Here is a 57,671-nt window from a genome sequence, read left to right as displayed (position 1 = left end):
TACCTGGCAATTCCACATTTCGCCCGGCCCGCAGCGCCTCGACCATCAAATCCTGTAGAATCTGGAGTGCCGACTTCAAATCTGCCGACGTGAGCGCCGTACGTTCCCGCACGTTGTCCAACAATTCCTCTTCGCGCACCGTCCATTCTGGCACAAATTGCGCATGATACAACCACTTTCCATCCTTCGTAGGTTGTAAATTCTTCTCTAATTTATATTTCGCCATATCCTTAACTTATAATAGTTTATCCAAGATAGTAGTTCTTTTCCGCCGAGATAGTAGTCCCTATCAACCGAGACCCTATCCCCTCAAAGCCGACCTATTAATCATGCACCATATCCAGCAACTATTTGCACCAATTGCCGCATATATTTTCGAGACATGTCGCAGTATTTTGCGCCAATTCTCGTAGGACTAATATCTTGGATGCAAAGATACAAAATATAACGAAACGACAGCTACTATCTCGGCTGATAATAGAAAACATCTCGGGATGAAAGGAAAAGATATTCTTTTATAAAGCAAAAGACACGGGTACGCTTGCGGGTTTAAATAATAAGCCATACATTTGTTTCCATATAATACATAAATGCAGCAGTGATATGAAGAAACAGAACCTTTTAGGGATGGCAGTCGCACTGGCCTCTGCCGCCCAAGCACAAAACGCAGCTTTGCCGGATAGCACCATCACGTACTGGCGGGGCGAACCTTCCGAAAAGTCCGTTTACCTATATGCCAACGAGCAAGGAGACCTGGCCGAGCAGACCGACTACCGATGGAACGAGAATACCCAGGCATGGGCGCCGAACTCGAAGAGGGAATGCCAGTATGACGAGGCAAGAAACCTGGTCTTGACAAAAGGATATGATTGGGCCGACGGGCAATGGGTAGCCGACAGCTGGAGCAGCAGCACGTTCGACGCGCAAGGGAATGAAACCGAGGAGAAACACCATATCTGGCGCGACGGGGCGTGGTTCCTCCTCCTCCAACACACCCTGAAGCAATACGACGACCAGGCGCGGCTCACCCGCCAAGACACCTACGATTATGATTACGACAATGAGCACGAGCATTGCGTGGACCTTTACACGTATGATGAAAGCGGACAGCACATAACTTCCATTACGAGCGATACGACCTGGATGCGCGACACGACGCTTATCATCTCCGATCGAATGGATAAGACACTCTACGAAGGCGGGCGTATCGTCCGCACCGACCGCTATGCGTATTATGGGATGCCGAACGAATACCTCTCCTCCATCGACTCCACCGTCTACAACGAGCGGGGGCAATGCCTAATCGATATCCAGCAGAACTTCGACGAAGCGGGAAACCTACGCTACACTTCGCTCCTTGAAAACCGATACGACGAGAACCTGAAATCGAACCGGAACGTCTACCAAGCCGTAGGTTCGAAAGGAGCCGATGAGGCCGACTTCTCACGCAACGAAATCCGGGCGGAAGTAACCTACGGCAATCCAGAAATCCTCCGCTGGATGGAACATAACGCGCTGACGGGCGAGGAATGGATCGAGGGAAGTACCGTCATGACCTACTATCCAAAGAGCGGCACGACAGCCAACGAGCCACTTGCCGCGCAAACGCTCCGCATCCAAACAGACGACGGAACGATTCGCCTCACGCTCGACCAAACCACCGATATCTATATCTTCACCCTTTCCGGTAAATGCTATTATCGGGCTAAAAAGCAAGGTGTCGTTACGATACAAAACCTCCCGAAAGGTCTTTACATCGTTCGCGCGGGAAACGAGACAAAGAAAATAGTAGTGCCATAAATCATGACGGCTGAAACCTCCAAATGAAAATCACCACATGTAGTGATTGCCCATCTCCCCTTTTTGTCGTTTCTTTGCACCGTTTAAATTAAAACGGACAGATGATGAAACAAGATTGGATTATGGCTCTCCTGCTGGCAGCGGGGACGCAGGCGGCGGGAGCGGCCGAGGAGGTGAACCCGAACGACACCATACGCACGTATAATATCGACGAGGTAGTGCTCACGTCGTCGACCAAAGAAACAAACGACCTCCGGACACTCCCGGCGGCGGTCTCCGTACTCTCGCCACTGCAGATAGCGGGCAGGCAAATCGACGAGCTCAAGGACTTGAGCTCGTTTGTGCCCAATTTATATATCCCGGACTACGGGGCCAAACTGACGTCGGCCGTCTATATACGCGGCATCGGGGCGCGTAGCAGCGGACAATCGATTGGAATGTACGTGGATAACGTCCCCTACTTAGATAAAAGTACCTTCGATTTCGAACTGACCGACATCCAGCGCATTGAGGTGCTCCGCGGCCCGCAAGGGACACTCTACGGACGCAATGCCATGGGTGGCATTGTCAATATCTACACCATTTCGCCCTTCGACTTCCAAGGCAAGAAGGTGTCTGTCTCGGCAGGGAACTATGGGCAGGTAAAGGTCAAGGCGTCGCACTATGGCGTGATAAACGAGAAGTTCGGTTTCACGGCAGGCGTCTATTACGACCGGAACAGTGGCTTCTTCGAGAATGAATATACCGGCGAGAAGGCAGACGAACAGCAATCCGTCGGTGGACGTATCCGTCTGGAAGGAAGATTAAACCCCAACCTCCGCCTCGCCTATACCTTTTCAGGCGATTATACCGACCAAGGCGCGTTCCCGTATGGCTTGTACGACCGCGAGACGGGCGTGATTGCACCCGTCAGCATCAACGACCCCTCTTCGTATAAGCGCACCATGCTCTCGAACAGTTTCCTCGTGGAATATAAAAACGACCTCTTCCAATTGAGCAGCACGACCGGATATCAGTATTTGGACGACGACATGCGGATGGACCAGGACTTCTCGCCCAAGTCTATCTTCACGCTCAACCAAACGCAACGCCAACATGCCGTCAGCCAAGAAATCGCCCTCAAGAGCGTGAAGGAACAGAACTACCACTGGTCCGTGGGAGTGTATGGATTCTATAACAGCTTGCACACCGAAGGTCCCGTTACCTTCAAAGAGGATGGTATCCAGGAAATACTCCAGCCCGTGTTCGACCAAATCAAAGAAAATAACCCACGGATGCCGTCGCTCGTGATCACCGACGAGGAGCTTTACATCCCCGGTACGTTCGATACGCCCTCGTTCGGCCTCGCCCTTTTCCATCAATCTACTTATAACAACCTCTTTATCGAAGGGCTTTCGCTTACAGCCGGCGTGCGCTTAGACTATGAGAAGCAGAAACTCAGCTACAATTCGGAAGCGAAGATGAACCTTTCTGCCGTGATGGGCAACATGGAGATACCTTTGGGAAATATGTATGAAGCGACCGTAATGGACGCCCATGCCTCGCAAGACTTCTGGCAAGTGCTCCCCAAAGTCTCTTTGAAATACCAATGCCATCCGTCGACTTACACCTATGTTTCGGTAGCGAAAGGATATAAGACAGGCGGATACAACGTGCAGATGTCGGCCGACGTGATGCAAGCGCAAATGCAATACGACATGATGAGCGCCTTCCAATCGATGATACCTGGCGAGCTCCAAGAACCGACACCGGTCGATGAAGTAGCCTCCTACAAACCCGAACAGAGCTGGAACTACGAGTTAGGTATCCGCAGTGAACTGGTGGATGGCCGCCTCCATGCCGAACTAACTGCCTTCTACATGGATATCAACGACCTGCAATTAACCAAGTTCGTGAACAGCGGCAACGGACGCATACTGACCAACGCCGGAAAAGCCCGCAGCACCGGAGTGGAAGCCTCCTTGCGTGCCCTGCTTGCTACCGGACTGACGGCCGACTTTAATTATGGCTTCACGCACGCCACTTTCCGCGACTACGACAACGGACAGCAAGACTTTTCCGGAAATTACGTACCCTATACGCCGCGCCACACGGCCAGCCTCGGCCTCCAATACAACCTCCCGCTCCGGGACAAATGGCTCGACCAGTTTTACGCCTCGGCCCAACTGAACGGTGCCGGCAAGATCTTCTGGACCGAATATAACGATATCGCCCAGGATTTCTACCTGACACTTAACGCCCGTGTTGGTGTCCGCAAGGATAAAATCAACCTCAGCCTTTGGAGCCGCAACCTGACAAACACGGACTATGCCGCCTTCTATTTCGAATCGTTCGGCAATCCTTTCATCCAAAAAGGGAAACCTTTGCAAGTAGGCGTCGAAGTGTCGCTTACCTTATAATATAGATAGCTTTTCTCAATACGGCGGATCGAGGATGTCTTTCCGCCGTATTGACACGCTCAATCCGCCGTATCGGGAGTGCCTATACGGCGGATTGAGCATTTCATACCTATACCGACCCGCAAAATAGCCTTATACTTTAGGGAAACATAACCGTAATCAGAAAGAAAAACAACGATGTTTCTTTTCATCCATCACTATAAATTCAATTCATGATAATTTAGTCTTGCTTAGACTACATCCATTTCTTTCCTATTTGAAAGATAGTTTCCTTTCTAAAATATAAAAAAAGAATGTAACAGCGTTAATAATTAGCTCGATTTGTAGAGATTGGACAGTGCACGCCTATTTTATTGAAAAAAATTACCCTAATAGATATTGATTTTATTGCAGAAATTTATATCTTTGCGTACTTCTTTATTGAAAAACACCGTAGTCTAAGCAAGACTACGTCAATTTCCAGCAAGAAGTACAGTGTATGTATTAATTAATTAATTAAATGAACTAAGGATTATGAACAAGTTAACCCCTGGGAACACTTCCGCGATGCGCGTAGGGACAGCGGCATTATTAGCCTTGTCTTTGTCGGCTCCGGCTGTTTGGGCCGGAACGAATCCTGCCTCGGACTTGCCTGTTTCGAACGCGGTTCAGCAGACAATCAAGATTACAGGAAAAGTGATTGACAACACCGGCATGCCGATTATCGGTGCCAATGTCGTCATTAAAGGTACAACCAACGGAACCATCACCGACATGGATGGTAATTTCACACTCGAAGGTGAAGCCGGTTCCGTCCTCTCCATTTCTTATGTAGGCTTTTCAGAACAAACCATCACCGTGACAGATAGCAAACCGCTTTCTATTACCCTGAAAGAAGATTCTGAGCAACTGAGCGAAGTCGTAGTCGTAGGTTATGGTACGCAAAAGAAAGTAAACCTTTCCGGTTCGGTAGCTACGGTAGATAGCAAAGCCCTGCAAGACCGTCCTATCCAAAACATCAGCAGCGGTTTACAAGGTTTGATGCCGGGTGTGACCGTCACAGGCACGAATGGTGCGCCAGGTCAAGATGCCGGTAATATCCGTATCCGTGGTACAGGTACGTTGAACACAGCCGACCCGTACATCTTGATTGATGGTGTAGAAGCCGGTACGATGAGTGAAGTCGACCCGAACGATATCGAAAGCATTTCTGTCTTGAAGGATGCCGCCTCGGCCGCTATCTACGGTTCGAAGGCTTCGAACGGTGTCATCTTGATTACGACCAAGCGCGGTACGACAGGCAAGCCACGTATTTCGTATAGCGGCTATGTCAGCTTCCAGAATGCAACAGAATTAATAGACCGTTTGAGTTCGTATGATTATGCTACGATGTACAACCAAGCATTGGTAGCAGAAGGTAGTACGCCACGCTTCACGGACGAAGAAATCCAAAAGTTCCGCGATGGGACCGACCCGAATTACCCGAACACCGATTGGTACGGTTTGGCCTACAAGACAGGTGTACAGCATCGCCATAACATCAATATCAATGGTGGTTCAGAAAATGCAAAATACATGGCTTCGGTGGGTTATTTGAACCAGACCGGTATCTTGCCCAACGCCGGACGTGAACAATTCAATGCCCGCACGAACTTGGACATGAAGATTACCGATCGCTTGAGCGCCCGTTTGAACCTTTCGTTTATCAAGAATGAATACGACGATGCGAACTCTACGTATTACGGGGGTAGTTCCGATCAGTTAGTACGTCAGTTGAATGTGATTGCGCCCTGGATTGTGGCTCGTTATCCGGACGGTACATGGGGTTCAATTGCCGATGGTAGCCCAATTGCGTGGTTGGATAATGAAATGAAAGTAACGCGCGATAATTACAACTTCACCGGATTCTTAGGATTGGATTATAAGATCATGGACGGATTGACGTTGTCGTTGACAGGAGCTTATGTAAACGATTTGCAGAACTACCGCGATTTCCGTCCTTATTTCGCTTACAATGCCAACAAATCGACGGAACCCAGCCAATTAGACGAACGTTATTATCGTTGGGACCGCACCAATTACGACGCATTGCTGAACTACGAAAAGAGTTTCGGGCAACACAACCTGAAGGCATTGGCCGGTTGGCACACGGAAAAATACAATTACCGCTATCAACAAGCCTTCCGCCAAAACTTCCCAACAAACGATTTGACCGACCTCAACGCCGGTGATGCTGCTACACAAACGAACGAAGGCTATACACGTGAATTAGCCATGGTTTCATGGTTTGCCCGCGTGAACTATGACTTTGCCGGTAAGTATATTTTAGAAGGTAATATCCGTGCGGATGCTTCTTCCCGTTTCTTGGAAGGGAACCGCTGGGGTTATTTCCCATCATTCTCTGGAGCTTGGCGAATCAGCGAAGAGGCATTCATGGAGAATACGAAAGATTGGTTGACGAACTTAAAGCTCCGTGCTTCATGGGGTTTGTTGGGTAATCAGGATGCCTTGACATCTGCAGATTCTTCCGCAAACTATTATCCGGCCTTGAATACCTATTCACTCGGTGCTTCTTATGTATTCGGCGGTGCCTTGAATTCCGGCTATTACCAAGATGCGTATCGCTTGGAAAGCATCACGTGGGAAAAGGCTTCGACGTGGGGCATTGGTTTGGATTTCGCTTTCTTGAATAATAAGATTTCCGGTTCGTTCGATTATTATAGCCGTAATACGACGGGCATCATTATGGAAGTTTCCGTACCAGACGAATTTGCCCTGGGTGCATACTTCGACAATGTCGGTGAAATGCGCAATAACGGTGTGGAATTGAACATCGCTTACAACGATAAATGGGGCGATTGGACATTCGGCGCCAGCGCAAACTTCAGCTACAACCACAATGAAATCCTCGATTTGGGTTTCTCTGACGACGTTGCCCTAAAAGACAGGTATCTGACTACCGGTTACGAACAACGCAACTATGAAGGTCATGCCCTCAATTCTTATTACGTATATCAAGCCGACGGTTTCTTCCAATCACAAGAAGAAGCAGATGCTTATACGGCACAATACGGCAACCCGTTTGGTGGTGGCGATTTCAAAGCCGGTGATATCCGTTATGCCGATGTAAATGGCGATGGTACATTGAATGGCGACGACCGTGTGATTTGTAATTCCACTGAACCGGTTTACACCTTCGGATTGAACCTGAACGCCGGTTGGAAAGGATTTGACCTTTCGTTGATGTTCAACGGCGCGGCCAAAGTAGCTCGTTTGTTTGACGCCTTCGAAGTATACGGTGCCTTCACGGGTGATGCTGGTCATCCGGCTTCTATTTGGAAAGATGCGTGGACACCGGAAAATACAGACGCTGAAATGCCGCGTATTTTCACCGGAACGCAATCACCCAGTTGTTCGCGTAATGCGCAATCCACATTCTGGTTACAAAACACCAGCTATCTGCGCTTGAAAAACTTGCAGTTTGGTTACACGATTCCGAAGAGCGTGTTAAGTTCTATCGGATTGAGCAATGTCCGTGTTTACTATTCGGTAGAGAATTTGTTTACCATCGATGGCATGAAGATCAACATCGACCCGGAAGCTACAAGCCAGCGTTTGTCTTCTTACCCGTTGTTGCGTACACATTCATTCGGTATTAATGTATCATTCTAATAACTCTTTAAATCGATAATTCTATGAAACGATTCAAAAATTATATCGTACTTGGGATGGCAGCCCTGTTGGGCACGTCTTGTTCCGACTTTTTGGATGTCACCCCGAAAGATGCCCTTTCTCCGTCGACTACGTGGCAGACGGAAACCGATGCTGAAAAATTTGCCATCGGTTGCTATGACGGTTGGGAAGACGGCGGACAACTTTTGTATTTCGATTGTGGTTCCGATTTCGGCTACAATAACTTCTCGTGGGAAGGCTATCGCCCATGGGGAGATGGTACACTGAGTGCTTCTAATACAGGCGCGTCATTGTATAGTTTCACCACCATCCGACGTTGTAATACGTTCTTGGAAAATGTGGAAGCGATTCCGTTCTCGGATGAAAACGTCAAGAATGATTTGATCGCGCAAGTGCGTTTTATCCGCGCTTACCAATATTTTAAAATGAATTGGTGGTACGGCGGCGTCCCCATCATCGACAATTACGAATCGGCTGAAGAAGCCCAAGTACCTCGTAATACGGAAGAGGAAGTACGCACCTTTGTAGAACAGGAACTGGATGCCATCACACCGATGCTCAACAATGCACCGGCTGAACGCGGACGGGCTGCCAAAGGAGCGGCACTTGCTTTGCGTATGCGCGAAGCGCTCTATTACGAAGATTGGGCTACGGCAAAAGACCGCGCACAGCAAATCATCGACTTGGGCCTTTACAGTCTCGACCCAAGTTATACGAATCTCTTCAGCAACGCAGGAAAAGATTCGCCGGAAATCATCATGGCTGTGCAATACATAAACAACTTGAAAGGTTTAGGTGTAATTGGACAGATGTATAACAACGGTAACGGCGGTTGGTCTTCTATCGTCCCGACGCACAACTTGCTGGATACGTACGAAATGGAAAACGGTATGACCATCGACGAAGCGGGTTCGGGTTACGACCCGGTTCATCCATTTGCCAACCGAGACCCGCGCATGGCCATGTCTATATGTTTCCCAGGCCAAGATTATGTAAAAGCAGATGGTACTTCTGGTATTTTCAACACATTAGACCGTCAAATCGATGGAGCTAACAATTTGGATTACATGACTATGGCAGATAACACGTCGCGCACGGGCTTAACTTGGAACAAATACTTGGCACCGATTACGCAGTATTCGAATATTTGGGATACAGATGCCTGCCCGATTGTCTTCCGTTATGCGGAAGTCCTCTTGAGTTGGGCAGAGGCAGAGAACGAGCTGAACGGCCCGTCGGCTGAGGTTTACAACAAGTTGAACCAAATCCGTGCTCGCGTCGGGATGCCGGAAGTAGACCAAGCAAAATACGGCACGCAGGCTACATTGCGCGAATTAATCCGCCGCGAACGTGGCGTAGAATTGGCTGGTGAAGGTTTACGCCGCGCCGATATCGTACGTTGGAAAGATGCAAGTGGCAAGATGGTGGCAGAAACTGTTTTGAATGGAACTTTGGAACGGAAAGTCGGTACGGTTAGTATGGACGCCAGCGTTGACCCTGAAATGCGTGCCACGATTGATGTGAACGCTTCCTCGACAGAGAAATTCATCGAAACGCGCAAGTTTGCAACCTACAATCGTTATTTCCCGATTCCGCAAACATCTATGGATAAGAATCCGCAGTTGACGCAGAACGACGGATACTAAAAAACTTTCTTTTATCACAGTTATGGCACGGGTCCCAAGCGCGGGGCTCGTGCTTTTTTTGTGCCTGATTCACGCCCGTGAACCTTTCCGATTACCGTTATAATTTTCCCAATTCACGCCGCCGTTCGCTAGATTCACGGTATGAATAGCATTCATTATTGATCTAAGCGAATGTTTCAGCTTTTCTTTCTTGCGGATTTATAATCTTTTTTATAACTTGCCACTTTTTTCTATCAAGTCGGTTGGATATTGTGTCATAACTTTATTGTTTGTTACCTCTAAAGATATAACATTTATCCGATTGACTGGCTGATTTCAAATTTTGGAGATGCCTATAACATTATTCTTTGATTACTTCAAAACAGTTTCTATATATGCAATTTTAAAAAGAATAACATGAGACATTTATTTCTTACGATTCTATCGGCGGCCCTCGCGTTTCCTGCTTTCGCGACGGGGGATAACATCGCTCCTAGCGCGAAAGTGGAAGTCTCCTCGGAAATCGAGGGGTATGAGGGTAATAAGGCGATTGACGGGAAAGGACGCCTTTTCGACCAAGGGGAATGGCGCTCGAAAGGGAGCGTGAACTTCTACGGGCAAATCGATTACCCTTGGATAAAACTAAATTGGGAGCAGGAGGAAAGCATCAACGAGGTTTTGCTCTACGACCGCCCCTCGCCGGATAGCCACGTGGCGGGAGGGGTGCTCCACTTTAGCGACGGTTCCGAGATAGAGGTGTACGAGATACCGAACGACGGAGCCCCTAAATCCATAAAATTCCCGGAGAAAAAAGTGCGCTGGGTGCGCTTCGAATGCACGGACGCGGATGGCACCGAGGTGGGATTGTCTGAGATAGAGGTAAACACTTGCGGAGCGTCTCATCGGGATTTCGTCTCCAAGGTCAATCCCTTCATCGAGACCACCCGGGGGCGTTACTTCTTCTTCGTGACGGGAAGCCTGCCCTTCGGGATGATTAGCGCGGCCCCCCTCACCCGCAATAAGAACCAATATGGAGGGGGATATAACTATAACTCCACCGAAATCTTGGGATTCCCGCAGGTGCATGATTGGATGCTCTCGGGAATAACGCTCATGCCCACCACGGGGGATGTGCGGGTATCGGAAGGAGAGAATGGATGGAAATCTCCGTTTCGCCACGAGGGAGAAATCGCCAGGCCGGGTTATCATCGGGTTTTCTTGGAGAAATATAACCTGTGGGTAGAACAAACCTCCCTGGACCGTGTGAGCTTTTACCGTTTTCAATACGCCGGACCGGGGAAAACCGATTTAGGACTCCTCTTAAACCTAGGCGGATACGTGGCCACCACCACCATGACCAACGCGAAGGCAAGAAAGGTGAGCCCGACGGAAATAGAAGGAGAGGTCACCACTATGGGGCGTTTATGGGGAGGTCCCGATAGCGTGAAAATCTATTTCGCCCTGCAACTGGACAAACCGATGGAGCAGTTGGATGGCTGGGATGATTCCACCCTCTACTCGGACATTTCCTCGCTAACCGGGACGGGGAAAGCCAAGGCCCGGCATAAAGGAATGACGTATTATGACGCGCCTTCCGCGGGCGTACGGATGGGCTTCCCTCTACAAACGGGAGAGGAAATCAAGGTGAAATGCGCTATTTCTTATACCAGCGTAGAGAACGCCCGGCTTAATCTTCGTTCCGAGATAAAGGATTGGGATTTCAATCGCACTTGCGCCGAGGCCCGGAATATCTGGAACGATTATTTAGGACGCATCGAGGTGGAAGGCGGAACGGAGGACCAACAGGTCAAGTTCTATACGGATTTATGGCATGTCTTATTGGGTCGCCACAAGATAGATGATGTCAATGGAGACTATCCCGACTATACGGACGGGGAAAGAAGGGGAAGCCAAACGATAAACATCCGTTACAAGACCCGGACTTTACCCAAAGACGCCGAGGGAAAGTCTCTCTTCCATATGTATAATTCCGATGCGTTCTGGCTAACCCAATGGAACCTGAATATCCTATGGGGATTGGCTTGGCCGGAAGTGCAAGACGATTTCGCGGCTTGTCTGGTGCAATATGCGGAGAACGGAGGCCTAATCCCTCGTGGCCCGAACGCCGGAGGCTATTCCTACATCATGACCGGATGTCCGGGAACCTCCCTCATCACCAGCGCATATCAAAAAGGAATTCTGACAAAGACCTCTGCGGAGAAAGCGTATCATTGGATGTATAAGAATCATCAAGATGGGATGCTGGGAGATGCCAAGTCCATTCGCTTCTATGAAAAGCATGGTTATTTTGCGGATAATGCGGGCCTCACATTGGAAGCCGCTTTCCAAGATTGGGCCTTGGGACAAATGGCCTACAAGATGGGCAAGAAGAAAGATGCCCGCTATTTCGAGAAGCGTTCACAAGGTTGGAAGACATTATATAATAAAGAACAACAACTCCTATTCCCTAAGAAAGCCGATGGCTCATGGCTACACCTAGATCCCTTGAGCGGAGCCGGATGGGTGGAAGCGAACTCCTGGCAAGCCACTTGGTCCGTCTCGCATGGCATCGATGAGTTGATAAAACTTATGGGTGGAGAAACTAAGCTTTGCGAGAAGCTAAACTATGCTTTCGAACAAGCGAAAGATGAATCTTTTGTCTTTGGATATGGGAGTGGTTATGTGAGTTACGCGAATCAACCCGGATGCTCGAACGCACATGTGTTCAATTATGCGGGAGCGCCTCATCTGACCCAATATTGGGTCCGCCAAGTAAACGAGAAGGCTTACGGAGCGACCTCCCCAGGAAAAGGATACGGAGGCCATGATGAGGACCAGGGACAAATGGGTGGCGTAAGCGCTTTGATGTCTATCGGACTATTTAGCTTGAAAGGAACTTGCTCGATGGAGCCGGTGTATGAGATTACTTCGCCCGTATTCGATGTCGTCCGTATCAAGCTCTCGCCCCAATATTATTCCGGGAAAGAATTTGTTATCAAGACCTACAACAACTCGAAAGAGAATTGTTACATCCAGAAGAGTCGCTTGAACGGGAAGTCTTTGGATACATTCTACTTCTATCATAAGGACTTTGCCAAGGGAGGATTGCTGGAGCTTTGGATGGATAACAAAGCAAATTATCCGGCCGAACAATAAGTTTTTAATCGGAAACACCTGATTGAGTTCCGATTTCTCCCCAAATCCCCCGATCCTGTTCCCTTTTTGCGATATTTTTCGCCAGGTCGGGGGATTTTTATATGCGGTTTATTGTGTAATTTTACCACCGAAAAGTTATTTGACTCCAAGGAAAACTGGGAAAGACCGGAGGAAAACTTTCGGTAATGCCTGCAGGGTTGATACATTATTAAAATCGTTGATATTCAGAGCATCTGATATTTTAAACATATACCAAAACAAGATAAAAAGTTACTTTTTGCCTATCATATCAGTATATATTAAATAATAAGTACTTGATAATCTATATTCTTTTTAATGCATCAGCCCTTCATAGACTGCTTTTCTCAATACGGCGGATTGAGGATGTCTTTCCGCCATATTGAGAGTGTCAATACGACGTAATGAAAAAGACCGTTTTTGGGTTATTATTATGATAATTTTGCTCCCCAATTACCCTTTTTCCGAAATTAATTCTAATTCACCGAAACTTGTTCCCTTTTTACAACCTTTTACACCTATTTTTCTATAGATTGCTAACTTAATGTTCGATAATTTTGCACCAAGAATAACATTCTAATCTAAATTATCATGAACAGTTGTTTAACAAAGCCCATAGGTAAGGCATACGTACTTACCTTGTTATGTGGAAGCCCATTGCTGGCAAACGCCGCAATAGGGGGGGGGTAATTCTCCTATGAATCAACCAATTACAGATAATCCATTAGGTTTATCTACGGATTATGTGCAACAAACCATCAAGATTACAGGTACTGTTGTAGACAATGCAGGTGTGCCGGTGATTGGAGCGAATGTGGTAGTGAAAGGGACTACGAATGGTGTAATTACAGACTTAGACGGTAAATTCGCTATCGAAGCACCGGCTAACGCTATCTTGGAAATTACCTACATCGGTTACTTACCACATCAATTAAAAATAACTGGAAACAAAACCTCCTTCAAGATCGTATTACGCGAAGATTCGAAAACTTTAGACGAAGTCATTGTAGTTGGTTATGGTTCTACCAGTGTGCGGAAAAACACAACTTCACTTGCTGTTGTAGAGAATGAAAAAGTACTAGAAGTACCTTTTTCCGATATGGGCTCTACACTTCAAGGTCGTGTGCCAGGTGTTATTGTACAACAAGGATCAGCCGAACCAGGACAGAATGGAGCCAGTATCTCAATCCGAGGCAACGACGAACCATTATATGTTATTGATGGATTCGTATCCACTGCAGCTCGCTTTCAGGCTTTGAATAAAGCCGATATTGAATCAATGACCGTATTAAAAGATGCCGCTTCTACAGCCGTTTACGGTATGAATGCAGGTAACGGTGTTGTCGTGATTAAAACCAAACAGGGACAATCCGGAAAATTATCTGTTAATTATCAAGCCAATTTTGCATTCAATTCGCCTTCATATACAGCTGAACGTATGGACGCGTATGAATATGCAACGGCAATCAACAAACTATATCAATCGCTAGGAAACGGCATCAACGCCTTCCGAAGTCCGGAACAAATGGCAGAAATAGCAGCCAATGTAAATTCTTATACAAACTGGGAAAAGGAATTGCTGCGTGGTTCTGCCCCACAAAATGAACATACCGTTTCTATCAGTGGAGGCACAGACAGATTGAAATATTTCGGCAGCTTAAACTATTTAGGACAACGAGGTATTTACAAATCCGATAAATTGGATTACGACAGGTACAATTATCGAACAAACGTAAGTAGCAACTTTGATGAAATCGGATTAACAGTGGGATTGAATGTAAACGGCACTGTGAAGGACGAAGCCTATCCCAGCGCCAGCGCTTGGACACTTTATTCCCGATTGAAAGACCGAACTCCTTTTGAACGCCCATACAACGAAGATGGTACCATATCTAATCAATTTGACAATCCAGCTTTACAATTAGACGGACCCGGGGAAATCAAATATCGCACGGTTTACAACCAATTGGCTGTTAACCTAGAATGGGCTATACCTTGGGTAAAAGGTTTAACATTAGGAGTAGATGGAAATTACAACATTGAAACGCAAGATCGTGCAGATTGGTATGAAAATGCAACTTATTACGATGCAGATGGCAATGCAACGTATGAAGATCCATCCAATATTAGCCTGACACGTTCGTCTTATCAACACAATAGATATGATTTCAACGTAAAGATAGACTACAAGAATACGTTCAATGAAAAGCATAATGTATTAGTCACATTAGTACATAACCGACAATGGTATCATGGAACTTCTTTGAGTGCAAGTGCCAATACATTCTATTTAAACACTATCCATCAATTGCAAAACGGCGATGCATCCAGTATCACGGCAAGTAATAGCGAGAGTGAACAGGCTTGGATTGGTTACGTAGGCCGTTTCCGATATGATTTTGACAACCGCTACATGGTTGAATTCTCCGGCCGTTATGATGGTTCGGATTGTTTTCCCAAAGGTAACCGTTTCGGATTTTTCCCATCAGGTTCCTTAGGTTGGGCTATTTCGGAAGAAGAGTTCTTCGCTCCAGTAAAGGATTTAGGTATATTCGATTATCTAAAAGTACGCGGTTCTTACGGAGAAATCGGTATCAATGGCGCCACACACGACGACTATGCCTACATGACTACATACAATTATAATTCCAATGCATACGTAATCGGTGGCAGCCTGGTCAATTCTATCACACCTGGTGCCACTCCAAGTATCAATATGACTTGGTACACTCGCCGGAAAACAGATATTGGCATTGACTTTGCCACTTTAGGCGAACGGCTGGAAGGTTCATTAGATTATTTCTATGAGAGCACAAAAGGATTTTTAGCAGCACCCAATTATGAATATACAGACCCGATTGGCTACGACCTGCCGATGATTGTTTCGGATGCAGAAGACCGTTCGGAAGGTGTGGATGGCTATTTGAAATACACAGATAAATTCGGTGAAGTCAATTTCTCAGCTGGATTTAACTTTACGTGGTATCATTCTCTTGCATTCAAAACCAATGAAGACAAAGTGACCTTGTCAAACCCTTATACACGAGAACAAGGTTATGAATATGGATATGTAAACACAGGTTATATAAATACCCAATTTTATCAAACTCCGGAAGATGTCTTGAATAATCCCAAACGGCTCAACTCGAAAGACCTTCGTCCAGGTGATTTATGGTATTGGGATGCCAATGGGGACGGACAAATCACCGGACAAGACCAACGCAAATTTGGTAATAACTCGGATCCCAGATTCGTATTTGGCATTGATTTGTCTGCCAGTTGGAGAGGATTCAGTTTATTAGCAAACATCCAAGGAACAGGAAGGCGTCAGACTTACATGAACTCATTCGCCATGGCGCAAGAGGGTGAACGCCGACTGGATTTTGTCTACCAATTAGATACATGGGCACCCAATAATACAGATGCCGATTTTCCAAGAGCTGGTAATACATCGTTGAATGAAAACAACAACTACCAGACATCGGACTTTTGGGCACGCAATACGAATTATGTCCGTTTAAAATCGCTGACACTCTCCTACGATTTCAAATATTCCGTATTGAAAAAGGTAGATTGGATCAGCAACTTGACGTTATTTGCCTCTGGCGTGAATCTTTTTGCAATCGGACCGTCCGTAAAATATGCGGATCCGGAAGCATCCACTTTCGACGGATATAATTATCCCATGATGCGTACTTACTCAATGGGATTTCAAATCGGTTTCTAACAATTAAAAGCAAAATACAATGAAGAAAATATACATATATGCCGCAGCGTTATGCTTGGCTTTGACAAACGTTTCTTGTTCCGACTTTTTGGACACAAAGCCTTATGACAAAATCGTGGGCGACGATACATGGTCAAGTGAAAATTTAGCGGAATCGTTCGTCACATCCATTTATGCTGATGTGTTACAACAAAATTTATGGCTCGGAGCCTATGGATGCGTTTATTCTTGCCGGGCAGAACCTTGTACCAAAAATGCGATGCAAGGAACTATGAATAGTTCATATTGGTCTCGCGACTTAGCTGAAGGCGTTACTGCCGACGATAATTACGAATGGCTGAATTATGGCGTCTTATGGCGTATCCATACCGCCATGGATGAAATCGGTAACAGCGAGATTTTCTCCGAAGAGTTTAAGACGCGTATGATGGGTGAATTGAAATTCTTACGTGCAGCCCACTATTTTCTCTTTGCACGTCAATATGGAGGTTTGCAAATCATCGACCACGTATTGTCTACAGATGACAACTTGCAAATACCACGTTCCTCCATCAAAGAAACATACGATTTTCTTTTAAAGGATTTGCAAGAAGCAGCTGCAGCATTAGCACCAGCCACAGAAGTTGCCCGAGGACGCGTCAGCAGTACTGCTGCATATGCTTTGATTATGCGTGCGGCTAATCAAGCAGCAGCTTATGTAGATGGTGGTTCTGCCCAAAGTGAATATTATAATATGGTAATAGACGCAGGTACGAAATTAGGATTAGATACAGAAGGTAGCCAATTAAGCCCTTATTATGATTTGTTCCGTTCTTACGAAACTGCAGTCACGGCACAAGAGAATATCCTAATCGTAGAACGTCTGAGTTTGAATACCTCTTTGTATGACACGCCGATGCAATATCAGGGGTTATGGTATGCTGGAAATATTTCTGAATATGCCAAAGAACATTTCCCTATTAAGTCAACCATGAACTTCTGGGGTATGGACGGAGGTGCTTGGCCTACACAAGATTTGGTAGACGATTACTTAGTGGCAGATACGGACGGCACTATCAAATATTGGGAAGACGCGTCTTATGTTCAGACAGGAAGAAACGTAGACGAAAAAATGTACTTCAGCGATACGAAGAAACGAGATTTGCGTTTCTATACCACCATTCTATATGATAGCTGCCTTTATTTCAACGGACAGGAACGCATCTTTTTCCGTAGGGATGGCAACTGTTCGAACTCAAACAGTCCTATTAATGCAGGAGCAGAAGATGAATACGGACGCCGTGCCGGAGATTTAGACAACTATAATTCCTCTACCGGCTATGCCATGTTGAAATATCATTACGACCATATCGTCTCTTTGCCAGACCCTGGATCGCAAAAACTGGACTATTGCTTCTCCGTTTTCCGTTATGGCGAAGCTTACTTGAACATGGCTGAAGCCTATTTGATGAAAGGAGACTTTGCCAATGCCCGCAAATATATGGTTCCCACTATGGTAAAACATGGTGGATTCTCTGCAGAAAAAGCGGAGGCATATCTCAGCACAAAAAGCGGAAACGGATGGAACGACCCGTTGTTCAGAGCTTATATGCGCGAACGAAATGTAGAAATGGTTTACGAATGCAATGACCGTTATTGGTCACTCCTTCGTTGGGGAATGCGCCAAAGCGGAGGTGTAGGTAATGGAGCTTATGCCACAAGTGGCTTTGTTATTCCAGAATTGGTCGGTCCATTGCGCGGCATCCGTATCTCAAGGGACGGACAAACGTATGAATTCTTTGAAGTAAACAACCCGATTGGAGAAGCTCGCTTCTCTCCTAAACGCTATTTGGTACCTCTAAACCGTACATTCTGCTTGAACGCTGGCGTGGAACAGAATCCGGGTTGGGAATAAAATGTCAAACAATTAAATGAATAACGTAATGAAAAGAGTAACAAACAGTATAATCGCAGGACTCATGCTTCTGCTTGTCAATACCAGCTGCTTATATCACGGCATGGAAGAGCTGGAAAATTCATCTAATAAAGAGATGACGAACGTGGAATATACCTATCGATTCTTCTATAATGATACCATCCAAAAAGGAACAATCAATGAAGAAATCGAAACAGATCGCGTATGCGAAGTTATTTTTAATAAAAGCATTGAAACAATCAATGTAGAAGGCGTTCCTGGTTTCCGTACTACATTGACCCACGATGTGAATAGTATTCAAAAAGCCGGACCAACCGGTTCTGTCACAAAAGAAATGCTCTATGAAATGTTTAAACAACAAATTACGGAAAGCGGCCTTTCACGTCTTTGGGTTTATGTTTCGATTTCAGATGCCGCAACCATTGCACCAATCGACAACGCGCCCACATTAGGCAAACCAGGAGACTATACGCAAGACCGTTATTATCGTGTGACAGCAGCCGATGGCTCTTCAGAAGACTATGTGCTGCAAACCGTCCAAGGTTTCTAATTCCATATAGTTCCGATTCCTCCCCTATTTCCCCTGACCTGGTTCCCTTTTTGCAATGTTTTTCACCAGGCCAGGGGATTTTATATGCTATTTATTATGTAACTTCGCCGTTGAAAAGTTGTTTGCCTCCTGAAGAAACTTGGAAAGATGGGAGAAAAACTTTCGTTAATGCCTAGATCTTCACAAATTATCGTCGATATTTGTATAAACATCGACGATATTTGTTTATCTTTAGCCTAAAGATACAGAAATAACGTCGATACAGGAAGATTCCATAGGCAACTCGGAAAGTTTTCACAAGGGCAAAGGATGTTTTTGGTAAAGGGCTTTTCTGTTTTGCATGGTAATATCATAAACAACACAACTTATATGAATAAAACGAAACTGATACAGATAGGAATAGCGTGCAGCACGTTTCTCCTATCCACTTCGCTCCCAGCCCAAATCACCGAGCGGACACGGCCGGCGGAATGGGACCAATTGGTGAAAGGCGGACGCTATATGGACCGCTTCGAGGCGATGCCCGAAGGGCAATTAACGGATAATGTATGGGGCGCGGACAGTGTGCGACCCCGTTTTGTGGATAATGGGATTGAGCGTCCGGACATTTCGTTTTGGGGCGGAAATATCTTGCAGACGAAGGACGGGAAGTTCCATCTCTTCGTGTGCGGTTGGCCGGAAAGTGCGCCCAAAGGACACATGACGTGGCCGAACTCGACGGTCTATCATACGGTGAGCGACCGCTTATCTGGGCCGTATGCCATCCAAGACACGATTGGAAAGGGACATAACCCGGAGGCATTCCGGCTGGACGATGGGCGGATTATAGTCTATGTAATTGACGGATATTATATCGCCAACGATGTAAACGGACCTTGGACGTACGGGAAGTTCACGTTCGAGCCGCGCGACCGGCGGATTATCGAGGGGTTGAGCAACCTCACCTTCGCCCGGCGTCAGGATGGTTCCTATCTGATGGTGTGCCGCGGCGGAGGCGTGTGGATTAGCCGCGATGGGATTTCGCCTTATCGGCAGATTACGGAGAAGCGCATCTACCCGGCGGTGAAGGGTGAATTTGAAGATCCGGTTGTGTGGCGCGACTCGCTTCAATATCATCTGATTGTGAACGATTGGCTCGGGCGCATTGCCTATTACGAACGTTCGCTGGACGGTGTGCATTGGGTGGTGGAACAGGGCGAGGCCTATATGCCCGGCATCTCTTTTCACGCCGACGGGCAAGTAGAGCATTGGTTTAAATACGAACGGGCGAAGGTGTTCCAAGACGCAGAAGGGCGCGTGGCGCAGATGAATTTCGCCGTCATCGACACCATCAAATGGAATGATTTGGGAAACGACAACCATAGTTCGAAAAACATTTGCCTGCCGATGAACAAAGGTATATTGCTCGATGTATTGAATGAAAAGCCCATCACGCCCAAGACGAAAGAAATCCGCGTACGTATCCGGGCTGAAAAGGATTTTAATCCGCAGAGGGACATCGACCTAGCATCGCTCCGCTTCGGTTCGTATACGGAAGTGAACTTCGGACGGGGCGGAAAGGCATTGGAAAGTCAGGCGGATGGGAAAGACCTCATCGTCACGTTCGACGGCACGGCCTCGGGCATCACGCCGGATGAGTTCGCCCCGAAGCTCCTCGGGCAGGACAAACAGGGGAAACTACTCTTCGGCTACGCCTCGTTGCCCTACGTAAACTACAAGCCGGCTATTCTCTCGGCCCTGCGCCCCCTCTATCAAAAAGATAAGGAAATGCTGACGGTCGAAGTGGAGAACTTCGGTCTATCGGCTTCGCCCCAGACGGAAATCGTCGTCGAGCAAAGCGGGAAAATCCAGGCGAAAGGGAAAGTCCCAGCCTTGCAGCCTTACGGGAAAACAACGCTTTCGCTGAAGCTCGAAGGGAAGGCGTGGTCGGACACGGAAGCCTGCCAAGTATCTTTTCTTCAAGACGGGAAAGCATGTCGAACAAACCTCTTTGAGGAGAAAAAGAAGGAACAATAACCTATAAAAACAAATAAAAAATGAAACATTTCTGGATATGTATGATGGCAACCTTAACGGTGTGTCTGAAAGCGGAGGTCATTGTACCCCGCCTTTCTCCTTTGCCGCAAAAGGTAGCCGAAGAATGCGTGCCCTTGGCGGGAACGTGGACGTTCAATGAAAAAAGCAAGATTGAAGTCCCTGGCGAATGGGTCATGCAAGGCTTTGAAATAGAACCCGGCCAGGAAGCTATTTATGAACGTGTGTTTCAAGTTCCCAGCCGTTGGAAAGACAAGCGGGTAAAACTCCGTTGCAATGGGATTTACAGCCAAGCTCGTATTCAAGTTAATGGAATAGAGGTAGGTTCGCACTTAGGTGGATTCACAGCCTTTGAACTGGATGTGACAGACGCTGTACGAACCGGAGAAAACCGCATCCGCATCGGCGTGACCTCTGAGACGGTGGCTGATTCTACTTCGAATGGCTCCTTTTACGCGGTCCATCCCCTGGGAGGTATCACACGCGATATTTACCTTTTCGCCCTTCCGGAAGTGAACCTCTCTTCTTTCCACGTGCAAACGCTTTTAGATTCGCTCTATACGGATGCCACCTTGCGAACCGAGATGGAAATCGCCGACGAATCTGCCACGAAAAAGGAGAAAGCTCTTTCCGTCCGTTTTGTATTGAAAGACCCGAAAGGGACAACTGTCTTTTCCGAAAACAAAACGGTAAAAGCAGGGAAGCACCATTTTGAATTCAAGGTAAAAAACCCGGCGAAATGGACGGCCGAAACGCCGACTCTTTATACGCTGACTTGTACCTTGGAAAAGGACGGGAAGAAACTCTATACGACTGAACGCCGCGTCGGTTTCCGTCAAATAGAGATACGTGGAAACCAGTTGTTTGTCAATAATCACCCCGTTAAGTTACGCGGTGTATGCCGGCATGAAGTGATGCCGTTGCGGGGGCGTTCGCTGACGGGCGACGTCTGGCGGGAAGATGTGGAAATCTTTCGCCGGGGAAATGTGAACTATATTCGTACTTCGCATTATCCACCCGATGAAGCACTCCTCGAAGCGTGCGACGAACTGGGCATGTATGTCGAGTTGGAAGCTCCGTTCTGCTGGGCGCACCAGGCGAACGTCTCTCCTACCGATTCTGCTATTTTTGTGAACCAACACATGGAAATGGTGAACCTCAACCGCTCTCATCCTTCCGTCTTGATTTGGTCTATCGGCAATGAATCACTCAAGTATGAGGAATGCTTTGCCCGTGCGGCAGAAATCGTCAAGGAGATGGACCCGACCCGCCCGCGCAACTTCAGCCAGTGGAGCCCCGACGCAGACGGGAACGAACTTGAAATCGGTAACCACCACTATCCGGGTCCGGAAGGTCCGGAAATGTATCGCAACGCTCGCCGCCCGATTGTGTTCGACGAGTATTGTCACCTGAACGCCTACAACCGCTTGGAGCTTTCGGCCGACCCGGGCATCCGCGACCGTTGGGGCGAACTCCTCGACCGGATGTGGAGCGACATGTATCACAGCCAAGGCGTCTTGGGTGGCGCCATTTGGGTGGGCATCGACGATACCTTCTTCCTCCCTGGCGGACGGGCCGTAGGTTATGGGACGTGGGGCGTCATCGATGGCTGGCGTCGCGAAAAACCGGAATACTGGGGCATGAAGAAGGCTTATAGCCCGGTGCGCCTTGCGCTGAAAGGAAACATAGATAAGGAAGGACAAATGCTGTTCGACGTAGAGAACCGGCACGACTTCCTGAACCTTACCGACTGCCGCATCACGTGGAGTACCGAAGGAAAATCAGGCAAGATAAATTGGGATTTGGCGGCTCGTCAAGATAGCGTCCTGGCTTTCTCCTTGCCCACCCACCTTCGCCAGGCAGATACCCTGCATATCGATGTATACAGCCCGCAAGGCTATTTGATAGATACCTATTTCTTCCAACTTTTGCCACACGTCGGACTGAAGGCAGAGCGGATTCAGGGCGATTTGTCGTTTGATGAATCAGATGCAGCTATCCACGTCCGCTCTCTGTCGGGTGAATATGCCGTCGATAAGTGTACCGGCCTGTTGGAAGGGTTGAATCCTACCTTGGTTGTCCTTCCGCTGAACAGCGAAGGGCGCGGCATCCAAATGTTGGGCGGCGGACAGAACTTCGACCCCTATACACCGGTCTGCACCAACTGGATTGCCCATTCGATTACGACAAAACAATACGCCGACCGCATTGAGGTCTCGGTCAAAGGCACTTACAAAGAAGCGGAAGGGACGCTTACGTATCGTTTCCGAAACACAGGCGAAACAGAAGTGGACTACGACTTCATCCTGAAAGAGGCTGTTTCGCCCCGTCAAGTCGGGTTGGCGTTTACGCTACCTGCCGACTTCACCCGCCTCTCGTGGAAGCGCAAAGGTTATTGGAGCGTCTATCCGTCCCATAGTATCGCCGCGTTGGAAGGCACAGCCGACTTCATGAACCCCGCCCTTCCTGTCTGCGGATTGGCAGGACCGGAACAGCCACCGACCGTCGATTGGAGTCAAGACCAAACCGCATCCGGCTCGAACAACTTCCGCTCGACCAAGGCGAACATCTACACGGCACGGCTTGCATCTCCCGCCACGGGTAAAGCCTTCACCGTCACGTCCGATGGCCAGCAGCATGTCCGTTGCTGGAAAGAGGGAGACGCGTTCCGCCTCCTCGTAGCCGATTACAGCAATGCCGGGAAAGGCGCTTACATCGAACCGCATGCCGCGCTCGATTATCGTCCGCTGCGCCGGGGCGACCGGATACAGGGGACTGTCCGCTGGGCGATGGAGGATTAAATACATAATAATAACATAATAAAGTAAATGGTCACGGCGATCTTTCCTGTCCGTGACCATTTATTTTATTCCGGTTTCTCCCGCAACAACTCTACTGTTTCTGTGAATTGCTTAGTAATAAACGAGAGATTCGGGTTATCCATGCGGGTAATAATGGCGGCATAATTCGGAACACCTTCCAGGTCCACCAAATCCATCGATAAAGAGACAAAATTGCCTTTACCCGATATACGAAACCAGGATTCGAACAAACGGAAACGCTGACGCTGCCGGTTGTCGCCTGTCTCACAAAGATAAATCAACACCGCCTCCCGTTGGCGGAAAAACTCTTGGATTAAAGCGATGATGGATTGACGCAGCTTAATATCACGAGGTGATTTGCGTTGGTTTACATTTGAAATAACAAATTCGTAGGCATGAATACCCGGTAATAAATCATTCTCATAAAACGACATCGTATATTTCACACCATAATCTGTTAAAACAGAAAATGTTAATACTGAATACGACGTAGGCGTGAAGTGGTAAGGTGCTACCACATTCACGCGTTCTAAATCTATCGTCACCATACTTCAATGGATTCCGGCTCGCGCCCCGTGCGTTCTTTGTATTCATTTCTCACATACTCTTTCAGTGATTCAATGTAGGCTTGCTTCTTCTGCTTATAAGCCTTCCATCTTTGCATGAATTCTTCCCGCGTCAAGGGGGCGGCGTGCGCCTGTTCGTCGGTTGTCTGTTTCATAGTCTGTTGTTTTTATGTTTTATGGAGGCAAAGGTACTGTTTTTATTATTTAGGAACAAATAATTTCTTCTAACTTTGTAACCGGATATTAAACAAACGACCCGTATGGATAAGAAAATAGCGGATAAACTTCTGGAGGGACTCGCGCCTGTCCCTCTCCACATCAGCCAGCAGCAATCACCTGCAGGCGAAACGTATTATAAGGCGACTGTGCGCTACCGCGATACAATCGATATCAAAAAGATTATCAACCGCATCGTCGCAAAACGCACCGAACTGCGTGCCAGCACTTTGTTGAACGCCTACCAGATGGTATGCGACGAAATCTACAGTGCGCTCGAGGAGGGCTTCAACGTCGACTTCGGGCTGGGGCGGACGGACCTCAGCGTGAACGGTACCTTCGTGAATACGGGCGACGACTTCGACCCCGACCGCCATACCTTCGCCTTCCACCTCCGCCCCTCGCCCCGCCTGATGCAAATTGCCGAGCACCTGAAGGGCGACAACTACAACGGCCCGCAACGCGCCCCTCGGCCTACCAGCATCCATCCCGCCATCCCCGAGCAATGGCCTGTAGACAAGAAGCTGGGCAAAGCCATTCCCTACGGATGCCCCTCGTTCGAGGTCGAAGGCACGCAGCTCAAGGTCATGGGAGACCACCCCGACACGGGCCTCACGCTCCGCCGCCTGGACGACGATAGCCTCCTGCCCGCCAGCCACTTCATGCTCTACATCAACCACCCTACCCGCCTCGTCGTCATCCTCCGCGAGCCCATCGAACGGGGGGAATGGGAGCTGACCATCTCGACGCAATACTCCCGCAATTATCAACCATACAAAGAACCCCGAAAGGGTACGCTCCGCTTTACCATTTTCTAAAAAGGGATTCGTATTACGTTAAGATTACCCTACCGTGGAAGGGTATATACACCCTAATACGGTAGGGTGCCAGCACCCTATTACGGTAGGGTATGTGCACCCTTCCGTGGTAGGGTAATCTTAACGTAATTCGTGCGGATAAAATAGCGTAAAGCAAATAGGGAAAGGGAAATAGCCCTCGTGACAGACGCAAAGATAATGCCCCCTATAGAATATTTACAAGAATAGTGAACCCATTTGCAAACAGCTCTTCATCCGCCATAAACAAAAGATAGTCCATCTATATCAGCAGAAAATCCATTTTCGATTTCGATATTTATTATATAAGCAGCTGATTATTAAAATATTTATTGAAAAACATTAACACCTTCTCATACCTTAAGCAAGAAACATATACTACTTTTGCAGCATTATTTTTCATCTATAAAATTCCAATTATATGAAAACATTTGGCCTTTCATTTCTTATATCATTAGCTCTTATGCTAATCTGCACGCCTTTGCGCGGATGGAGCTTCCATTATGCAACGCTTACAGAAATCATCGTCTATTTCCTGCTCACCTTTTTCTTATTAAAGAAAAACACGCAGCACATCGGATTATGTTTATTAGGCATTATAATAGGACGGTATGTTTTAGATTTGCCTGTCCTCCTTACCGATTTCAATAGCACACGGATATCTCTAATGGTTCCGATTGGAAGTTCATTGGGAACATTATTGGGATTTATCTATTTCAAAGTGAAAAAGTGGATTACTTTGGCTGTTTCAGCGATTGTTGTACTTGTTTTTTCGTTCGTATTGGAGCCACAATGGAGAGATTATGTGACTTATGATAGTTTACCTGAAGGACTGAATGTTTCTCCCTTTAAAGTAGAAACAGAAAATGATTCATTGAAAATGGCATCAATAAACAAAAAATATGTAGTATTGGATTTTTGGTCTTCATCATGTGGAATTTGTAGGCGAGAATTTCCTTTAGTACAAGATCTGCATGAACAAATACAAAAAGAAAAGAATGAGGTATTTCTCACATCCGTTTTTGTAAAATACGGAGATGAGCAATTCGCAGACGGGCAGAAAATATTAGCGGATTATAACTGTACTTTTCCAATGGTATCTGTGTCTGGGAACGATTCGATTCTGAAGTATTTGAATATTCAAGGTTTTCCTACAGTAATTATTTTGGATGAAAATAAAGAAGTCATATTTAAAGGAAGTTTGGAACGAGCAAAAAAGAAATTGGCTACATATTGAAGTATCCTACGCACAATACCCCGCATCGGCAAACGGTTGGGGACTTCAAATACTCCCCTATTCACCGTCTTTCCCTAACCCTTAAAAATATATAAATAGCCACGCTGTTTTCGTTCCTAACCAATTTAGTAGTACTTTTGCGCGAGATATTTTTCAGGTACATCTATTGAATATGGATACAGAAAAGAAAGAGAACAAAGAGATAAACAAACTATCGCTGCTGGTGGTAGTGGTGGTGGTGCTGGCGTTGATTGTCGGCGGAAGCGTGTATTACATCTTGCATCAACGGAAGCAAATCGACGAGATGACGCAATCGTTCGATTTGGAAAAGGAGATGATGGAGGATGATTTGAACGAGATTTCCCTTCAGTATGAAGGTTATAAGTTCAATGTGAGCAGCGACTCGCTGGCCGCCCTGCTCACGACCGAACAGGCAAAGGTACAACGCCTCATGGAAGAACTTCGCACGGTGAAGTCGACCAACGCGAAAGAGATTTCCCGCCTGAAGAAGGAAATCGCTACCCTACGCAAAATCATGCGCAACTATGTGGTGCAAATCGACTCCCTCAACCGCGCCAACGAGCAACTCAAGGTCGAGAAAAACGAAGCCGTAAAGAAATACCAGCAAGCTTCGACCACAGCCGCCTCCCTCAAGAAAGAGAAAGAGAAACTGACCGAACGCGTGACGTTGGCCAGCAAGCTGGATGCCACGGGCATTACCATCACGCCCGTCAATTCACGCGGTAAATTGGCGAAGCGCATCAAGCGGATGGAACAATTCGTGGTGAGTTTCCGCATTGCCAAAAACGTGACGGCTCCTGTGGGCGAAAAGGTTATCTATGTACGCATCATGAAGCCAGACGACGACATCTTGGTAAAGAGCCGCGCCGACTTGTTCACTTTCGAAGGGAAAGAAATCAACTATTCGATGAAAAAAATGATTGAATACGAGGGCGAAGAGGTACCCGTGACGATGTATTGGGATATCGAAGAATACCTCTCGCCAGGCACCTATCGCGTGGACATCTTTGCTGACGGCAACTTAATTGGCAAACAATCTTTTACACTGAAAGACTGATACGCCACGCTTTATGGAAATACATTCCCCTTTCGACCAGCTATTGAACGACATGCCGCGTACCTTGGCAGCAGACGAAGCGTTCGTCCGCGAACTCAAGACGTACGCCTACCCCGTGAGTGTGAAGAAAGGGGAACTGCTCCTACGTCCCGGCGAACTTTGCCAGAACGCCTATTTTATCAACAAAGGATTATTTATCAATATCTTCACGACCGAGCAAGGGAAAGAATGCGTAACCGGCTTTGCCTCCGACTCCCAATACCCCTTCCTTTCCGAAATCAGCTATTTCACCGGTACGCCCTCCAACTTCGAGATAAAAGCCATCGAGGATGGCGAACTGCTTTGTATCTCCCGCGTGCATATCGAAAGCCTCTCGGCACGTTATCCGCTCTTTGCCTCCTACTACCAGCAAGCCATGCTCGTCATCATCGCCAAGTTGTATATGATGTTCGCTTACCTTCAATCCTATACCGCCGAGGAGTTCATTAAATTCCTATATGCGCACTACAAATGGATTATCCAGCGCGTACCCGATAAATACATTGCCCTTTATATGGGTATCAGCACCTCATGGTATTGTAAACTCAAGCGCAAAATCATCCGGAATCATACCTGATATCATCTGTTCTTTTCTCTTGAAAGAAAAGAACCAAAAGTTCAAGGCTGCGTCTGCTTCGCTACTCTCTCCCTGCACTCCGCTGTTCGCGTTGCCAACTCGCTTCGCTCAAACAGCAACGCTCTCGGCCGCTTCGTTCCGCTCGTTCGCTTTACGCTCACCAGACAGAGGCCGGTTTAATTGACAATGGACAATGGACAATTCATAACGCCTTATGGCTGACCTTTGTTCGCCTTTTGTGTATCAAAACCTCAATGGACAATTGTCAATTGTCCATTATCCATTGTCAATTATTAATTGGATTGGCCTAACGGAAGCGGCGTAAAGCAAATGGGGGCGTGGAGCGTAAAGAAATCTCGGTGTTTGAGCGCAAAGCGCGAGTTTTCCGAGATTTCAGCGAAACGCCTCCATTTGTAGCCGCTGGAGTGTAAGCCTTGATTTTTTGGTTCTTTTTGATCAAGCAAAAAGAACGAAGAAGAACCATTCATAAGTATCTTTTTCCAGAAAGGCAGGTATCCCTATTTTCTATTCAAGCCGAAAATTGTATCTTTGTGTCTTCAAAAACGGAGGATTATGACGACAAATAAAGAGCAGGCTTCTATCTTATTGATTTACACAGGTGGAACCATCGGTATGATTGAAAACGCAGAGACAGGTGTCTTGGAAGCGTTCAATTTCCAACATCTGGCGGAAAACGTCCCGGAATTGAAAAAATTAGGACACAAAGTGGACACATACCAGTTCGATCCACCTCTCGATTCATCGGCCATGGGACCGGATTCGTGGATGAAAATCGTAAGAATCATTGCCGATAATTACTCCAAATACGATGGATTTGTGGTATTACACGGGACGGACACGATGTCATACACCGCTTCGGCATTGAGTTTCATGCTCGAGAACCTGAGCAAACCAGTCATCCTTACCGGTTCGCAACTTCCTATTGGCATGCTTCGCACCGATGGAAAAGAGAACTTGATTACAGCCATCGAGATAGCTGCCGCCCGCGAAAACGGTTTCCCGATTGTACCTGAGGTGTGTATCTTCTTTGAGAACGAATTGATGCGTGGAAATCGCACCTGTAAGGCGAACGCCGACAATTTCAATGCATTCCGTTCATACAATTATCCTTCGCTCGCCCATGCAGGCATTCATATCAAATATGACGTAGCGCAAATTTATTATCCCGTATCGCGCCGCCCGTTGAAACCACATTACCTCTTGGACCGGAATATCGCTATTTTGAAACTCTTCCCTGGCATTTCGCCTCAAGTAGTTGAAAGTATTTTAAACATACCCGGGCTGAAAGGTGTTGTAATGGAAACGTTCGGAAGTGGCAATGCGCCGTTGGATGATTGGTTCCTCGAAAACATCCAAAAAGCCGTAAAGCAGGGTATCGTCATCGTGAATGTGACGCAATGCCGCGCAGGGAGCGTCGAAATGCACCGTTATGAGACAGGACAGAAGCTGCTGGATATGGGTGTCGTGAGCGGATACGACAGCACGACGGAGAGTGCCGTAACGAAACTCATGTTCCTGTTCGGCCATGGATTAACTCCCGAGGAGGTAAAAGAACACATGAATTGTTCACTTATCGGAGAAATCACCATCCCGGATGCGTTCGTCCGTCCTTAAAACTGAAAAAGAAAGGAATAGATATGAAACTGACATTTTTTAGTTTGGCAAGCGGGAGTAGCGGAAATTGCTATTACCTCGGTACGCCGGAATATGGAATCTTGATTGATGCAGGTATCGGCATTCGCACCATTCGGAAAGTATTAAAAGAGCGGGGCGTCGACCTATCGCAAATCATCGCAGTACTCGTCACACACGACCATGCCGACCATATCAAAACGGTAGGTTATCTGGGCGAGATGATGCATATTCCCATCTATACGACCGCAGGCGTGCATCAAGGCATAGCCAAAAGCCGTTATGTAGAAGAGGTACTTATTCATTCGAAACACACCATCGAGAAAGAGGTGCCGTTTCGCATCCGAGACTTTGAAATCACGGCTTTTGAAGTTCCACACGATAGTACCGATAGCGTAGGATATTATATTGTATATGGCCGCCACCACTTCACGATAGCGACCGACGTAGGCCATATCACAGACAAAGTAGGCGAATATATTTGCAAAGCCAACCACCTCGTGCTGGAAGCAAACTACGACGAAGAGATGCTTCAATTCGGTAGTTATCCACAATTTCTGAAAGAACGTGTGGCAGGTCCGAAAGGACACTTGAGCAATCACGAAGCCGCCGAATTCTTGGCCACACATTATACGCCCGAATTGAAAAATATTTGGCTGTGCCACCTCAGTAAAGACAACAACCATCCGGAACTAGCTTATAAAACCGTTGATATTCGATTGTTTAACGAAGGAATTCGCGTAGGAAAAGATGTATCGCTGGTGGCATTGAAACGAACTACACCATCTGATATTTACGAATTTGACGAATAAATTGGCAAATTGAGGACAAAAAAATTTGCATTTACAGAAAAAGTACCTATCTTTGCACCCGCAATCAGGAAATAGGGGTTGCAAAAATGACTTCGTAGCTCAGTTGGTAGAGCAAATGACTCTTAATCATTGGGTCGAGGGTTCGAGCCCCTCCGAGGTCACCACATAATAAAAGAGTAAGCAATTTGACTTCGTAGCTCAGTTGGTAGAGCAAATGACTCTTAATCATTGGGTCGAGGGTTCGAGCCCCTCCGAGGTCACCAAGAAACAAGCTGTTTAGTTAGTAGCCTTTGAGGGAATTTTCCCATAAAAGGCTTTTTTATTCCCCTACCTAAAAGTACTTCAAATGTATTTATGGCTCAGTAGATTTATTCTTATAAAATTCGGGGTTCTCGACGGGTAAAGATAGCTTTCGTCTCCACGTACACAAGTTGTTTCGACAACAATAGTACCATGCAACATCCAAAACTAAGCCTATGATTTCAGATTTTTCAGACAGATGATGCGCTACTTAGAAGAAAATGGCTACCTTTGCATTTTCAAAACAAGATTACTATAAAAAAGAAATTAAAAATATTACAACCGTGGCAGATACAAAGTACATTTTTGTGACAGGAGGTGTGGTTTCTTCATTGGGAAAAGGCATTATCTCCGCCTCGTTAGGTAAATTGCTTCAAGCAAGAGGGTATAAAGTAACAATTCAAAAGTTTGACCCCTATATTAATATCGATCCGGGGACGTTAAACCCCTACGAACATGGCGAATGCTATGTAACGGTAGATGGGCATGAAGCGGATTTGGATTTAGGGCATTACGAACGTTTCTTGAACATCCCGACAACACGTGCCAACAACGTGACGACCGGACGCATTTATCAAAGTGTCATCAATAAAGAGCGCCGGGGCGATTATTTGGGACGTACCGTACAGGTAGTACCTCATATTACGGATGAAATCAAACGAAATGTAAAACTCTTAGGTAATAAATACAAATTTGATTTTGTAATTACAGAGATTGGCGGTACGGTGGGTGATATCGAATCGCTCCCGTTCATCGAAAGCATGCGCCAACTGAAGTGGGAATTAGGACGAAATTGCCTCTGTGTACATCTGACTTACGTTCCATACATTGCAGCAGCCAAAGAATACAAAACGAAGCCAACACAACACTCCGTAAAAGAATTGCAATCGCTCGGTATCCAACCGGATATTCTCGTATTGCGCACGGAACATGAGTTGACAAGTACTCTTCTGCGCAAGGTAGCGTTGTTCTGTAACGTAACGGAAGAGGCCGTTATCCAATCCATCGACGTACCCACCATCTACGAAGTTCCACTCGTTTTGCAACGCCAGAAGATGGATGAAATCGTACTCCGCAAAGTAGGATTAGAGGTAGGTCCTACACCAGAATTAAAGCCATGGCGCGCGTTCCTGGCAATGAAAGCCTCGGCTACCGAAGAGGTGAATATTGGTTTGGTAGGTAAATACGTGGAATTACAAGATGCCTATAAATCCATTGACGAATCCTTACTACAGGCTGCCATTTACAATCATCACAAATTAAATCTCCATCTGTTCCATTCGGAGAAATTGAACGACGAAAATGCAGCAGAACAACTGAAAGACATGGATGGTATCTTGATTGCTCCAGGCTTCGGCCAACGAGGCATAGAGGGGAAATTTGCTGCTATCAAATATGCGCGTGAACATAATGTTCCCTGCTTAGGTATCTGTTTGGGAATGCAATGCATGGTTATCGAGTTTGCACGCGATGTATTAGGCTATAAAGATGCCAACTCGACCGAAATGGAACCCCATACAACACATAAAGTCATCGACCTGATGGAAGACCAAAAGAACGTGACTAATATGGGCGGCTCGATGCGTCTGGGCGCATACGACTGCACGCTGAAAGAAGGTTCTAAAATATATGAGGCCTATGGGAAAGAACACATCCAAGAACGCCACCGCCACCGTTTTGAATTCAACAATGAATATAAAGAGCAATTCGAAGCTGCCGGCATGATGTGTACGGGCGAAAACCCAGACACCAACTTGGTGGAAGTAGTGGAAATCCCTACCTTAAAATGGTTTATTGGCGTACAATACCATCCTGAATATAACAGTACGGTAGTAAACCCGAATCCTCTGTTCTTGAGCTTTGTAAAAGCAGCTATTGATAATAAGAAAAAATAATCGATAAATGGACAAAAACACTATTATCGGCTTCGTGCTTATCGGCTTGGTGCTGTTCGGCTTTAGTTGGTTGAACCGCCCTACGCCGGAGCAGATAGAAGCCCAACGGCGTTATCAGGATTCGATTGCGCGCATCGAACAAATCAAACAAAACGAATTGGCCCAACAAAATGCCGATCCGATGGAGGCATTGGCGGGATTACCCGATTCGGTACGTATGGCTCGTTTGCAAACCAACTTCGGTTCGTTCGCACCCCACATGAACGGCACGGAAGAATTCGTAACATTGGAGAACGAGAAAGTAGCCGTAGTTTTGAGCACCAAAGGAGGACGTGCCGTTTCGGCTACATTGAAAGAGTATGACAATTACGAAGGCAAACCATTGGTTTTGTTCGAAGATAAAGAGTCCGTGTTCGACTTAACGTTCGTGACGGCCGCTAATCAAGTAGTCAATACACGGGATTTATATTTCACGCCCGTAAAAGGGAACGACCCGAATGCTCTTGTCATGCGTTTAGCCCTGAACGAGAACAGTTTTATCGATTTCTCCTATACGTTGGCTCCTGATGACTATAAAATGGATTTTTCTATCCAAGGAACAGGTATGAACGGTATCCTTTCACCCAATACTCAAACACTTCATTTAAATTGGACGCAAGATATCCGCCAGCAAGAAAAAGGACGTAAATTCGAAGACCGTTACGTTGAGTTGCACTACAAAGTCATGGGCGACGACGTGGATTACCTGAGTGCCAGCGGACATGCCAATAAGACGTTAAAAGAGAATTTACACTGGATTGGTTTCAAGGATATGTATTTCTCGACGGTGCTTGTGGCTAAAAACGGATTCCAAAATGCGAAATTGGATTCCCGCCCTCACGCCGACGGACAATACCTGAAGACCTTCCACGCAACAGCCGATGTGTCTTTCGATCTTTTAGGTACTCAACCGACGGATTTACAATTCTATTTCATTCCAAATAAGTTTGCATTGTTGAGCGATTACAACGATAATCTTTCAGGCGATGATAAATTGCATTTGGAGAAGCTCGTCCCGCTAGGATGGGGCATCTTCCGTTGGGTGAACCAATTCTTCGTCATCCCATTGTTCGACTTCTTGGGGAAATACATCAACAATTACGGATGGCTGATTTTCCTATTGACGGTAATCGTGAAGTTGATACTTTATCCGCTCACGTACAAATCATATCTCTCGTCGGCCAAAATGCGCGTATTGCGTCCGCAGGTTGAGGAAATCAATGCTAAATATCCTGAAAAAGAACAGGCAATGGAACGGCAAAGGCAAATCATGGAACTATATAGCCGCGCCGGAGCCAGCCCGATGAGCGGATGCATTCCGCTGCTGCTGCAGATGCCTATCTTGATTGCCCTCTTCATGTTCTTCCCATCAGCAATCGAATTGCGACATGAGAGCTTCCTTTGGGCGCAGGACTTGTCTACGTATGACGCCATCATCTCGTGGGATGTGCAGATTCCGCTCATCTCTACCTATTTTGGTAACCATATCAGTTTGTTCTGCTTGTTAATGACCATCACGAATATCGTCTATACCAAATATAATATGGAAATGACGAACACCGGCCAGCAACAAATGCCGGGCATGAAGATGATGATGTACCTCATGCCTCTCATGTTCCTCTTCATATTCAACAGCTATGCTTCCGGTTTGACCTACTATTACTTCATCTCAACGTTGATTACCATCGCGCAGACTCTCGTTTTCCGCTTTACCATCAACGAAGAAAAACTGTTGGCTAAGCTAGAAGCAAACAAACGCAAGCCGTTGAAGAAATCTGGATTCATGAAACGTTTGGAAGAGGCGCAGCGCATGCAGGAAGAACAGCTCAAACGGCAACAAGAACAACGCCGGACACAGCAGATGCAACAGCTGGCCAAACGCGAACAACGCAAAAAACAACAGTCGTCTTGACGTAGACGCAGGGCTTATGCCGCTTCCTCCTCTCTGGGGGAAAGCGGCACAAGCCATTAGGTATAAAGAAATATTTTTCAGCGGGCTTAAACCTTATAACACAGGATTGAAACTAAAATGTTTAACCAAAATCATTCAGAAACCTGGGCTATACCAAGCCCGTCTTGGTGAAGGGTCTTTTCGACCGATGTGCCCACGGCGGATGACAGCTGAACCTCAAAATACTTATTTCGGATTCAAAACCGGAACGTTTTTACGGCTCGGAGGTCATGATTGATACGCCACGACAGAACGGTGTCAAAACTTGAGGTCTGAGCGTGCCCGTTCGTCCAGCCTGCCAGTCCGGAGTTCCGCACTTGGGATGCGAAAAAGCTTTGCTGAAAAAGAAAGAGGGTGTGTCGTAATACACGATTCACCCTCTGTCTTTATCAACTATCCAAGAACTGTTAACTTTTCATGCCACAATATCTTGAAGACTTTTCTGATTATTTTTCCCCCAATTTTAGATAGGCAGTAGTAAGACTGCAAAAGTGTTTAAATGGCCTTTTTATGTCCTCTTTATTCATTTTCGGTACACCCTCGTTCCTGCCTTCAGGAGGGCGGAAAAGGGCTCAAGGGAGGAGAGTGCTCCTATCTGTCCGAAATGTCTAAGGTAATCTGCTCGAGATAAGGTTTGTTATCTGCTCGAGATAGCAAAGGTGGTCTGCCCGAGATAGGAGAGGATATCTTGAGCAGATAGCAGAACCCTACTTGAGGTAGAGGGTGATTTATTTTCCAGCTATGGAATTTCCCGCGGATTGGAAAGAGGAGGGATGAGTATATAGAGACTTTTCTCTTGAGCAACAGAGTCGAAAAGATAATACAAGAAAGGCTATGTCCAAATAGACACAGCCTCCCCTTAAGCTTCACTTTTTAGTTATTATTGAATCCCTCGTTCGCGCAACTTCAATTGCCAGTTCCAAGCAGAACGAAGCGTGTCTTCCAGTGATTCTTCTGCCTTCCAACCCAAGACATTGTTGGCCTTTTCCGGATTTGCCCATACCTGCTCAATATCGCCCTCACGACGGCCTACAATCTTGTGCGGCACCTTGACGCCTGTCGCCTGCTCAAACGTATGAATCAGTTCGAGAACCGAAACACCTCGGCCCGTACCCAAATTGAAGATTTCCATCTTATCGTCCGATTTGTTTTCCAACATGCGGTGCATGGCTACAACGTGCGCCTTGGCCAAATCAACCACATTGATGTAATCACGGATACAAGAGCCGTCAGGCGTATTATAATCATCACCAAAGACGCTCAACTCCTTGCGGATACCGATAGCCGTCTGCACCAAATAAGGAATCAAATTTTGGGGAACGCCGTTAGGCAATTCGCCGATTTCAGCCGACGGATGCGCGCCAATCGGGTTGAAATAACGTAGGATGATGCTCTTGAAAGGTGCACCGGCATGAATCGTATCGCGAATGATTTCCTCATTGATTTGCTTCGTATTGCCATAAGGCGAAGTAGCCGGTTTGATAGGTGCGTTCTCCGTAACCGGCAGATTCTCCGGATCTGGCTGTCCATACACGGTACAAGAAGAAGAGAACACGATACCCTTCATGTTGAATTCCGGCATGAGTTCGAGAATATTAAGCAACGTAGTGATATTATTGCGATAATACTTCAACGGCTGTTGAACTGATTCGCCCACAGCCTTGCTGGCGGCAAAAAGGATGACACCTTCTACACCCGGATGCTCTTGCAACGCTTTACGTGTACCCTCTTTATCCTTCAAGTCCAGTTGGACGAACTCTGGACGGATACCCGTGATACGTTCAATACCATCCAATACTTCGATATTGGAATTAGACAGGTCGTCGATGATTAATACATCATATCCTGCTTGTTGCAACTCTACTGTTGTGTGGGAACCTATATAGCCCGTTCCCCCAGCTACCAAAATCTTTTTCTTCATACTATTTAATCTTTAAGATTAGGAACCTATACCAGAGAATCCCATAAATGCCATCGCCAAAAGACCAGCCGTTATCAATGCAATCGGCGTGCCCTGCAAACCTTTAGGAACGTTTGTCATGGCCAATTGCTCGCGAATACCCGCAAAAATAACCAATGCTAACGCAAACCCAAGTGCAGTCGAAATAGCATACACGACGGATTCTAACAAATTATAATCTTTTTGAATTACCAAGATTGCCACACCCAATACGCAACAGTTCGTGGTAATCAAAGGAAGGAAAATACCCAACGCTTGATATAAAGCCGGCGATACTTTCTTGAGAATAATTTCAACCATCTGTACCAACGCAGCAATTACCAGGATGAAGCTAATGGTCTGCATATAACCCAAGCCAAACGGATCGAGCACATATTTTTGGATAAGGAAGGTGACAATCGTTGAAAGTGCCAAAACAAAGGTCACCGCAGCTCCCATGCCGATGGATGTTTCTACTTTCTTAGAAACGCCTAAAAAAGGGCAAATTCCCAAAAACTGAGATAATACGACATTGTTGACGAATACGGCAACAATAAATATCATGATATATTCCATATACGAATCTCCTTATGCTTTACGCAGTTTGTTTACAATTGCAATCAAATATCCTAACACCAAAAATCCGCCTGGCGCAAGGATGAAAATTAGCGAACCATATTCCTCGGGTGCTAATGTCAGACCGAAGAGTTTACCTGTACCCAACAATTCGCGACAAGCCCCTAAAAGGGTTAAGGCTAACGTAAAACCCAATCCGATGCCCAACCCGTCGAATCCGGAAGCCACGACACCGTTTTTAGCCGCAAACGATTCTGCGCGTCCTAAGACGATGCAGTTCACCACAATCAATGGTATATATAATCCCAAGCTGGCATACAAAGCCGGCGTGTAGGCTTCCATACAGAACTGGACTACCGTCACGAACGTAGCGATAATGACAATATACGCCGGGATACGTACCAAATCAGGCACTAATTTCTTGACAGCCGAAATCGCCATGTTCGAGCAAATCAACACAAACATGGTAGCCAATCCCATACTCATACCGTTCAGTGCGGAAGAGGTCGTACCCAAGGTAGGACACATACCCAACAACAACACGAACGTTGGGTTTTCGGTAATGATGCCATTCAAAAGAACTTTCCAATTACTCATCGCTATTTCCTCCTTCTGTTTGATGAGACGATGTAGCGCCACCTGCTGCGTCTACTTGGGCAAAAGCGCTATACGCACGATTGACGGCATCCAGGAAAGCACGGCTGGAAATTGTGGCAGCTGTAATAGCATCCACATCTCCACCATCCTTCGAAACCTTCAAACCATCACCTACGCTACGTCCGATAATACTTTGTTTATTTCTATCTGTTCTAAACCATTCTTGCATCTTGGAACCCAATCCTGGAGTCTCGGAATGTTGCAAGACTGAGTAATTTGTAATTTTCCCCTCTGTATTGAAGCCGACAATAACACGAATTTCTCCGCTGAAGCCACTGTTTGAGAAACTTTCTACGGCAGCTCCCACCAGCTCCCCGTCCATCTTAGCCGGATAAATACGCAACGAATCACCTGTGCTGGCAGCCGACATGTAGGCCTCTTCCACAGGTTTATTATTGAATTCCGGAACCACTTCTTTAATAGCTGTTTCCAAAGCGGCAGCCTTGGATGCGGCTATTGCTCCTGCTGTCATATCATTGACACTTGCCAAGATTGCTCCTGCAACCACGCATGTGATAGTCAAAGAAAGGAGCATGTTAGGCAATGTTGATTTCAATTTTTCCATCTTTACTTCTCCCCAAAATGTTTAGGTTTAACATACATATTAATAAGCGGAGTCAGCAAGTTCATAATCAAGATAGCGAACGAAACACCTTCCGGATACGAACCGAACAGACGAATGATAGAAGTCAGCAACCCGATACCAATAGCGTAAATCACCATTCCCTTCTTGGTCATAGGCGAAGTCACATAGTCTGTCGCCATAAAGATAGCTCCTAACATCAGACCTCCTGAAAGAATGTGCAAGAATGGGCTGGCATACACTTCCGGATTTACCAAGTGCATGATTCCCGTGAATACAAACACCGTCACAATCATCGTTACCGGAATATGCCATGTGATGATTTTCTTCCACAACATATACGCAAAACCCAGCAGTAACGCAACAGCACTTACTTCGCCCAAACTACCTCCGTGACAACCAATTAACAGGCTGGTATAGGAAGGAAGCTCCTTCACCCCTTCATTTAAAAGAGAAAGTACTGTAGCTCCTGTTTCAGCATCTGTATAGGTAAGCGGGAAAGCAGCCGTAGCGTCAACCAAAGGCCATGTCGTCATTTGTGCAGGAAAAGAAATCAACAAAAAGACACGTCCCGCCAAAGCTGGATTCACAATGTTGTTACCTAATCCGCCAAACGACATCTTTGCTACACCAATAGCAAACAAAGCACCCAAAATAATAATCCAAACAGGTAAGTTGGATGGTAAATTGAAAGCCAACAATACGCCGGTCAACATGGCTGATCCGTCTGTAATGGTCGGCTCTTTCTTCATAATGAACTTTTGAATTAAGTATTCAAACAAGACACACGATACAACGGATACCAATGTGACTATCAATGCACCTAATCCGAAGTAATAAAGAGATACCAAGAAAGCCGGAATGAGGGCAATCAGTACTCCATACATATTTTTGCTGATGCTATCTCCTCCATGTATGTGGGGAGAAGGCGATACATATAAACTATTTTCCATCATGGCTCTATTATTTAGACTTTCTTGATCGGATTATTCCCATTACTTTTGCCTTTCCTACGCGGATTTGATCCAACAACGGACGGTTAGCCGGACAAGTGAAACTACAAGAACCGCACTCAATGCAATCCTGGATATGATCTGCCTCGGCCATTTCCCAATTCTGATAAACAGTTGAACGCATCAAAAAAGCCGGGTTCAACCCCATCGGACATACACTCACGCACTTCGCACAACGAATGCAATCATGCATAGGTTTGCGTACGGATTCTTCTTTCGTCATCAACAATACGCCCGAACTTCCTTTTCCAACAGGAACTTCTGCGCTTATTAATGCTTTACCCATCATCGGTCCACCACCGATAATCTTGCCCGTATTCTCCGGTATGCCTCCTGCTGCTTCAATTAAAGTACTGATAGGCGTTCCGATGCGAACCAAGAAATTGGAAGGTGCTTTTACGGCTTTACCCGTTACAGTTACCACACGTTCAAATAGCGGTTTGTTCTTCTGTACAGCTTCATATACAGCATATACAGTTCCCACATTTTGCACAATGGCACCTACCGAAATAGGCAATGCGCCGCTTTTGACCTGGCGAGCCGTTACGGCATCTATCAATTGTTTTTCACCTCCTTGCGGATATTTAACCTTTAATGGCATTACTTCGATGCCTTGATAAGCAGCTGCTAATTTCGTCATATGCGCAATGGCATCGGGCTTGTTGTTCTCAATACCAATAACTGCTTTATTTACGTTAGCGGCTTTCATCAACAACGTAACGCCTACAAGGATTTGTTCTCCCTTCTCCAACATCAACTCATGGTCAGCAGTCAGATAGGGTTCACATTCTACAGCGTTAACAATTACTATTTCAGCTTTGTTTCCTGGAGGAGGCATCAGCTTTACATGGGTGGGGAATGTAGCACCGCCCATACCTACAATGCCTGCTTCAGCTATTTTGTCGATAATCTCCTTTGCAGAGAGATTGCATTCTTTTACCAACGTTTCTGAACGGTCGATACCCTCTTCCCATTCATCGCCCTCTACGTCAATATAGATGGCCGGACGACGATAACCGCTTGTATCAAGCGCATTGTCTATCTTATTTACTTTGCCCGAAACGGACGAATGGATATTTGCCGAAACAAATCCGCCGGCTTTTGCCAATAACGTACCAACTTTCACTACATCACCCTTCTTGACCAACGCTTGTGCCGGCGCACCGATATGCTGGCTCAAAGGGATAATGACCTGTTTGGGTGCAGCTATCGCGGTAATTTTTTTACCGGCAGACAATTTATTCTCAGGTGGGTGAATGCCTCCGATTCGAAATGTCCTTAGCATACGATTAGATTTTTATTTTTTAATTTCTTCTTTTACTTCAATGGAGGAAGTTGTTTCCTGGGCAGCTTCCGGTTGATGGGTAGGCAGCTTTGTTTCCGTTTGTGCCTTGCTTTCCGCCAAAGGTGCCTTGCTTTCGGCGGGTTGCTCTTTCCGAGGCGGGAAGTTCAATTCGTGGATAGCTCCGGTCGGACAAACGGCTACGCACTTACGGCACATGCGGCATTTCGTGTAGTCGATATAAGCCACGTTGTTTTCCACGGTAATAGCTCCAAACGGACATTCTTTGGCGCACTTGCCGCATCCGATGCAGGCATTCGAGCAAGCCTTGCGGGCTACCGCCCCTTTATCTTTGTTCACGCAACATACATAGATCCGGCGTGATTTAGGTCCTTTCTTGCGGAGTTCGATGATACCTTTCGGACAAGCCTTCACGCACGCGCCACAGGCGGTACATTTCTCTTCGTCCACCTCGGCAATGCCCGTCTCCGGATTGATGTGGATGGCATCGAAATTACAAGCCTTCACACAATCTCCATACCCCAGGCATCCGAACGTACAACCTGTCTCCCCACCATAAAGCGAAGAAGCGATCGTACAACTCTTTACTCCATCATACATATTCGTACGCGGACGGGCTTGGCAGGTCCCATTACAACGTACGACGGCCACTTTCGGTTCCGCGGCGGTAGCTTCTTTTCCCAAGATAGAAGCAATCTTTGCCATAACCGGCGCTCCACCTACCGGACAAAGCATCCCATCCAGCGACTCAGCTTTCACACAGGCTCCGGCAAAACCAGCACATCCGGCATATCCGCAGCCACCACAATTGGCTCCCGGCAAAGCGGCCTGCACTTGCCCGATACGCGGGTCTTCATGCACCTCAAACTTTTTGGAAGCCACATACAACAAAAGGGCGCCGACGATACCGATCGCCCCTAATGAAATAACGGCAATTAAAATCATTTTATTGGTCTTTTAGTTTCTTCAATTTAAACACAAAGTGCTTCTTGAGCTTGTCTCGCAACACATATAGTATAATGTAATAAGGCACCAACACGAGTAAGCCAAACGCTCCGCTCGCCGTTTCTGCCCATCCTGCTGCCGAACCTCCTATGATAGCTCCCAGCACCATCACTACCGGCAAGACGAACGCCAACAAGACAGCTTCCCGACCTAATGAATGCTCTCCTACGATGACTACGGCCTCCCCTGCCTGGTAATCGCCCGTTGTGTCTTCCACGTCTATCCATTTATCCTTTCGGTCGGATATGGTACAAGCCGATTTGGCATGGCAACCTGCACAGGCTGAGTATTGTGTGATACGCACGCGGACCTTGTTTCCATCGACTTGCTCGACTATTCCCGGATGTTCGATACTTTCGCTCATATTTGTAAACTCGACTTTGCAAAATTCGAGGGCAAATGTATATATTATTTGCGAACGAACAAAGTATTTAAATTGCCTTTTTTTACCATTTATAATTAAAGCCGAAACTCAACAGCTCGTTTATTTGGAAATAACTGTCGAAGTCTTCGTTTTTCGCCACACCGTCGTCGTACCGTACGTTGAGCGTGATATTGGTCGAGAAGAAGCGGCTCCATGTAAAGGTGAAACGGTTTTCCCATTCGCCTACGATACGGTGGTAGCTCGTGTTGTAATAAAAACGCGAATACCAGCTCACGTTCCGGTTGAATTGGAAGTTCAACGTCGCGTTGACGGTCGAACCGAGCAAGTTTTCTTTCGTCGGGTACGTGCCATCTTCCTTGGCTTGGAAATGCTTATCGAGCTTGATATCCTTGTCCATCGTCTGGCGGAACGTATAAGAGAAGGGGGCAATGTTCACATTAAACGTAACCGACTTATGCTTCTTGTTTGCGAACGTCTTGTTCAGGTCGTATTTCATACCCAAACCCATCGTGAGGCTGTAAGGCGAAAGGAAACCGGACTGCTTGACGTCCGAATTTTCTTCGAAACTGCTCAAGAGCTGCGTTTTGAATTCAAAGTCGAACGTATAGTACCATTTCGAGAAGGCTTCGTAACCGAAGTTGCTATGCAGGCGGAAGACGTCGTCGCTCACTTTATAATTGCGCAATGTGTCGTTGGGCGCCGTATAGACGTTGTTCTTTATTTCCAATTCGTTGGTTATCTTTACCCGGTCTTTCTGATAATTGTAGACCACATACTCGCGGTTGTTCAGGTTCAGCGAACTGGTTCCGCCGCTGTGCCAGTTGGGCGAGATATAATTCTGGGCGAATTGGATGGAACTTTCGAAGCTGGAGGTCCAGTAACGCCGTTCGGGAATGAACTTCTTGGGGGCTTCCACATCTTTGAAGTTGACGTCTCGCGTGACGATAAGCGGGAAATCTTCCGTAATAGCCTTATGGACGGTCGTCTGCTCGAAGGCATTTTTGGGGAAATCCCGGGTCGAATAACGGAAATAGGACGGGTGATTGCGTTCTATATAGCGGTAAGCGCCCTCGGTTATCCGTTTTTCGCGCACATAATCGGTAAATATCGAATCGGGTTTATAGAGCGGGGCCGGCGTATAGGCGGGCCGTTCGGGGTGCGGGTCGTAAAACGTCAGGTCATCGGGCAGGTATTCTCCCGTGAAAAGGGCGGGCATGAAAAGCCGGTTCACAATAATGGTATCGCGAAACGTCACGTCGTCGCCAAACGGTCTGGCCGGCTGACGGAATTGTTGGATCAAGGTCAATGCTTCGGGTGCCATTTGCAGTTCGTCGCGCATCATCCATTTCAGCAACCGTTTGTTCAACGGGCGAGGGACGGTATATTCACGGCGTAATTCCTGCAAACGAAGACGCAAATCGGGCAATTCATCGGCGCGAACCGACACCAACGTATCCTCGACCTCCTCCGTCGTCACCTGCTGTACCATGATGGGGTTCAACACCGAAACCGAATCTTGCGCTTGGGCAAGGCTCAGATACCCCATTAACCCTAAAATACACAAAAAATTTCTCATCGCTTTTGTTTTTCCTATTAAGTCTGTCCGGTTGCAAAGTTACAGAAAATATGAATTGCCCCTTACATGTTCGTGGCCAATTCGAACCGAACGAGCAAAAAAGAGAGCATACGGATATCCCTTGCCCATTCTTGAGATTCCTCGACCCCTCGAAATCTTCCCTCCCATCTGCCCATCTCTTAGTCTTCATCTGCCGAGACCTTACCTCCTATCAGCCTACCTATTAATCATGCGCCATATCACGCACCTATTTGCGCCATGCGTCGCATAGTACTGCACCATATCGCGCAGATAGTTGCGCAAATTGTCGCAAATCTAATAGATAGGCAACCAAAGGATAATATCCCGGCTGACAACAGCTACCATCTCCGGGTGAAGCGGGTAAAAAAAGCCCCAGATTCCGGAGAACCCAGGGCCATATTCACTAATAAAACATAGTTCGGGCGATTCGCATCGGCCTTTTTTCTTCAAATAAGTTGCCTCGCCAGACCTCGAAGGGGTCTAACCATGCTTAACCGGCTGTGTGGCGCGAAGCGACACCTGCGGTCAAAGTCCGCCCCACGGTCTCGACCTCGAAGGGGTCGAATCTCTCCCTCTATGCCTCTTGTTCGCCCCCGCTGGGGTCGGGATAGCGGGGGACATCAGCTACCGCAGGTAACGCTGACGCGTCACCCGCGGTTAAGCATGATTCGACGGTTTCACCGTCTGGTTAATTCTTCAGTTTGAATACTTTTTCGCCTACGCGGACAATGTAGATGCCGCGGTTTACATCATAAGATTGCCAACCGATTTGCTCCTCACGCTTGAGGATGGCGCTGGACATGCTGATAATCATTACCTCCTCGCGATTCGGCGTGTAGACGTAGATGCTGCCCTCCTTTGCATAGGCTCGGATGCCTTCGAGGTCGTCGAGGCCGGTCGGTTCCTCTTCGGGCAACGTCGCGTCGAGGGCACGGATATAAATGTCCGTGTAAATATTCTTAATGATGTACTCACCCGGTTGTACGCCCTCCAATTCCTTCAGGTCTTGCCAGTATCCGAACAAGCCACGCTTATACTCGAAACGCATCCCCGTCGTGTCGCACTCGGCCTGAATCGTGAGATAGGCACTCACCTGATGCCCCTCCTGCACCACATCCTTGCTGGTTTCCACTTCGAGACCGGGGCAGATGGTATCTACATAGATATTATAGTATTTGATGGAGCGCTGCGGGTGGTGAATGTCGTCGCCGGTGTTATCGTTGTCATCATCCGGGTCTTCGGTTTGTTCGGCTTGCCATTGGGCGTAATAGGTGATGCTCGCAATTGGAGTGATTGTGCCGGATATATCAGCCATGTTTTCTCCAGCCTCGTCGGTCGACCAATTCGTAAAGGTATAGCCTTCGCGGGTCAGTTCCGGAACTGTTACCGATTTGCCTTCTGCTACATTTTTCGTAATTGCTTCGGGACTTCCTTCGTAATTGTAGTTGAAGGTGACTTGGTAGATGGTAGTTTCTTCCTCTTCTTTTCCTAAGAATATAGGATATTCATCTCCTTGTTTCCATACACCAGGATTGTCCTTTTGCAGTAAGGCTAAAACTCCTCCATTGGCAAAATCTTCTGCTGATTTGGGTTCGACACCCTCTACATCTTCGCCTGTACCATCGGGCGTTATTGTATTTATATAATAGCAGTTTTCTACGTTTACTTTTATATAGAACACATCTTCGCTTCCACAAAAGATTCCACCAATAGAAGATGCGTTACTGTTTATCGCCCCATAATTATGGCAATTAGTTATAAAACATTCTTTCGATGAATCATTCTCAGGTCCCTGTACCACGCAAATGCCTGCAATATCACCACCAGTTTCCGAATTCAATGTAAGCGTTCCGACATTATAGCAATTATTTATATGAGGAGGTTCATCCAGTGTTTCTTGCAAACTTCCACATATTCCACCTATATCGGTATTTTGATTATTTCCGGAAATATCTCCTTCGTTATAACATTTTTCAATAGTACCCACAGAAACTCCACAAATGCCTCCAACCATACAAGCAGGATAGCCGGCGTCAGCTTGACATGCAAGGGATATATCACCTTTATTGACACAATTTTGAATGATTCCTCCATTTGTACCACAGATTCCTCCAACAGTTACAGTTTGGGTGTATGTTATATCAAAAGAAATATCGCTTACACAATTCTGAATGGTTCCATAGTTATATCCGCATATTCCTCCTGTTATAGCGAGAGTGCTTATAGTCATTTCAACTTCTCCTTCCACAGTAAGATTCTTTACAATTCCTGCCGTTTCAGAAAAAGATTCAGTAGTAGAGTTGCCTATCCATCCAAATAATCCATCACCTGTAAATGTTGCCTCTTTTATACATAGTCCAGATATCGTATATCCTTTGCCATCAAAGATTCCCTTAAAAGCAGTACCTCCATAAAGAGGATTACCACCTATTGGTGTCCATTCTTCATTTTCATTCAATGTAATACTCTGCGTCAAGATAAAGTACTTACCTTTATAATCATTCTTTTCATCATTCACCGAAGTAGCCAATGTTTTCAAATCTTCCTCAGTGCTAATTTGATACGGGTCAGCATCTGTTCCACTGCCGCCGGAGAAAGCCGTCGTGGTCTCCTGCCCCCAAACGGCACCACTAAGCGTTGCCAGAAACGCCACCAATAAAGTAAAAATTCGTGTGTTCATAAATCTGAAATTTTAGTTGTTAATAAAATAAATAGTTCAAATTCAAACGCATTTACTCACAACTAAACCGTTTATGAGACGACACAAAAAAAGTGCGGGTTTTGCTGTCTATTATTAACAGAGAGGCATCGCCAAACGCCTAAAGTCCAATAATGAAACAACAGCCCGCACTCTATGCTATTGGATATACCTTCTCCTTCTGAAAAAAGTTTATAGCATGAGTGCAAGCATTTATTGTCTATTATTCTCGGACTTAAAAAATTGGCGATTTTCTCTGTTAAGAATAATATCGTAAATGCTTTAACTCAATATGTCATCCGCTAAAGATTCCGCTGAATCCCACTCGGAATGGCGCAAAGTTAGAAAGGATAATTGGAAATGCCATAAAAAAGCGAAAGAAAATTCAAAAGAAATCTCTATACCTTATATTCACGGCTCTCTTTTCATGAATCCTATAAAATTCGTACCTTTGCCTCCCTCTATAAAATAATGTATACAATGGCTGAAACGATTTATATCCGCCCCGAAGCGGACAAAGAAGAGAAATACAAAGAGTTAATTCCACAACTACGGGCGCTCGTGGAGACAGAGAAAGACGAAGTGGCAAACATGGCCAACTTAGCCGCCGCCCTCCGGCAAACGTTTGGTTTCTTTTGGGTCGGTTTTTACCGAGTCGTGGAGGAGGAATTAATATTAGGACCCTTTCAAGGGCCGGTAGCCTGCACGCGCATTCGCCAAGGAAAAGGCGTTTGCGGGACGGCTTGGGCGGAAGGACGAACCCTTGTTGTAGCCGATGTCGAACAATTCCCAGGACATATTGCTTGCAGTGCAGAATCGAAATCAGAAATCGTAGTACCCATCAGACGTAAAGGACAAATCGTCGGAGTACTGGACATTGATAGCGATACTTTATGCACGTTCGATGCCATCGACGCCACATACCTCGAAGAAATCGTCCGCTTGCTGTCCTAATTGTCTCCTTTTCTGATTCAAAAGGGAGAGGAGGCCGACGATTAAAGATTATTAATAGCCCATTTACGCTTCCCAACCAGGAAAAGAGCTACTTTTGCAATCAATTTTTAATGTGCAAATTGTACAGTCAATGATCAGAACATTTCGATTTAACTGTTGGCTGGTTTTATTTTTAACGATAACCAGTTTGTATACTACCTCTTACGGACAATCCATTACCTCGGTCTCAGGTATCGTCAAAGATTCCATCAGCGGAGAGGTATTACCTTACGTATCTGTCCTTTTTAAGAATTCAACTATTGGTGCTATGACAGACGATAATGGTGCCTTTTCATTGCAAAACAGCAAAGGATATAACGAAATCGTCGTCTCCTCGCTGGGTTATGTAGACAAGACCATTAAGCTAAAAACAGGAAGAGCAAACAACGGGTTGGTAGTCGCTTTACGCCCTACCTCTTATGAACTGACGGAGGTCGTAGTCAAACCGAAAAGAGAAAAATATTCGCGCAAAGACAACCCTGCAGTTGAACTGATTAAAAAGGTCATCGACCATAAAGATGCCAACCGTATCGAGGCAAAAGAAGAATACCAGGTAGAGAGTTATGAAAAACTGAGCCTGGCCTTAGACAACTTTAGTCCGAACCTGGATAAGAACAAGTTCACTCGTAAGTTCAATTTCATTAAGAATTATTTGGACACCTCGGAGTTTAATGGCAAACCCATCCTGACGCTTTCCGTTCGAGAAACGTTGGCCGACCGATATTATCGTAAAAAGCCCAAATCGGAAAAGATTATTGTCAAAGCCAAACGGATGCAAGGCGTAGATAAGACCTTAGACGAAGGAGGTATTAGTGCGAACCTGGATGAAATATTCCAAGGTATCAATATCTTCGACAACAATATCAACATCTTATTGAATCGTTTCGTAAGTCCGCTCTCTTCCACGTTGGCGGTAGCCTATTATAAGTATTATATTATGGATACCGTAGATATAAAAGGAACAAAGTGCGTGGATTTGGCGTTCGTACCGGTCAATAGCGAAAGTTATGGGTTCACCGGCCGGCTTTACATCACGTTAGATGGCGATTATGCATTGAAGAAATTTACGCTCAACGTGCCAGCACATATCAACTTGAACTTCGTGGACAGGCTCCGCATCGACCAGGAATTTAAACAAATGCCCGATAGCACATGGGTATTGGATACGGAAAACACGTACATCAATTTCTACATCATCGATGGTACGCAGGAATTTTATGCCCATAACTTCCGGAGTTACGAGAATTACCAGTTTGAGGTAGCCAACCGTGATTCGGTGTTCGACCTCTTAGGAAAGAACCATATCGTCGAGCAAGCTTCGTTGCAGCCCGATTCTTTCTGGATACAACATCGGCACGTCCCTTTGAAAGAAAAAGAAAGCGCATTGGATGATTTATTAGCTCAAATGCGAAAAGTTCCCGTGTTTAACGTAGTTATCAAAACAGCTGAGATATTAATCTCCGGATACATCCCGACCGGCAAGGATCGTTCAACGAGCAAGTTTGACTTCGGACCGATGAACACCACCTTTAGCTCGAACGAATTGGAAGGTTTCCGGATGCGCGTGGGCGGTATGACAACGGCCAATCTCAACCCCTATTGGTTTGCCGACGGTTATGTCGCGTATGGCGTATCGGATCGTAAGTTCAAGTATAACGCTCGGATAACGCATAGCTTCACTAAAAAAGAATATCATTCCGGCGAGTTCCCACGCAATAACTTGTCGCTTATTCATGAATATGATGTCTATACTCCGGGACAAGATTTCTTATATACCAGCAAGGACAATATGTTTGTCGCATTGAAAGCAGGAACACCCGTGACACACATGCAATATATCCGTAAAACCATGCTGCAATACGAAAAGGATTGGTTGAATAACCTCTCTGTCATGGGATGGATCCGACATGAAAATAACGAAGCCGCCGGTTCTTTACGGTATGATTTGATGAACGCAGACGGGACATTGACAAACATCCCTGATTTCAACAAAACAGAACTGGGCGTGCAACTCCGATACGCACCGGGCGAACGGGCATACAACGGACGGGCCGGACGGGAATCTCCCTTCAACCTCTCGAAAGACGCACCAATCTTTAAAGTCTCCCATCAAATCGGATTAAACGGATTAGGAGGCGATTATAAATACAACCATACGGAAGTGAGCGCCGAGAAACGTATCTGGCTCTCTTCATTCGGACATATTGACGCATTGGTAAAGGCCGGGAAAGTATGGGACAAGGTTCCGTTTCCGTTGTTAATTCTCCCGAACACCAACCAATCGCTCACCATCCAGCCGGAAGCTTTCAATATGATGAACGCGATGGAGTTCGTTACCGATCAGTACGTCTCGTTCTACCTTACCTACTATTTGAAGGGATGGATATTGAACCGCATTCCGGGAGTCAAGTGGCTCAAGCTCCGCGAGGTGGTCTCCTTTAGTGGTATTTATGGTGGACTGACCGACAAGAATAACCCGACCCTCACGCCGGGTTTGTTTCAATTGCCGGATGGCACTATGCCCATGGGCAATACACCATACCTCGAAGCGAGCGTTGGTTTGGAGAATATCTTCAAAATCCTACGGGTGGATTACTATCGCCGCCTTACCTATTTGGATAATCCCAATATCAAGAAGGGCGGCTTCCGCATTGCGCTTCGTTTCTCGTTCTAAAAAAGAAGGACATGGAGAACCACAAACAAAAGAAAATCGAACACACACCCAATGCATGGGCATTGCTCCCGCTGGGTGTTTTCTTGCTCTCTTATTTGGTTGTTTCCTGCCTCGCGGGTGATTTCTACAAAATGCCCATCACGGTGGCGTTCGTGATAGCGTCTATCGTAGCAGTAGCTATCTCGAAAGGCGGTCCTTTGAATCACCGTATCGAACAGTTCTGCCGGGGTGCGGCTAATAGCAACATCATGCTCATGGTGGTCATCTTCATCTTAGCAGGTGCTTTCGCCCAAACCGCCAAGGAGATGGGGGCAGTTGATGCGACTGTGAACCTTACGATGGCATGTCTGCCAGGCAATCTTTTGGCAGCGGGTATTTTTGTCGCTGCGTGTTTCATTTCCCTTGCCGTGGGAACTTCAGTAGGAACAATTGTTGCACTCGCACCTGTCGCTGTTGGTATCGCAGACAAAGCAGGTATAGAGGATGCGCTGATGCTGGGCGTCGTGGTCGGAGGAGCTATGTTCGGAGATAATTTATCGTTCATTTCCGATACAACCATTGTCGCGACTCGGACGCAAGGATGCGAACTCTCCGATAAGTTCAAGGTCAACTTTCGCATTGCCCTTCCGGCAGCTTTGTGTACCATTCTTCTCTATGTCATGACGGGATTAGGCGTGCAAGAAAGCTATGCATCCGAATCGATTGAATGGATGAAAGTGATACCCTACCTGGTGGTGCTCGTCACCGCCATCGCAGGAATGAACGTCATGTTGGTCCTGGTCGTAGGCATTGTGCTTTCCGGCGCGACGGGCCTTGGGACGGGTGCTTTCGACATCTGGGCATGGACTGCCGCCATGGGGAACGGCATCACCGGTATGGGTGAGCTCATCATCGTCACGCTCCTGGCCGGCGGCATGTTGGAAATGATACGCTTTAACGGGGGTATCGAATGGATTATCAACCGGTTGACCGCGCGCGTCAATTCTCCCCGTCGGGCCGAAGCCAGCATCGCCGGGTTGGTTTGCTTTGCCAACCTCTGCACGGCAAACAATACCATTGCCCTTATCATGTCTGGTCCTATCGCGAAAGACATCGCCACGCGTTTCCACATCGATCCACGCCGCAGTGCCAGCCTGTTGGATATCTTTTCGTGCTTCGTGCAGGGTATCATCCCGTATGGTGCACAAATCCTGATGGCTGCCGGACTGGGGGCTACCTCTCCTATCGCCATCATGCAGTACCTCTATTATCCCTACTTACTGGGGTTGGCTGCCGTACTCGCCATTCTGTTCCGCTATCCTAAGAAATACAGTTTAGTGGCATGAAGATTAGCTCGCTTGGCGGAAAGAAGTGGTTTCGTACGTTGCGAAGATTCGTTTTCGAAGGAAATACAAGAATCAGGCAATCAGAAAATATCAACAACAAAAAAGATATAGAATATGGTAAGAATCGGAACACCCATGTCGCCTACCGCTACAAAAGTAGTCCTTTGCGGTAGCGGCGAATTAGGAAAAGAGTTTGTCATCGAATTGCAACGCTATGGTGTGGAGGTCGTCGCACTGGATAAATACGCGAACGCTCCCGCGATGCAGGTGGCCGACCGCGCGTATGTCCTCTCAATGCTCGACGGCGCGGCTTTGCGCGAAGTGATTGAGAAAGAAAAGCCGGACTACATCGTGCCGGAAGTGGAGGCCATCGCTACGCAGACGCTTGTCGAGCTGGAGCAAGAAGGTTACCACGTTATCCCAACAGCAAAAGCCACGTGGTTGACGATGAACCGCGAAGGTATCCGTCGCTTGGCCGCCGAGGAATTGGGATTACCTACCTCTCCTTACCGCTTCGTCTCGACCGAAGAGGAATTCCGTGCTGCCATACGCGAAATAGGTCTTCCGTGCGTCGTAAAGCCTATCATGAGTTCAAGCGGACATGGGCAGAGTATCGTCCGCCAAGAGGCCGACATCGACGCGGCCTGGCATTGCGCGCAAGAAGAGGGTCGCGCGGGGGCAGGCAAGGTGATTGTAGAAGGTTTCATCGCGTTCGACTATGAGATTACACAACTCACCGTGCGCCATGCGGGAGGTACTTCGTTCCTCGAACCCGTCGGACACGTACAGAAGAACGGCGATTACCGCGAGTCGTGGCAACCGCAGGCGATGAGTCCGGCCGCTAAAGAGAAGGCACGCGAGATTGCCCGGAAAATCACCGACGCACTGGGGGGACGCGGTATCTTCGGCGTCGAACTATTCGTCAAGGGCGACGAGGTAATATTCAATGAAGTATCACCCCGTCCACACGATACGGGCATGGTGACCATGATTACGCAAGACCTCTCGCAGTTCGCGCTCCACGCCCGCGCCGTGTTGGGATTGCCCATTCCGGAAATACGCCTCTTGGGACCGGGAGCTTCGCGTGCCATCGTAGTGGAAGGCGATAGCACTCAGACGAGCTTCGGCAATTTGGACAAAGTACTGGAGCAACCCGATACGCAGCTCCGTCTCTTCGGAAAACCGGAAGTACATGGCCATCGACGTATGGGCGTGTTGCTGGCGCGTGCAGAATCGACGGACGAAGCCCGCAAAAAGACGGCCGTGATGCTGGAAAACCTGCAGGTAGACTTGTAAGAAATGAATACAGAGCGCGGAGCTCATTTTCCAAGGTAAATGGAGGGGCTCCGTGCGAAAAGATTCGTATCTTTGTACCCTTAATAACCCATTAAAAAGAGGATAGATGGCTTTTACGAACAATGTAATGATTGTACGCCACGGATTGTTGGCGAATTTAGTGAAATTATGGCACGAGGGACGTTTGGAAAATGAAATCGACCGAGTCCCTATCAAAATGAGTCCGCGGCGCTCGAAACCGAAAGGGCGTTGTTGCATTCATAAAGAGCGGGCCGTGCTGAAATATAAGATGTTGCCTCTTTTAGGATTTGACATGTACGACGAAGAGGACGAACTTACGCCGCTTTCGGCCTATGCCAAGCAAGCCTTGGAGCGCCGGGAGAATCGGAAAGAAAACCTGATGTGCGTGATAGACGAGGCCTGTTCTTCGTGCGTACAAGTGAACTATGAAATTACGAACCTGTGCCGTGGATGCGTAGCGCGGAGCTGTTACATGAATTGCCCGAAAGACGCTATCCACTTCAAAAAAAACGGCCAGGCGGAGATTGACCACGATACTTGCATCAGCTGCGGGAAATGTCACCAGAGCTGTCCTTATCACGCGATTGTTTATATCCCGATTCCTTGCGAAGAGGTGTGCCCCGTCAAGGCTATCAGTAAAGACGAATATGGCGTGGAGCATATCGACGAATCGAAGTGCATTTATTGCGGGAAGTGCATCAATGCTTGTCCCTTCGGTGCCATCTTCGAAATCTCTCAAGTATTTGATATCTTGCAAAGCATCCGGCGCGGAGAGCAGGTGGTGGCCATTGTGGCACCCTCTATCCTGGCGCAATTCGGAGCTCCTAAAGAGCAAGTATATGGCGCATTGAAGCAAATCGGCTTTACGGATATCCTGGAAGTAGCCCAAGGTGCCATGGAGACGACGCGGCGGGAAGCTGCCGAATTGGTAGAGAAGTTGCACGAAGGCCAGCCCTTCATGACGACAAGTTGTTGTCCCTCCTACATCCAACTGGTACGAAAGCATATTCCGGATATGCAGAAATATGTCTCTTCGACCGGTTCGCCCATGTATTACGCTGCGCGGATTGCCAAGGAGAAGTATCCGGAAGCAAAGATTGTTTTTGTCGGTCCTTGCGTGGCTAAGCGGAAAGAGGTGAAAAACGACCCGGCAGTGGATTACACCCTGACCTTCGAAGAGGTGGCTTCCATCTTTACAGGCATGGAAATCAACCTCGACACCGTCGCACCCTACGAAATGTCGTTTACTTCTTCTCGCGAAGCACATGGCTTTGCCCAGACGGGCGGCGTGGTGAATGCAGTCAAGGTTTGCCTGGGTAATACGCAGGAGGTGAATGCTATCCAAATCGCGAACCTGAACAAGAAAAATGTCTCCCTGCTCCGGGCATATGCCAAGACGGGAAAGGTCCCGGCACAATTCGTGGAAGTCATGGCTTGCGAAGGCGGATGCGTTACAGGTCCTTGCATCTATGGAGACAAGTCGGCCGGACAGAAACAGTTGATGAAGGAATTGGCTAAGATCACTTCTACCTTGGCAGGAGACGCTAAATAGAAAAGGTACGAAGGATGAATACGACTCGCCGACAATTCCTGGGCTCGTGTTGCGTATGGCTTCTGGCTTTCCTCCTCACGGCTTGCGGAAGCCGGAAGACGGAACGGATTACCCTGCCCGACGACTTCAAAGGCCCGCGTGAACTGGGACGCCTTTACGGGGTGAAGATTACGCCGGAAGACAATATCTTCCTGTACAACGAAGGGGCGCGCTGGCTGGGCGTCCCGCATCGCCTGGGTGGCCTGTCGAAGCGGGGCGTGGATTGTTCTGGTTTCGTAACAATCGTCTATCAACGTATCTATGGGAAGAAGTTAGCCCGCTCGGCGGCCGATATGCTGAAGAGGGATTGCAAACGAATCCGGCGCGGGCAACTACGCGAAGGGGATTTGGTCTTCTTCTATACCGGACGCGGAAGAAAAAAACGTCCGAACCATGTAGGGATTTATTTAAAGAATGGCAAATTTATTCACACAAGCACATCGAAGGGTGTGATGGTCAGCAGTCTAAGCGAACCTTATTACCTTCGGACGTGGATGTGTGGCGGAAGAGTGAAATAAAATGCGAAGGAAAAGTGAACGTATTTATCCATTTTCTCTTACCTTTGCACCCATAATAGAATTAAAGTAAAACAACAAGCTATATGTTGACGCTTAAAATGATAACGGAACAGACCGAATGGGTTATTGCCGGTCTGGAAAAGAAGCACTTCCAAAATGCGAAAGAGACTATCGGGCAAGTGCTTGAACTGGATAAGAAAAGACGCAGCACGCAAAACGTGTTGGATAAGAACCTCGCGGAAGTGAACCGTATTTCCAAGTCTATCGGTGGACTGATGAAAGAGGGGAAAAAAGACGAGGCGGAAGCAGCCAAGCGACAAGTCTCTGAAATCAAAGAGACAAACAAGGCGTTGCAAGCCGAAATGGACCAAGCGGCTGCAGATTTACAAAACCTCTTGTATACTATTCCCAATGTCCCTTACGACGAAGTGCCGGAAGGCGTAGGCGCTGAAGATAACGTCGTAGTGAAGATGGGTGGCATGGAAACGGAGCTTCCCAAGGATGCGCTCCCCCATTGGGAATTGGCCAAGAAATATAACCTGATAGACTTCGACCTGGGCGTGAAGATTACGGGGGCTGGCTTCCCGGTTTATATCGGTCAAGGGGCTCGTCTGCAACGGGCGTTGATTAATTTCTTCCTCGACGAGGCTCGGGCTTCGGGTTATTTGGAAGTGATGCCGCCGACTGTCGTGAATGCCGCTTCGGGCTATGGCACAGGGCAGCTTCCCGATAAAGAGGGGCAGATGTATCATTGTAATCTAGATGATTTATACCTGATTCCGACGGCGGAAGTACCGGTCACGAATATCTATCGCGATGTCATCCTGGACGAGAAACAACTCCCGATTAAGAACTGCGCTTATACGGAATGTTTCCGTCGCGAGGCAGGTTCGTATGGCAAGGATGTCCGCGGATTGAACCGCTTGCACGAGTTCTCGAAAGTGGAATTGGTACGGATTGACACGCCGGAACATTCCCGCGCGTCGCACCAAGAGATGCTGGACCATGTGGAAGGATTGCTGGTGAAGCTGGAACTTCCTTACCGTATCCTTCGCCTTTGTGGCGGCGATATGAGCTTCACGTCGGCCATCTGCTATGATTTCGAAGTCTACTCGGAAGCGCAGAAGCGGTGGTTGGAGGTCAGCTCGGTATCCAATTTCGATACCTACCAGGCCAACCGCTTGAAATGCCGGTACCGCGATGCCAACAAGAAGATTCAACTTTGCCATACGTTGAACGGAAGTGCGTTGGCGTTGCCCCGCATCGTAGCGGCTCTCTTGGAGAACAACCAGACGCCGGAAGGCATCCGCATCCCGAAGGCATTGGTTCCCTATACGGGATTTGAACTCATTAATTAAATTGACAATTGACAATGGACAATTGACAATTAAATGCCCCACATTGTCAATTGTCCATTGTCAATTGTCCATTGAAACAGTTTTATGATTCCGAAAGTAATTCATTTATGTTGGTTTAGTGGCGAATCCTATCCGGTAGAAATTCAGGTCTGCTTGGATAGTTGGAAACGGGTATTGCCCGATTGGCGCATTCGCGTATGGGACCGGGAGGCGGCCGAGGCTATTGGATGCCGTTATATTCACGAGGCATTGGCTGCCAAGAAATGGGCTTTTGCCGCCGACGCTGTCCGCTTCTATGCGGTCTACCAAGAGGGGGGATTGTATATGGATAGCGATATTTTCTTGCGGAAACGGTTCGACGAGTTCATCCCGGAACAGGGCTGCGCCACATTCCACGAACGGCTGAACCGCGAACAACGTAACTGGGGGTTGCAAGCGGCCTTCTTCATGGGCGAAGCGGGTAATGAATTCTGCCGACGGGTCTATGCGTACTACGCTGCCCGACCGTTTGTCCAAGAAGACGGTTCTTTCGACATGACCATCTCGCCGTATGTGATGCGCGACGTGGCACGTGAGTTCGGTTACGAGAGCCGGGATTCCGAACAGCATCTCTGCGGACTGACGGTCTACCCGACCTACCATCTCTCGCCGGCCAACCGGTATGAACATCATCCCGATGCGTTTGGCGTACATCGCATTTACGGTAGTTGGCGCGAACGGAAATGGGGACGTCGGCTCGAGCTTCGGTTGAAGCATTGGTTCTTTGTCCTCCGTTACGCCCTCTTGCATCGGTAAGACGAGGGAATCAAGAGACTAAAAACGAGGCTGTGCCTATTTCGACACAGCCTCTTGAAAAAAATCTAAATAAAGTGCCTTGGGCGCATCGCTGCGGCCGTGGCTATTAAGTGTTTATCTGTTCTTTTTTATTCTAATACGATGGGTATCGAGCACTCGACGGCGCGGGGCTCGGTTTGCAACTTGCCGTCTGTCCCTATGTAGGTCTCGATACGCAGCGTATAATTGCCTTCCGTCCGATACAACCCTTCCGCCATTTTCCCATAAACTGCCCCATATCATCATATTGTTGATATTTAATGCATTACATATTTTAACGGCTCAGTAGAAATTTAATGGGGATAAATTTGTTAGTATGAAGAACAAACCTTTATTTTGCAGTATGGAAAACGATTATTTGAACATACTTGCCGGTATTGTACTCCCA

At 47.0% G+C, this 57,671-nt stretch carries 40 protein-coding genes and 2 tRNA genes (1 of these 42 running past the window's edge); 28 read left to right on the top strand and 14 right to left on the bottom strand.

Going from position 1 to position 57,671, the window contains the following annotated elements:
- A protein-coding gene (locus B5F77_RS05150) for an HU family DNA-binding protein (protein WP_087328632.1) crosses the window boundary here: on the bottom strand, positions 1-226 show its beginning. The gene continues 368 nt to the left of window position 1, outside the view; the window shows 226 of its 594 coding nt (coding positions 1-226); the start codon lies at positions 224-226; its stop codon lies beyond the left edge, outside the window.
- Positions 227-603: 377 nt separating this feature from the next.
- On the opposite strand from B5F77_RS05150, the gene B5F77_RS05145 reads away from it, so the two are divergent.
- The 10 genes from B5F77_RS05145 (at position 604) to B5F77_RS05100 (ending at position 23,697) form a co-directional block, all read left to right on the top strand.
- Positions 604-1,800, top strand: coding sequence for a T9SS type A sorting domain-containing protein (locus B5F77_RS05145; protein WP_087328630.1), 1,197 nt, complete (start codon positions 604-606; stop codon positions 1,798-1,800).
- Between the two features lie 104 nt (positions 1,801-1,904).
- Complete coding sequence (locus tag B5F77_RS05140) at positions 1,905-4,199, top strand: TonB-dependent receptor (RefSeq protein WP_087328736.1); 2,295 nt, start codon at positions 1,905-1,907, stop codon at positions 4,197-4,199.
- Positions 4,200-4,712: 513 nt separating this feature from the next.
- The gene (locus B5F77_RS05135; RefSeq protein WP_239445735.1) at positions 4,713-7,850 is read left to right on the top strand and encodes a TonB-dependent receptor; all 3,138 of its coding nucleotides are present in this window, start codon (positions 4,713-4,715) and stop codon (positions 7,848-7,850) included.
- Positions 7,851-7,873: 23 nt separating this feature from the next.
- Positions 7,874-9,517, top strand: a complete 1,644-nt coding sequence (locus tag B5F77_RS05130; protein ID WP_087328627.1) for a RagB/SusD family nutrient uptake outer membrane protein — start codon at positions 7,874-7,876, stop codon at positions 9,515-9,517.
- A 396-nt stretch (positions 9,518-9,913) separates the two neighbouring features.
- The gene (locus B5F77_RS05125) at positions 9,914-12,652 is read left to right on the top strand and encodes a GH92 family glycosyl hydrolase (protein WP_087328626.1); all 2,739 of its coding nucleotides are present in this window, start codon (positions 9,914-9,916) and stop codon (positions 12,650-12,652) included.
- Between the two features lie 715 nt (positions 12,653-13,367).
- On the top strand, positions 13,368-16,397 hold the full coding sequence (locus B5F77_RS05120; protein WP_087328624.1) for a TonB-dependent receptor: 3,030 nt from the start codon (positions 13,368-13,370) through the stop codon (positions 16,395-16,397).
- 19 nt (positions 16,398-16,416) lie between these two features.
- Entirely contained in the window at positions 16,417-18,291 is a 1,875-nt protein-coding gene (locus B5F77_RS05115) for a RagB/SusD family nutrient uptake outer membrane protein (protein ID WP_087328622.1), read from the top strand.
- Between the two features lie 28 nt (positions 18,292-18,319).
- Positions 18,320-18,862: a hypothetical protein gene (locus B5F77_RS05110; protein ID WP_087328619.1), complete on the top strand. Its 543-nt coding sequence runs from the start codon at positions 18,320-18,322 to the stop codon at positions 18,860-18,862.
- A gap of 369 nt (positions 18,863-19,231) precedes the next feature.
- Positions 19,232-20,878, top strand: a complete 1,647-nt coding sequence (locus B5F77_RS05105; RefSeq protein WP_087328615.1) for a glycoside hydrolase family protein — start codon at positions 19,232-19,234, stop codon at positions 20,876-20,878.
- Positions 20,879-20,898: 20 nt separating this feature from the next.
- Positions 20,899-23,697: a glycoside hydrolase family 2 TIM barrel-domain containing protein gene (locus B5F77_RS05100; protein WP_087328613.1), complete on the top strand. Its 2,799-nt coding sequence runs from the start codon at positions 20,899-20,901 to the stop codon at positions 23,695-23,697.
- A gap of 65 nt (positions 23,698-23,762) precedes the next feature.
- On the opposite strand, the gene B5F77_RS05095 is transcribed toward B5F77_RS05100, so the two are convergent.
- Both B5F77_RS05095 and B5F77_RS05090 read right to left on the bottom strand, forming a co-directional pair.
- Positions 23,763-24,266, bottom strand: a complete 504-nt coding sequence (locus B5F77_RS05095; protein ID WP_239445734.1) for a DUF6169 family protein — start codon at positions 24,264-24,266, stop codon at positions 23,763-23,765.
- Positions 24,260-24,439, bottom strand: a complete 180-nt coding sequence (locus tag B5F77_RS05090) for a hypothetical protein (RefSeq protein WP_087328611.1) — start codon at positions 24,437-24,439, stop codon at positions 24,260-24,262. The genes B5F77_RS05095 and B5F77_RS05090 overlap by 7 nt, the downstream gene beginning before the upstream one ends.
- A gap of 105 nt (positions 24,440-24,544) precedes the next feature.
- Between B5F77_RS05090 and B5F77_RS05085 the strand changes: the two genes are divergently transcribed.
- From B5F77_RS05085 to yidC, 10 genes are all read left to right on the top strand, one after another.
- Positions 24,545-25,318 carry a DNA-binding domain-containing protein gene (locus B5F77_RS05085; RefSeq protein WP_087328609.1) on the top strand — a complete coding sequence of 258 codons (774 nt, stop codon included), beginning with the start codon at positions 24,545-24,547 and terminating at the stop codon, positions 25,316-25,318.
- A 439-nt stretch (positions 25,319-25,757) separates the two neighbouring features.
- Positions 25,758-26,573 (top strand): TlpA disulfide reductase family protein, encoded by an 816-nt coding sequence (locus tag B5F77_RS05080; RefSeq protein ID WP_087328608.1) that lies wholly within the window; start codon positions 25,758-25,760, stop codon positions 26,571-26,573.
- 172 nt (positions 26,574-26,745) lie between these two features.
- Complete coding sequence (locus B5F77_RS05075) at positions 26,746-27,651, top strand: hypothetical protein (protein WP_087328606.1); 906 nt, start codon at positions 26,746-26,748, stop codon at positions 27,649-27,651.
- Between the two features lie 13 nt (positions 27,652-27,664).
- Entirely contained in the window at positions 27,665-28,267 is a 603-nt protein-coding gene (locus B5F77_RS05070; protein WP_087328603.1) for a cyclic nucleotide-binding domain-containing protein, read from the top strand.
- A gap of 573 nt (positions 28,268-28,840) precedes the next feature.
- Positions 28,841-29,902 (top strand): asparaginase, encoded by a 1,062-nt coding sequence (locus B5F77_RS05065; protein WP_087328601.1) that lies wholly within the window; start codon positions 28,841-28,843, stop codon positions 29,900-29,902.
- A 23-nt stretch (positions 29,903-29,925) separates the two neighbouring features.
- A complete protein-coding gene (locus tag B5F77_RS05060) occupies positions 29,926-30,732 on the top strand; it encodes an MBL fold metallo-hydrolase (protein WP_087328598.1) in 807 nt (268 codons plus the stop codon).
- Positions 30,733-30,820: 88 nt separating this feature from the next.
- Positions 30,821-30,896 (top strand) — tRNA-Lys (locus B5F77_RS05055).
- A gap of 23 nt (positions 30,897-30,919) precedes the next feature.
- Positions 30,920-30,995, top strand: a tRNA-Lys gene (locus tag B5F77_RS05050).
- A gap of 321 nt (positions 30,996-31,316) precedes the next feature.
- The gene (locus B5F77_RS05045) at positions 31,317-32,927 is read left to right on the top strand and encodes a CTP synthase (protein ID WP_087328732.1); all 1,611 of its coding nucleotides are present in this window, start codon (positions 31,317-31,319) and stop codon (positions 32,925-32,927) included.
- A gap of 7 nt (positions 32,928-32,934) precedes the next feature.
- On the top strand, positions 32,935-34,878 hold the full coding sequence (yidC, locus tag B5F77_RS05040; protein WP_087328596.1) for a membrane protein insertase YidC: 1,944 nt from the start codon (positions 32,935-32,937) through the stop codon (positions 34,876-34,878).
- 919 nt (positions 34,879-35,797) lie between these two features.
- Here yidC and galE read toward each other — a convergent pair.
- The 10 genes from galE to B5F77_RS04985 all read right to left on the bottom strand — a co-directional run bounded on the left by galE (position 35,798) and on the right by B5F77_RS04985 (position 46,655).
- Positions 35,798-36,838, bottom strand: a complete 1,041-nt coding sequence (gene galE, locus B5F77_RS05035) for a UDP-glucose 4-epimerase GalE (RefSeq protein ID WP_087328594.1) — start codon at positions 36,836-36,838, stop codon at positions 35,798-35,800.
- An 18-nt stretch (positions 36,839-36,856) separates the two neighbouring features.
- The gene (rsxA, locus tag B5F77_RS05030) at positions 36,857-37,432 is read right to left on the bottom strand and encodes an electron transport complex subunit RsxA (protein ID WP_087328592.1); all 576 of its coding nucleotides are present in this window, start codon (positions 37,430-37,432) and stop codon (positions 36,857-36,859) included.
- Positions 37,433-37,444: 12 nt separating this feature from the next.
- Positions 37,445-38,029: an electron transport complex subunit E gene (locus B5F77_RS05025; protein WP_087328590.1), complete on the bottom strand. Its 585-nt coding sequence runs from the start codon at positions 38,027-38,029 to the stop codon at positions 37,445-37,447.
- Positions 38,022-38,654 (bottom strand): RnfABCDGE type electron transport complex subunit G, encoded by a 633-nt coding sequence (locus tag B5F77_RS05020; protein ID WP_087328588.1) that lies wholly within the window; start codon positions 38,652-38,654, stop codon positions 38,022-38,024. Before B5F77_RS05020 ends, B5F77_RS05025 begins: the two co-directional genes overlap by 8 nt.
- A gap of 2 nt (positions 38,655-38,656) precedes the next feature.
- Positions 38,657-39,625, bottom strand: a complete 969-nt coding sequence (locus B5F77_RS05015) for an RnfABCDGE type electron transport complex subunit D (protein WP_087328729.1) — start codon at positions 39,623-39,625, stop codon at positions 38,657-38,659.
- Between the two features lie 10 nt (positions 39,626-39,635).
- Positions 39,636-40,970 carry an electron transport complex subunit RsxC gene (gene rsxC, locus B5F77_RS05010; RefSeq protein WP_087328586.1) on the bottom strand — a complete coding sequence of 445 codons (1,335 nt, stop codon included), beginning with the start codon at positions 40,968-40,970 and terminating at the stop codon, positions 39,636-39,638.
- Between the two features lie 12 nt (positions 40,971-40,982).
- Positions 40,983-41,933, bottom strand: coding sequence for a Fe-S cluster domain-containing protein (locus B5F77_RS05005; protein ID WP_087328584.1), 951 nt, complete (start codon positions 41,931-41,933; stop codon positions 40,983-40,985).
- A gap of 1 nt (position 41,934) precedes the next feature.
- The gene (locus B5F77_RS05000) at positions 41,935-42,357 is read right to left on the bottom strand and encodes a SoxR reducing system RseC family protein (protein WP_087328582.1); all 423 of its coding nucleotides are present in this window, start codon (positions 42,355-42,357) and stop codon (positions 41,935-41,937) included.
- 82 nt (positions 42,358-42,439) lie between these two features.
- Entirely contained in the window at positions 42,440-43,954 is a 1,515-nt protein-coding gene (locus B5F77_RS04995) for a DUF3078 domain-containing protein (protein WP_087328581.1), read from the bottom strand.
- 709 nt (positions 43,955-44,663) lie between these two features.
- Positions 44,664-46,655, bottom strand: a complete 1,992-nt coding sequence (locus B5F77_RS04985) for an InlB B-repeat-containing protein (RefSeq protein WP_087328577.1) — start codon at positions 46,653-46,655, stop codon at positions 44,664-44,666.
- A gap of 498 nt (positions 46,656-47,153) precedes the next feature.
- Between B5F77_RS04985 and B5F77_RS04980 the strand changes: the two genes are divergently transcribed.
- The 8 genes from B5F77_RS04980 to B5F77_RS04945 all read left to right on the top strand — a co-directional run bounded on the left by B5F77_RS04980 (position 47,154) and on the right by B5F77_RS04945 (position 57,244).
- Positions 47,154-47,627 carry a GAF domain-containing protein gene (locus tag B5F77_RS04980; protein WP_087328727.1) on the top strand — a complete coding sequence of 158 codons (474 nt, stop codon included), beginning with the start codon at positions 47,154-47,156 and terminating at the stop codon, positions 47,625-47,627.
- A 130-nt stretch (positions 47,628-47,757) separates the two neighbouring features.
- Positions 47,758-50,340: a DUF5686 and carboxypeptidase-like regulatory domain-containing protein gene (locus B5F77_RS04975; RefSeq protein ID WP_087328575.1), complete on the top strand. Its 2,583-nt coding sequence runs from the start codon at positions 47,758-47,760 to the stop codon at positions 50,338-50,340.
- Positions 50,341-50,351: 11 nt separating this feature from the next.
- Positions 50,352-51,665, top strand: coding sequence for a Na+/H+ antiporter NhaC family protein (locus tag B5F77_RS04970; protein ID WP_087328572.1), 1,314 nt, complete (start codon positions 50,352-50,354; stop codon positions 51,663-51,665).
- 114 nt (positions 51,666-51,779) lie between these two features.
- A complete protein-coding gene (gene purT / locus B5F77_RS04965) occupies positions 51,780-52,961 on the top strand; it encodes a formate-dependent phosphoribosylglycinamide formyltransferase (protein WP_087328570.1) in 1,182 nt (393 codons plus the stop codon).
- Between the two features lie 106 nt (positions 52,962-53,067).
- The gene (locus tag B5F77_RS04960) at positions 53,068-54,534 is read left to right on the top strand and encodes a monomeric [FeFe] hydrogenase (protein ID WP_087328569.1); all 1,467 of its coding nucleotides are present in this window, start codon (positions 53,068-53,070) and stop codon (positions 54,532-54,534) included.
- Positions 54,535-54,548: 14 nt separating this feature from the next.
- Positions 54,549-55,091 (top strand): NlpC/P60 family protein, encoded by a 543-nt coding sequence (locus B5F77_RS04955; protein WP_087328566.1) that lies wholly within the window; start codon positions 54,549-54,551, stop codon positions 55,089-55,091.
- Between the two features lie 83 nt (positions 55,092-55,174).
- Entirely contained in the window at positions 55,175-56,449 is a 1,275-nt protein-coding gene (serS, locus tag B5F77_RS04950; protein ID WP_087328564.1) for a serine--tRNA ligase, read from the top strand.
- Positions 56,450-56,533: 84 nt separating this feature from the next.
- Positions 56,534-57,244 carry a glycosyltransferase gene (locus tag B5F77_RS04945; RefSeq protein ID WP_087328562.1) on the top strand — a complete coding sequence of 237 codons (711 nt, stop codon included), beginning with the start codon at positions 56,534-56,536 and terminating at the stop codon, positions 57,242-57,244.
- Between the two features lie 128 nt (positions 57,245-57,372).
- On the opposite strand, the gene B5F77_RS16100 is transcribed toward B5F77_RS04945, so the two are convergent.
- Positions 57,373-57,501 carry a hypothetical protein gene (locus tag B5F77_RS16100; RefSeq protein ID WP_255377029.1) on the bottom strand — a complete coding sequence of 43 codons (129 nt, stop codon included), beginning with the start codon at positions 57,499-57,501 and terminating at the stop codon, positions 57,373-57,375.
- Between the last annotated feature and the right edge of the window lie 170 nt (positions 57,502-57,671).

Origin of the sequence: Parabacteroides sp. An277, from assembly GCF_002159645.1 — a bacterium.
Taxonomy (GTDB): Bacteria; Bacteroidota; Bacteroidia; order Bacteroidales; family Tannerellaceae; genus Parabacteroides.
This window is presented reverse-complemented; position numbering and strand designations above follow the sequence as displayed.

Excerpts from the sequence above, each read along its gene's own strand:
- B5F77_RS05145 (WP_087328630.1), top strand. The coding sequence starts at position 604 with ATGAAGAAACAGAACCTTTTAGGGATGGCAGTCGCACTGGCCTCTGCC.
- B5F77_RS05140 (WP_087328736.1), top strand. The coding sequence starts at position 1,905 with ATGAAACAAGATTGGATTATGGCTCTCCTGCTGGCAGCGGGGACGCAG.
- B5F77_RS05135 (WP_239445735.1), top strand. The coding sequence starts at position 4,713 with ATGAACAAGTTAACCCCTGGGAACACTTCCGCGATGCGCGTAGGGACA.
- B5F77_RS05130 (WP_087328627.1), top strand. The coding sequence starts at position 7,874 with ATGAAACGATTCAAAAATTATATCGTACTTGGGATGGCAGCCCTGTTG.
- B5F77_RS05125 (WP_087328626.1), top strand. The coding sequence starts at position 9,914 with ATGAGACATTTATTTCTTACGATTCTATCGGCGGCCCTCGCGTTTCCT.
- B5F77_RS05120 (WP_087328624.1), top strand. The coding sequence starts at position 13,368 with ATGAATCAACCAATTACAGATAATCCATTAGGTTTATCTACGGATTAT.
- B5F77_RS05115 (WP_087328622.1), top strand. The coding sequence starts at position 16,417 with ATGAAGAAAATATACATATATGCCGCAGCGTTATGCTTGGCTTTGACA.
- B5F77_RS05110 (WP_087328619.1), top strand. The coding sequence starts at position 18,320 with ATGAAAAGAGTAACAAACAGTATAATCGCAGGACTCATGCTTCTGCTT.
- B5F77_RS05105 (WP_087328615.1), top strand. The coding sequence starts at position 19,232 with ATGAATAAAACGAAACTGATACAGATAGGAATAGCGTGCAGCACGTTT.
- B5F77_RS05100 (WP_087328613.1), top strand. The coding sequence starts at position 20,899 with ATGAAACATTTCTGGATATGTATGATGGCAACCTTAACGGTGTGTCTG.
- B5F77_RS05095 (WP_239445734.1), bottom strand. The coding sequence starts at position 24,266 with ATGGTGACGATAGATTTAGAACGCGTGAATGTGGTAGCACCTTACCAC.
- B5F77_RS05090 (WP_087328611.1), bottom strand. The coding sequence starts at position 24,439 with ATGAAACAGACAACCGACGAACAGGCGCACGCCGCCCCCTTGACGCGG.
- B5F77_RS05085 (WP_087328609.1), top strand. The coding sequence starts at position 24,545 with ATGGATAAGAAAATAGCGGATAAACTTCTGGAGGGACTCGCGCCTGTC.
- B5F77_RS05080 (WP_087328608.1), top strand. The coding sequence starts at position 25,758 with ATGAAAACATTTGGCCTTTCATTTCTTATATCATTAGCTCTTATGCTA.
- B5F77_RS05075 (WP_087328606.1), top strand. The coding sequence starts at position 26,746 with ATGGATACAGAAAAGAAAGAGAACAAAGAGATAAACAAACTATCGCTG.
- B5F77_RS05070 (WP_087328603.1), top strand. The coding sequence starts at position 27,665 with ATGGAAATACATTCCCCTTTCGACCAGCTATTGAACGACATGCCGCGT.
- B5F77_RS05065 (WP_087328601.1), top strand. The coding sequence starts at position 28,841 with ATGACGACAAATAAAGAGCAGGCTTCTATCTTATTGATTTACACAGGT.
- B5F77_RS05060 (WP_087328598.1), top strand. The coding sequence starts at position 29,926 with ATGAAACTGACATTTTTTAGTTTGGCAAGCGGGAGTAGCGGAAATTGC.
- yidC (WP_087328596.1), top strand. The coding sequence starts at position 32,935 with ATGGACAAAAACACTATTATCGGCTTCGTGCTTATCGGCTTGGTGCTG.
- galE (WP_087328594.1), bottom strand. The coding sequence starts at position 36,838 with ATGAAGAAAAAGATTTTGGTAGCTGGGGGAACGGGCTATATAGGTTCC.
- rsxA (WP_087328592.1), bottom strand. The coding sequence starts at position 37,432 with ATGGAATATATCATGATATTTATTGTTGCCGTATTCGTCAACAATGTC.
- B5F77_RS05025 (WP_087328590.1), bottom strand. The coding sequence starts at position 38,029 with ATGAGTAATTGGAAAGTTCTTTTGAATGGCATCATTACCGAAAACCCA.
- B5F77_RS05020 (WP_087328588.1), bottom strand. The coding sequence starts at position 38,654 with ATGGAAAAATTGAAATCAACATTGCCTAACATGCTCCTTTCTTTGACT.
- B5F77_RS05015 (WP_087328729.1), bottom strand. The coding sequence starts at position 39,625 with ATGGAAAATAGTTTATATGTATCGCCTTCTCCCCACATACATGGAGGA.
- rsxC (WP_087328586.1), bottom strand. The coding sequence starts at position 40,970 with ATGCTAAGGACATTTCGAATCGGAGGCATTCACCCACCTGAGAATAAA.
- B5F77_RS05005 (WP_087328584.1), bottom strand. The coding sequence starts at position 41,933 with ATGATTTTAATTGCCGTTATTTCATTAGGGGCGATCGGTATCGTCGGC.
- B5F77_RS05000 (WP_087328582.1), bottom strand. The coding sequence starts at position 42,357 with ATGAGCGAAAGTATCGAACATCCGGGAATAGTCGAGCAAGTCGATGGA.
- B5F77_RS04995 (WP_087328581.1), bottom strand. The coding sequence starts at position 43,954 with ATGAGAAATTTTTTGTGTATTTTAGGGTTAATGGGGTATCTGAGCCTT.
- B5F77_RS04985 (WP_087328577.1), bottom strand. The coding sequence starts at position 46,655 with ATGAACACACGAATTTTTACTTTATTGGTGGCGTTTCTGGCAACGCTT.
- B5F77_RS04980 (WP_087328727.1), top strand. The coding sequence starts at position 47,154 with ATGGCTGAAACGATTTATATCCGCCCCGAAGCGGACAAAGAAGAGAAA.
- B5F77_RS04975 (WP_087328575.1), top strand. The coding sequence starts at position 47,758 with ATGATCAGAACATTTCGATTTAACTGTTGGCTGGTTTTATTTTTAACG.
- B5F77_RS04970 (WP_087328572.1), top strand. The coding sequence starts at position 50,352 with ATGGAGAACCACAAACAAAAGAAAATCGAACACACACCCAATGCATGG.
- purT (WP_087328570.1), top strand. The coding sequence starts at position 51,780 with ATGGTAAGAATCGGAACACCCATGTCGCCTACCGCTACAAAAGTAGTC.
- B5F77_RS04960 (WP_087328569.1), top strand. The coding sequence starts at position 53,068 with ATGGCTTTTACGAACAATGTAATGATTGTACGCCACGGATTGTTGGCG.
- B5F77_RS04955 (WP_087328566.1), top strand. The coding sequence starts at position 54,549 with ATGAATACGACTCGCCGACAATTCCTGGGCTCGTGTTGCGTATGGCTT.
- serS (WP_087328564.1), top strand. The coding sequence starts at position 55,175 with ATGTTGACGCTTAAAATGATAACGGAACAGACCGAATGGGTTATTGCC.
- B5F77_RS04945 (WP_087328562.1), top strand. The coding sequence starts at position 56,534 with ATGATTCCGAAAGTAATTCATTTATGTTGGTTTAGTGGCGAATCCTAT.
- B5F77_RS16100 (WP_255377029.1), bottom strand. The coding sequence starts at position 57,501 with ATGGCGGAAGGGTTGTATCGGACGGAAGGCAATTATACGCTGCGTATC.